This window comes from Streptomyces beihaiensis (assembly GCF_026274175.1).
GTDB classification, from domain to species: Bacteria; Actinomycetota; Actinomycetes; order Streptomycetales; family Streptomycetaceae; genus Streptomyces; species Streptomyces beihaiensis.
Genome location: NZ_JAPHNL010000270.1, coordinates 1 through 44,320, shown reverse-complemented (window position 1 = coordinate 44,320; position 44,320 = coordinate 1). Strand labels below are relative to the sequence as shown.

At 72.6% G+C, this 44,320-nt stretch carries 43 protein-coding genes and 1 riboswitch; of the genes, 27 read left to right on the top strand and 16 right to left on the bottom strand.

Annotation, left to right across the window (positions count from 1 at the left end; all coding sequences use genetic code 11):
* From OFY01_RS21950 to OFY01_RS21940, 3 genes are all read left to right on the top strand, one after another.
* Positions 1-944, top strand: a 944-nt coding sequence (locus OFY01_RS21950; RefSeq protein ID WP_266602551.1) for a C40 family peptidase, incomplete at its 5' end; no start/stop codon positions are given.
* 72 nt (positions 945-1,016) lie between these two features.
* The gene (locus OFY01_RS21945; RefSeq protein WP_266602549.1) at positions 1,017-2,228 is read left to right on the top strand and encodes an LPS-assembly lipoprotein LptE; all 1,212 of its coding nucleotides are present in this window, start codon (positions 1,017-1,019) and stop codon (positions 2,226-2,228) included.
* A gap of 80 nt (positions 2,229-2,308) precedes the next feature.
* Positions 2,309-2,572, top strand: coding sequence for a hypothetical protein (locus OFY01_RS21940; protein WP_407700399.1), 264 nt, complete (start codon positions 2,309-2,311; stop codon positions 2,570-2,572).
* Here OFY01_RS21940 and OFY01_RS21935 read toward each other — a convergent pair.
* Entirely contained in the window at positions 2,533-3,777 is a 1,245-nt protein-coding gene (locus OFY01_RS21935) for a glycosyltransferase 87 family protein (protein ID WP_266602547.1), read from the bottom strand. The genes OFY01_RS21940 and OFY01_RS21935 overlap by 40 nt on opposite strands.
* A 184-nt stretch (positions 3,778-3,961) precedes the next feature.
* On the opposite strand from OFY01_RS21935, the gene OFY01_RS21930 reads away from it, so the two are divergent.
* A complete protein-coding gene (locus OFY01_RS21930) occupies positions 3,962-5,104 on the top strand; it encodes a glycosyltransferase family 4 protein (RefSeq protein WP_266602562.1) in 1,143 nt (380 codons plus the stop codon).
* 204 nt (positions 5,105-5,308) lie between these two features.
* On the opposite strand, the gene OFY01_RS21925 is transcribed toward OFY01_RS21930, so the two are convergent.
* Positions 5,309-7,105: an AMP-dependent synthetase/ligase gene (locus tag OFY01_RS21925; protein WP_266602545.1), complete on the bottom strand. Its 1,797-nt coding sequence runs from the start codon at positions 7,103-7,105 to the stop codon at positions 5,309-5,311.
* Between the two features lie 326 nt (positions 7,106-7,431).
* Here OFY01_RS21925 and OFY01_RS21920 point away from each other — a divergent pair, with 326 nt between their 5' ends.
* The 6 genes from OFY01_RS21920 (at position 7,432) to OFY01_RS21895 (ending at position 12,575) form a co-directional block, all read left to right on the top strand.
* Positions 7,432-8,193, top strand: a complete 762-nt coding sequence (locus OFY01_RS21920; RefSeq protein WP_266602543.1) for a metallophosphoesterase family protein — start codon at positions 7,432-7,434, stop codon at positions 8,191-8,193.
* A 288-nt stretch (positions 8,194-8,481) separates the two neighbouring features.
* Positions 8,482-8,925 carry an SRPBCC family protein gene (locus tag OFY01_RS21915; protein ID WP_266602542.1) on the top strand — a complete coding sequence of 148 codons (444 nt, stop codon included), beginning with the start codon at positions 8,482-8,484 and terminating at the stop codon, positions 8,923-8,925.
* Positions 8,926-8,933: 8 nt separating this feature from the next.
* On the top strand, positions 8,934-10,070 hold the full coding sequence (locus OFY01_RS21910) for an ArsA family ATPase (RefSeq protein ID WP_266602541.1): 1,137 nt from the start codon (positions 8,934-8,936) through the stop codon (positions 10,068-10,070).
* A 123-nt stretch (positions 10,071-10,193) separates the two neighbouring features.
* On the top strand, positions 10,194-10,703 hold the full coding sequence (locus OFY01_RS21905) for a DUF5304 domain-containing protein (protein ID WP_266602539.1): 510 nt from the start codon (positions 10,194-10,196) through the stop codon (positions 10,701-10,703).
* 53 nt (positions 10,704-10,756) lie between these two features.
* Entirely contained in the window at positions 10,757-11,710 is a 954-nt protein-coding gene (locus OFY01_RS21900; protein WP_266602537.1) for an ROK family glucokinase, read from the top strand.
* Between the two features lie 97 nt (positions 11,711-11,807).
* The gene (locus tag OFY01_RS21895; RefSeq protein WP_266602535.1) at positions 11,808-12,575 is read left to right on the top strand and encodes an endonuclease/exonuclease/phosphatase family protein; all 768 of its coding nucleotides are present in this window, start codon (positions 11,808-11,810) and stop codon (positions 12,573-12,575) included.
* A 16-nt stretch (positions 12,576-12,591) separates the two neighbouring features.
* Here the strand turns inward: OFY01_RS21895 and OFY01_RS21890 are convergent, their stop codons facing one another.
* Positions 12,592-13,320: a hypothetical protein gene (locus OFY01_RS21890; protein ID WP_407700398.1), complete on the bottom strand. Its 729-nt coding sequence runs from the start codon at positions 13,318-13,320 to the stop codon at positions 12,592-12,594.
* Positions 13,313-14,122 (bottom strand): alpha/beta hydrolase, encoded by an 810-nt coding sequence (locus OFY01_RS21885; protein ID WP_266602558.1) that lies wholly within the window; start codon positions 14,120-14,122, stop codon positions 13,313-13,315. Before OFY01_RS21885 ends, OFY01_RS21890 begins: the two co-directional genes overlap by 8 nt.
* A 194-nt stretch (positions 14,123-14,316) precedes the next feature.
* Between OFY01_RS21885 and OFY01_RS21880 the strand changes: the two genes are divergently transcribed.
* The 5 genes from OFY01_RS21880 (at position 14,317) to OFY01_RS21860 (ending at position 19,289) form a co-directional block, all read left to right on the top strand.
* A complete protein-coding gene (locus OFY01_RS21880; protein WP_266602557.1) occupies positions 14,317-15,087 on the top strand; it encodes a lysophospholipid acyltransferase family protein in 771 nt (256 codons plus the stop codon).
* A gap of 42 nt (positions 15,088-15,129) precedes the next feature.
* Entirely contained in the window at positions 15,130-16,401 is a 1,272-nt protein-coding gene (gene macS, locus OFY01_RS21875; RefSeq protein ID WP_266602533.1) for a MacS family sensor histidine kinase, read from the top strand.
* Positions 16,398-17,093 carry a response regulator gene (locus OFY01_RS21870; RefSeq protein WP_266602531.1) on the top strand — a complete coding sequence of 232 codons (696 nt, stop codon included), beginning with the start codon at positions 16,398-16,400 and terminating at the stop codon, positions 17,091-17,093. The genes macS and OFY01_RS21870 overlap by 4 nt, the downstream gene beginning before the upstream one ends.
* A 58-nt stretch (positions 17,094-17,151) precedes the next feature.
* Entirely contained in the window at positions 17,152-18,180 is a 1,029-nt protein-coding gene (locus tag OFY01_RS21865) for a 6-phosphofructokinase (protein WP_266602529.1), read from the top strand.
* A gap of 80 nt (positions 18,181-18,260) precedes the next feature.
* Positions 18,261-19,289: a 2-hydroxyacid dehydrogenase gene (locus OFY01_RS21860; protein WP_266602528.1), complete on the top strand. Its 1,029-nt coding sequence runs from the start codon at positions 18,261-18,263 to the stop codon at positions 19,287-19,289.
* Here OFY01_RS21860 and OFY01_RS21855 read toward each other — a convergent pair.
* The gene (locus tag OFY01_RS21855) at positions 19,208-21,148 is read right to left on the bottom strand and encodes an anthranilate synthase family protein (protein ID WP_266602526.1); all 1,941 of its coding nucleotides are present in this window, start codon (positions 21,146-21,148) and stop codon (positions 19,208-19,210) included. The two genes, OFY01_RS21860 and OFY01_RS21855, sit on opposite strands and share 82 nt — an antisense overlap.
* Positions 21,149-21,256: 108 nt before the next feature.
* The gene (locus OFY01_RS32675; RefSeq protein WP_366828741.1) at positions 21,257-21,319 is read right to left on the bottom strand and encodes a trp operon leader peptide; all 63 of its coding nucleotides are present in this window, start codon (positions 21,317-21,319) and stop codon (positions 21,257-21,259) included.
* A gap of 189 nt (positions 21,320-21,508) precedes the next feature.
* Here OFY01_RS32675 and OFY01_RS21850 point away from each other — a divergent pair, with 189 nt between their 5' ends.
* Both OFY01_RS21850 and OFY01_RS21845 read left to right on the top strand, forming a co-directional pair.
* The gene (locus OFY01_RS21850; RefSeq protein WP_266602524.1) at positions 21,509-22,855 is read left to right on the top strand and encodes a class II 3-deoxy-7-phosphoheptulonate synthase; all 1,347 of its coding nucleotides are present in this window, start codon (positions 21,509-21,511) and stop codon (positions 22,853-22,855) included.
* 186 nt (positions 22,856-23,041) lie between these two features.
* Positions 23,042-23,290 carry a (2Fe-2S)-binding protein gene (locus tag OFY01_RS21845; protein ID WP_266602522.1) on the top strand — a complete coding sequence of 83 codons (249 nt, stop codon included), beginning with the start codon at positions 23,042-23,044 and terminating at the stop codon, positions 23,288-23,290.
* A 22-nt stretch (positions 23,291-23,312) separates the two neighbouring features.
* On the opposite strand, the gene bfr is transcribed toward OFY01_RS21845, so the two are convergent.
* Entirely contained in the window at positions 23,313-23,792 is a 480-nt protein-coding gene (bfr, locus tag OFY01_RS21840) for a bacterioferritin (RefSeq protein WP_266602520.1), read from the bottom strand.
* Between the two features lie 174 nt (positions 23,793-23,966).
* Here bfr and OFY01_RS21835 point away from each other — a divergent pair, with 174 nt between their 5' ends.
* On the top strand, positions 23,967-24,599 hold the full coding sequence (locus tag OFY01_RS21835; RefSeq protein WP_266602518.1) for a sulfite oxidase-like oxidoreductase: 633 nt from the start codon (positions 23,967-23,969) through the stop codon (positions 24,597-24,599).
* A gap of 16 nt (positions 24,600-24,615) precedes the next feature.
* Here the strand turns inward: OFY01_RS21835 and OFY01_RS21830 are convergent, their stop codons facing one another.
* From OFY01_RS21830 to thiO, 5 genes are all read right to left on the bottom strand, one after another.
* On the bottom strand, positions 24,616-25,515 hold the full coding sequence (locus tag OFY01_RS21830) for a deoxyribonuclease IV (RefSeq protein ID WP_266602516.1): 900 nt from the start codon (positions 25,513-25,515) through the stop codon (positions 24,616-24,618).
* Positions 25,516-25,630: 115 nt separating this feature from the next.
* On the bottom strand, positions 25,631-27,610 hold the full coding sequence (gene pknB, locus OFY01_RS21825; protein WP_266602514.1) for a Stk1 family PASTA domain-containing Ser/Thr kinase: 1,980 nt from the start codon (positions 27,608-27,610) through the stop codon (positions 25,631-25,633).
* 111 nt (positions 27,611-27,721) lie between these two features.
* The gene (locus OFY01_RS21820; RefSeq protein ID WP_266602512.1) at positions 27,722-28,516 is read right to left on the bottom strand and encodes a thiazole synthase; all 795 of its coding nucleotides are present in this window, start codon (positions 28,514-28,516) and stop codon (positions 27,722-27,724) included.
* Between the two features lie 4 nt (positions 28,517-28,520).
* On the bottom strand, positions 28,521-28,739 hold the full coding sequence (gene thiS / locus OFY01_RS21815) for a sulfur carrier protein ThiS (RefSeq protein WP_266602510.1): 219 nt from the start codon (positions 28,737-28,739) through the stop codon (positions 28,521-28,523).
* Positions 28,736-29,995, bottom strand: coding sequence for a glycine oxidase ThiO (thiO, locus tag OFY01_RS21810; protein ID WP_266602508.1), 1,260 nt, complete (start codon positions 29,993-29,995; stop codon positions 28,736-28,738). The genes thiS and thiO overlap by 4 nt, the downstream gene beginning before the upstream one ends.
* A riboswitch (TPP riboswitch) is annotated at positions 29,993-30,106 on the bottom strand. (Overlaps the previous gene by 3 nt.)
* Positions 30,107-30,157: 51 nt before the next feature.
* Here thiO and OFY01_RS21805 point away from each other — a divergent pair.
* The 7 genes from OFY01_RS21805 (at position 30,158) to OFY01_RS21775 (ending at position 37,131) form a co-directional block, all read left to right on the top strand.
* The gene (locus tag OFY01_RS21805; protein ID WP_266602507.1) at positions 30,158-30,526 is read left to right on the top strand and encodes a hypothetical protein; all 369 of its coding nucleotides are present in this window, start codon (positions 30,158-30,160) and stop codon (positions 30,524-30,526) included.
* Positions 30,527-30,774: 248 nt separating this feature from the next.
* Entirely contained in the window at positions 30,775-31,944 is a 1,170-nt protein-coding gene (locus tag OFY01_RS21800) for an NAD(P)/FAD-dependent oxidoreductase (protein ID WP_266602555.1), read from the top strand.
* 151 nt (positions 31,945-32,095) lie between these two features.
* Complete coding sequence (locus OFY01_RS21795; protein ID WP_266602506.1) at positions 32,096-33,808, top strand: peptide-N4-asparagine amidase; 1,713 nt, start codon at positions 32,096-32,098, stop codon at positions 33,806-33,808.
* Between the two features lie 85 nt (positions 33,809-33,893).
* Positions 33,894-34,259 (top strand): Rv2175c family DNA-binding protein, encoded by a 366-nt coding sequence (locus tag OFY01_RS21790; RefSeq protein ID WP_266602504.1) that lies wholly within the window; start codon positions 33,894-33,896, stop codon positions 34,257-34,259.
* Positions 34,260-34,358: 99 nt separating this feature from the next.
* On the top strand, positions 34,359-35,048 hold the full coding sequence (gene thiE, locus OFY01_RS21785; protein WP_266602502.1) for a thiamine phosphate synthase: 690 nt from the start codon (positions 34,359-34,361) through the stop codon (positions 35,046-35,048).
* A gap of 85 nt (positions 35,049-35,133) precedes the next feature.
* On the top strand, positions 35,134-36,054 hold the full coding sequence (gene metF / locus OFY01_RS21780; protein WP_266602500.1) for a methylenetetrahydrofolate reductase [NAD(P)H]: 921 nt from the start codon (positions 35,134-35,136) through the stop codon (positions 36,052-36,054).
* 48 nt (positions 36,055-36,102) lie between these two features.
* On the top strand, positions 36,103-37,131 hold the full coding sequence (locus OFY01_RS21775) for a hypothetical protein (protein ID WP_266602498.1): 1,029 nt from the start codon (positions 36,103-36,105) through the stop codon (positions 37,129-37,131).
* On the opposite strand, the gene OFY01_RS21770 is transcribed toward OFY01_RS21775, so the two are convergent.
* From OFY01_RS21770 to OFY01_RS21755, 4 genes are all read right to left on the bottom strand, one after another.
* Positions 37,132-38,628: a phytoene desaturase family protein gene (locus OFY01_RS21770; RefSeq protein ID WP_266602496.1), complete on the bottom strand. Its 1,497-nt coding sequence runs from the start codon at positions 38,626-38,628 to the stop codon at positions 37,132-37,134.
* Positions 38,629-39,057: 429 nt separating this feature from the next.
* Positions 39,058-39,684: a TetR/AcrR family transcriptional regulator gene (locus tag OFY01_RS21765; protein ID WP_266602495.1), complete on the bottom strand. Its 627-nt coding sequence runs from the start codon at positions 39,682-39,684 to the stop codon at positions 39,058-39,060.
* 35 nt (positions 39,685-39,719) lie between these two features.
* Positions 39,720-41,804, bottom strand: coding sequence for a YhgE/Pip domain-containing protein (locus OFY01_RS21760; RefSeq protein ID WP_266602494.1), 2,085 nt, complete (start codon positions 41,802-41,804; stop codon positions 39,720-39,722).
* Positions 41,776-42,627: an ATP-binding cassette domain-containing protein gene (locus OFY01_RS21755; RefSeq protein ID WP_266602493.1), complete on the bottom strand. Its 852-nt coding sequence runs from the start codon at positions 42,625-42,627 to the stop codon at positions 41,776-41,778. Before OFY01_RS21755 ends, OFY01_RS21760 begins: the two co-directional genes overlap by 29 nt.
* A 157-nt stretch (positions 42,628-42,784) precedes the next feature.
* Between OFY01_RS21755 and OFY01_RS21750 the strand changes: the two genes are divergently transcribed.
* Both OFY01_RS21750 and OFY01_RS21745 read left to right on the top strand, forming a co-directional pair.
* Complete coding sequence (locus tag OFY01_RS21750) at positions 42,785-43,354, top strand: SAV_6107 family HEPN domain-containing protein (RefSeq protein WP_266602492.1); 570 nt, start codon at positions 42,785-42,787, stop codon at positions 43,352-43,354.
* Between the two features lie 134 nt (positions 43,355-43,488).
* Positions 43,489-44,247 carry a class I SAM-dependent methyltransferase gene (locus OFY01_RS21745; RefSeq protein WP_266602553.1) on the top strand — a complete coding sequence of 253 codons (759 nt, stop codon included), beginning with the start codon at positions 43,489-43,491 and terminating at the stop codon, positions 44,245-44,247.
* Positions 44,248-44,320 lie beyond the last annotated feature (73 nt).

Genomic DNA, 44,320 nt, shown 5'->3' with positions numbered 1-44,320 from the left:
CCGGCCGGTCGTGCGGCGCGGCACCGGCCGGTGCCGCGCCGCACGACCGGCCGGCCGACGCCAAGGCAGAGGTGGACCGCCTGTACGAGCAGGCGGAGAAGGCCACCCAGGAGTACGACGCCGCCGACGAGCGCGCCGGGAAACTGCGCAAGGAACTCGCCGAGACCCAGGACGAGGTGGCGCGCGGTCAGCAGCGGATCAACAGGATGCGCCAGGCACTCGGCATGGTGGCGGGCGCCCAGTACCGCTCGGGCGGCATCGACCCCTCGCTCACCCTGATGCTCTCCTCCGACCCGGACGGTTACCTCGACCGGATCGGCACCCTGGAGCGGATCAGCGCGCGGCAGGCCGACGACCTGACCGACCTCCAGCGCGCCCAGCGCCGCCTCGCCCAGCGGCGGGCCGAGGCGCGGCACACGCTCGCCGACCTCGAATCGGCCCGCAAGGCGGTCGCCCGGCACAAGCGCACCGTCGAGGCGAAACTCGCCAAGGCGCGCCGGGTGCTCGCCGCCATGCCGACCGACGAGCGCGCCGCGTACGAGCGGGCCTCGCGCGGCGGCGAACGCCCCGACCTGTCCGGCGTCGGGCCCGCGTCCTCGGCCCGTGCCGCCATGGCGCTCGCCGCGGCGCAGTCCGCGATCGGCAAACCGTACGTGTGGGGCGCCGACGGCCCTTCGGCGTTCGACTGTTCGGGCCTGATGCAGTGGTCGTACGGGAAGGCGGGGGTGTCGCTGCCGCGCACCTCGCAGGCCCAGCGGGTCGCCGGCCGCCGCGTCCCGCTCTCCGAGGCGCGCCCCGGCGACCTGGTCACCTACGGGTCCGACGCGCACCACGTCGCCATGTACGTGGGCAACGGCCAGGTGATCCACGCGCCCTATCCCGGCGCGAGGGTGCGCTACGACCCGGTCGGCATGATGCCGGTGAACTCGGTGACACGCGTCTGACCGCGCCCGGGTGCCCGTACGATCGGAGAGATGGCAGGTCGAGGGCGGACACGAACGCGGACAGGGACGCGGATGCGGGGCAGGGCGTGGGCCGTGGCCGCGCTCGGCGCGCTGCTCGTCCCGCTCACCGGGTGCGGCGGCAGCGGGCCCACGCCGGACACCACCCGGACGACGGCGATCCAGCGCGTCCTCGACCGCCGGGCGGACGCGGTCATGGACCGGGACGCCGCCGCCTACCGCGCCACCGGTGACGCGGAGCCGGAGCTGGTGACCGACCTGGGGAAGGTGCCGCTGGACTCATGGCGGTACAAGGTCACGCGGGTCGAGACGGCGAGCGCCCGGACGGTCCGGGTGTCGGCCGAGCTGAGCTACCGGGTGGACGGCTACGACGACGCCCCGCTGGTCACCGACCGCACGCTCGAACTGCGCCGGTCCGGGGACGCGTCGGGGCCGGGGACAGGGACCTGGTCCGTCACGGCGGACCGTCCCGCCAAGGGCTCGGGCGAGCAGCTGTGGGAGCAGGGCGAGGTCACGGTGGTGAGCGGGGCGCACAGCCTCGTCCTCGGCGTCGGCCGCAGCAGCGCGCGACTGCGGGCCTACGCGGCGCTCGCCGACCACGCCGTGCCCGCCGTCGACTCCGCGTGGGGCACCCACTGGGCACGCAAGGTCGTCCTCCTGGTGCCCAAGTCCCTCGATGCCATGGGGGAACTGCTCGGGGCGCCCGCCTCCGGCTACCGGGGGATCGCGGCCGTCACGACCGGCGAGGCGGGCGGCTCCCGCACCGCGCCCGCGGACCGCGTGATCGTCAACCCGGACGCGTACGCCGTGCTGGGCGACTTCGGCAAGCAGGTGGTCCTCACGCACGAGACCACGCACGTGGCCACGCGCGCGTCGACCTCCGCCGCGACCCCGCTGTGGCTCTCCGAGGGCTACGCGGACTGGGTCGGCTACCGCGGCACGGGCCGCACCCCGGCGCAGGTGGCCCCCGAACTCCAGAAGGTGGTCCGTGCGGGCGACGCCCCGTCCGAACTCCCCGACGACAGGGCCTTCCGCTTCAGCAGCGAGTCCGGGGAGCTCGCCCGCGCCTACGAGAGCGGCTGGCTGGCCTGCCGCATGATCGCGGACAAGTGGGGCGAGCGGAAGCTGGCCTCCTTCTACGCCGCGGTCGGCGCCCACCACGGCCGCTCGGGCGCGGTGGACGCCGCGCTGAACCGGGTCCTGGGCGTGGACGAACCCGCCTTCGTGGCGCAGTGGCGGTCGTACGTCCGAGACGAACTGGGCTGACGGCAACAGCTCACCCGCCGCCCAGCCCGACGACGGCCTCCCGCAGCCATGCCCGCTGCACCGGCCCGTACCTGGTCCTCATGGCGGGCTTCATCGCGCTCGGCGGCGCCTTCGAGGGCAGCGGGGGAGCGCCCAGGGCGCTGCGCGTGACCCTGCTCGGCGTCGCGTTGCAGCTGCCGTGCGCCGCGTGGCTCTCAGGGGCGTGGGGGCTGCCGGGAACAGCCGCCGCGATGGCCGCCGCGATGGCCGTGCAGTGCGCCTGCCTCGGGGTTGTGGCCCGGCGGGCGGTGGTCGGCGACGGCGCTCAGGACGGAGCGCGCACCGCCTGCTCCTGGGCGGGCTGAGGCGTCCGGGGCGAGTCGGCCGCGCGGCGCGGGGCGGTCACCGTCGTGCGCCACAGGCGACGGCAGGCGGTCAGCGAGGCCGCCACCAGCAGGCCGTTGCGGATCAGCAGCAGCGTCACGCCCCGGACGTCGCTCGTCACGACGTCCCCGAACCAGATCGGGAACTCCAGGAACGTCACGAACGTCGCCGCCAGGACCAGATACGTCGGCAGCGTCATCCGGCTGCCCCGGTACAGCAGGCAGACCGCGGCCAGGCCGACGAGCCACACCATGTACTGGGGGCTGATGACCCGGCTCGTCGTCGTGAACAGCAGCACCGCCGTCAGCGCCGCGTCCGCGGTCGTGCTCGGCTCCCACGCCCGCGCCCGCACCCGCCACAGCACCAGCCACGCGAACGCGACCACCGTCAGGACCTGCGCGACGGTGCTGACCAGGTGGACGTACGGGCCGAGGAACTCCACCGAGCCGTAGTTCAGCCGCACCGAGCCCTGCCAGCCGAACTGCCGCGCCACATGGAAGACGAGCGAGCCCAGCGACTCCACCTCGGTCCCCCGGTCCCGCTGGAAGGTGAGGAAGGCCATCGCCCCCGGCATCGAGAACGTGAAGGCCAGCAGGAGGAGGCCGCCCGTGAACAGCGCGGCGCCCCACGACGCGCGCGTGGCGACCCCCCGGCGCATACCGGTGAGCACCAGCACCGGCCACACCTTCAGCATCGCCCCGACCGCCGCGAGCAGGCCCGCCGCCCGCGGATGCCGGGCCGCCGCGAGCAGCGCCGCGACCGCGACGGCCGTGACCATCACGTCGTAGCGCGCGTACACCGTCTGCCCGAGCAGCGGCACGCCCACGACCCACACCCACACACCGCGCCGCGCCTTGCCGTGCCGTTCGGCGACGTACAGCAGCATCACGAAGACGGCCGCGTCCGCGAGGAACGCCAGGAGGAAGAAGGCGGAGGCGTAGTCGAGGAACGGGAGCAGCGCGGGCGAGAGGATCGCCGTCGCGGCGGCCGGCGGGTACTGCCAGGTCACGTCGTGCAGAGGGAACGTTCCGGTGCGCAGGACCTCGAACCAGCCGTGGTAGATCACCGACACGTCGCTCGTGACGTCCGGGCCCGGCACGACGATCACCTTGAAGACGCACAGCAGGAGCAGGGTGCGGGTCAGCGCCCAGGTGACCAGGAGCGCTGCGGGGTGTCGCGTCTTCATCCGCACATCATGCCCGGCGGGGCCGCGTACCCGCCACGGCGATGGGCACGGTGGCGCACACGAGCGACACGTTCGGTACTGTCGGCGGCGGCGGCGGAGCGCGCGGCGAACGCGGTAAGAGCGCGGCAAGAGCGCGGCGAACGTGGCGAGTACGGCGAAGACGGCGAAGACGGCGAAGACGGTTATGCACAAGACCCTGATCGTGACCAACGATTTTCCGCCCAGGCCGGGTGGCATCCAGGCGTTCCTGCACAACATGGCGCTGCGCCTGGACCCGGACCGGCTCGTCGTCTACGCCTCCACGTGGAAGCGCGGCAGCGAGGGCGCCCGGGCCACGGCGGAGTTCGACGCCGAGCAGCCGTTCACCGTCGTGCGCGACCGTACGACGATGCTGCTGCCCACGCCGCGCGTGACCCGGCGCGCGGTGGGCCTGCTCAAGGAGCACGGCTGTACGTCGGTGTGGTTCGGGGCCGCCGCCCCGCTCGGCCTGATGGCGCCCGCGCTGCGCCGGGCGGGCGCCGGGCGGCTCGTCGCGACGACCCACGGGCACGAGGCCGGCTGGGCCCAACTGCCCGCCTCCCGGCAGCTGCTGCGCCGCATCGGAGAGTCGACCGACACGATCACGTATCTCGGCGAGTACACCCGCTCGCGCATCGCGGCGGCGCTCAGCCCGGCCGCGGCCGCGCGGATGGAGCAGCTGCCGCCGGGCGTCGACGAGAAGACGTTCCACCCCGACTCCGGCGGCGACGAGGTGCGGGCCCGGCTCGGCCTCACCGACCGCCCGGTCGTCGTGTGCGTCTCGCGGCTCGTGCCGCGCAAGGGCCAGGACACCCTGATCCTCGCCATGCCGCGCATCCTGGCCGCCGTGCCGGACGCGGTGCTGCTCGTCGTCGGCGGCGGCCCGTACGAGAAGGACCTGCGCAAGCTGGCGGACGCGACCGGGGTCGCGGACTCCGTGCGGTTCACCGGGGCCGTGCCCTGGGAGGAGCTCCCGGCCCACTACGGCGCCGGTGACGTCTTCGCCATGCCGTGCCGTACGCGGCGCGGCGGGCTCGACGTGGAGGGCCTCGGCATCGTCTACCTGGAGGCATCCGCGACCGGGCTGCCCGTGGTCGCGGGCGACTCGGGCGGCGCGCCCGACGCCGTGCTCGACGGGGAGACCGGGTGGGTGGTGCGGGGCGGTGCCCCGCAGGAAGCCGCCGACCGCGTCGTCACGCTGCTGCGGGATCCGCAGCTGCGGCGGCGGATGGGGGAGCGCGGGCGTGCGTGGGTGGAGGAGCGCTGGCGCTGGGACCTTCTGGCCGAGCGGCTGAAGGCGTTGCTGTAGCACCCAGGGGTGCCCTGTGGGGGCGTCTCGCGGGTGCGGGTGGGTCTGGCTGCTCGCGCGGTTCCCCGCGCCCCTGAAGTGCTGCGGCTTCGCCGCGCCTTCCCTGCGAGACGCCGCACGGAGTGCGTGCGTCCCAGGGGCGCGGGGAACCGCGCGACCAGCCACGACGGACCTGAGCCCGTCGACAACCGAGCCCCGACGGCGCTACTTGCGGTAGATCGCCTCGACCTCGTCCGCGTAGTCCTTGGCCACGACACCCCGCTTCAATTTCAGCGAAGGCGTCAAGTGCCCCGACTCCTCGGTGAACTGGCTCCCCAGAATCCGGAACTTGCGCACCGACTCCGCCTTGGAGACCGCCGCGTTGCCGTCGTCCACCGCCGCCTGGATCTCCGCCAGCAGATCCGGGTCCTCGCGCAGCGACGCGACCGTCGAGCCCTTCGGCTTGCCGTGCTCCGCCGCCCACTTGCCGAGGAACTCCTCGTCGATGGTGACGAGCGCCCCGACGAACGGCCGCGCGTCGCCGACCACCATGCACTCCGCGACCAGGGCGTGCGCGCGGATGCGGTCCTCGATGACGGCCGGGGCGACGTTCTTGCCGCCCGCCGTCACGATGATCTCCTTCTTGCGGCCGGTGATCTGGAGGTAGCCGTCCTCGTCGAGCGTGCCGATGTCCCCGGTGTGGAACCAGCCGTCGGCGAGCGCCTCGCGGGTGGCGCCCTCGTTGTTCCAGTAGCCGGTGAACAGGTGCTCGCCGTGCAGCAGCACCTCACCGTCGTCGGCGATCCGGACCACCGAGCCCGGCAGCGGCTGACCCACCGTGCCGATCTTCTGGCGGTCCCACGGGTTGAAGGCGGTCGCGGCGCAGGACTCGGTCAGGCCGTAGCCCTCCAGGACCGTGAAGCCGATGCCGCGGAAGAAGTGGCCCAGGCGCTCGCCGAGCGGCGCGCCACCGGAGATCGCGTACTCGCCGCGGCCGCCGAGGACGGCGCGCAGCTTGCTGTAGACCAGCTTGTCGAACGTCCTGTACTTGATCTTGAGCGCGAGCGACGGGCCCTTCGGGGTGTCGAGCGCACGGCTGTACTCGATCGCCGTGTCCGCGGCCTTGTCGAAGATCTTGCCCTTGCCGTCGGCCTGCGCCTTGGCCCGTGCCGAGTTGTACACCTTCTCGAAGACGCGCGGCACGCCCAGGATCAGCGTGGGACGGAACGCGGCCAGCTCGTCGGTGAGGTTCTTGATGTCCGGCGCGTGGCCCAGCTTGATCGGCGCCATCAGCGAGGCGACCTCGACGAGACGGCCGAACACGTGCGCCACCGGCAGGAACAGCAGCACCGAGCACTCGCCCGTACGGAACAGCGGCTTGAGGCGCGCCACCACGTTGCCGCACTCGGCGAAGAAGCTGCGGTGGGTGAGGACACAGCCCTTGGGGCGGCCCGTCGTGCCCGACGTGTACACGATCGTCGCCGGGTCGTCGGCCTTCGCCACCGCGCTGCGCTCGTCCACGGTCGCGTCCGCGACGTCCGCGCCCGCCGCGTCCAGCTCCTCCACGCCGCCGGCCTCGATCTGCCAGACGTGCTTGAGGGCGGGCAGGGTGTCGCGGACCGAGGCGACGGCCGCGGCGTGCGCGTCCGACTCGACCACGATGGCGACGGCTCCCGAGTCGCCGAGGATCCACTGGATCTGCTCGGCCGAGCTCGTCTCGTACACCGGCACGGTCACCGCGCCCGCGCTCCAGATCGCGAAGTCGAGCAGCGTCCACTCGTAGCGGGTGCGCGACATCAGCCCGACCCGGTCGCCGGGCTGCACGCCCGAGGCGATCAGCCCCTTGGCGGCGGCCCGCACCTCGGCGAGGAAGCGGACCGAGGTGATGTCCTGCCAGACGCCGTCCACCTTGCGGCCTATGACGGCGACATCGGGATGCTGCGCGGCGTTGCGCCGGACGATGTCGGTCAGATTGCCGTCCGCAGGGACCTCGTACAAAGCCGGAAGGCTGAACTCGCGCAAGACTGCTGCTCCTCATAGGGCGCCGGCGTCACGACATTGTGCGATGCACCGGAGCGGTCCAAGGCTCGGGCAGGTGCTCGGTCTTTCTGATCCGCGGGTGTTCGGGGGTGTCGCATGCGGTTGTTGAAATACTGAGCACGACTGGACTGCCCGGACGTTACCCACCAGTACTGCACTTTCGGTAGGGGGGCCGGATCAGATGTTCGCTGCGTCACACGCTTTGCCAGTACTCGGCGCACAGTAGTCGACCCCCGTCATGACTCGGAAGTAACCGCAGGTCCGACGGTGTCTACCGCCGTGACTGCCGTGGTCTTAGGGTGGGCCGCATGCGCGTACATGTGGTCAGCGATGTGCACGGAAACTCCACCGACCTCGCACGAGCCGGGGACGGCGCCGATGCCGTCGTCTGCCTCGGTGACCTGGTCCTCTTCCTCGACTACGCCGATCACTCGCGCGGCATTTTTCCCGACTTGTTCGGCGTCGAGAACGCCCACCGGATCGTCGCGCTGCGCACCGCCCGCCGCTTCGACGAGGCCCGCGCCTTCGGGAAGCGGCTGTGGGCGGGCATCGACCGGGCGGCCGCGATCGAGAAAGCGGTCCGCAAACAGTACGAGGAGCTGTTCGCGGCCTTCCCCACACCGACGTACGCCACGTACGGCAATGTGGACATGCCGCACCTGTGGCAGGAGTACGCGGGCCCCGGCACCACCGTGCTCGACGGCGAGCGCGTCGAGATCGGCGGCCGCGTCTTCGGGTTCGTCGGCGGCGGCCTGCGCACACCCATGCGCACCCCCTACGAGATCGACGACGAGGAGTACGCCGCCAAGATCGAGGCGGTGGGCGAGGTCGACGTGCTGTGCACGCACATCCCGCCCGAGGTGCCCGAGCTGGTCTACGACACCGTGGCCCGCCGCTTCGAGCGCGGCAGCCGGGCACTCCTGGAGGCCATCCGGCGCACCAAGCCGCGGTACGCGCTCTTCGGCCACGTCCACCAGCCGCTCGCCCGGCGGATGCGGGTCGGTGCCACCGAGTGCGTCAACGTCGGCCACTTCGCCAGCGCGGGCAGGCCCTGGGCCCTTGAGTGGTGACCCTGGCCCCGGAGCGGTGAAGGGCTGGTCGTCCGCGCGCGATAGCCTTCAGGGCCTAGGGCCTGTCCGGCGGATCAGGTCGGACTCGGTCGACGGTGCCGATCGGTACCGCTGAGCGGGGTCTGGCGCGTGCAGACGCAAGGCGGAGGAGGGCGGCGACGCGGAGCGTCGGCAACCGACGACAACGCCGCGGACGTGCGTGCCGGACCCGGCGACCCCGACAAGATCCGCCGGACAGACCCTGGACACATCCATGCACGCCGGACCGCATCTGGAGGAGCCACGGCGATGGCGGAACACACCAGCTCGAGCATCACGATCGATGCGGCACCGGCCGACGTCATGACGGTGATCGCCGACTTCGCCCGCTATCCCGACTGGACGGGTGAGGTGAAGGAGGCGGAGGTCCTGGCCACCGACGACTCCGGCCGCGCCGAGCAGGTCCGCCTCGTCATGGACGCGGGCGCGATCAAGGACGACCAGACGCTCAGGTACACGTGGGTGGGGGAGAACGAGGTGTCCTGGACCCTCGTGAAGTCCCAGATGCTGCGCTCGCTCGACGGGTCGTACGTGCTGAAGGCGGCGGGTTCCGGTACCGAGGTCACGTACTCGCTCACCGTCGACGTGAAGATCCCGATGCTCGGCATGATCAAGCGCAAGGCCGAGAAGGTCATCATCGACCGTGCTCTGGCCGGACTGAAGAAGCGCGTGGAGTCCGGGGAAGGCGCCTGAGAAACCCCATGCGCACCCTCCTCCTCACCGGCCCCGGCGGTTCCGGCAGGACGACCGTCGCCGCCGCCACCGCCCTGGCGGCAGCGGCACAGGGGCTCCGGGTCCGGCTCGTCTCCGCGGACGCCGCGGCGTCCGCGGGCGGCGTGGGGGAGGTGCCCGGCGTCGACGTCGTCCGGATCGAGCCGGACACACGGTTCCGGGACGACCTGCTCGCCCTGCAGGAACGTGCCTCCGGCGTGCTCGACCTGCTCGGGGCCGCGCGGCTGGACGAGGACGAGCTGACCCCGCTGCCCGGCAGTGAGGAACTGGCCCTGCTGCGGGCGGTCAGGGACAGCCGGGACGCGCCCTGCGATCTGGTCGTCGTCGACCTGCCCGCGGCCCCGTGGGCCCTGGCCGCGCTCGCCCTGCCCGAGCAGCTGCGCCGCTATCTGCGCCGCCTCCTGCCCGCCGAACGCCAGGCCGCCCGCGCCCTGCGCCCCGTCCTCGGGCGGCTCGCCGGTGTGCCGATGCCCGCGGAGTGGCTGTACGAGACCGCGGCCCGCTGGGACACCGAACTCGCCGCCGCGCAGGCCGTGATCGACGCCGACTCGACCTCCGTACGGCTCGTCGCCGAGCCCACCGAGGCCGCCGCCGAGTCGCTGCGCACCACCGTCACCGGGCTCGCCCTGCACGGGCTGCCCGTCGAGTCCGTGATCGCCAACCGGATGCTGCCCGACGGCTCCACCGACCCGTGGCTCTCCGACGCCGCGGCCCGTCGGCGCAAGATCGCCGGTGAGTGGAGCCCGTGGGGCGCCGTGCACGAGGTCGGACATCTGGGCCGTGACCCCCGGGGCGCCGACGAGCTGGCCCGGCTGGGCGTGCCGGGACCCGCCGGCGCGCCCCCGCGGACACCGTGGCCCGTCGAGGACCGGCTCGCCGAGGAAGGGCTCCTGGTGTGGCGGATTCCGCTGCCCGGCGCCGTGCGCGAGGAGCTGACCCTGGTGCGGCGCGGCGACGAACTGGTCGTCGGGGCGGGGCCGCTGCGCCGCGTCGTCCCGCTGCCGTCCGCGCCCCGCCGCTGCACCGTGGCCGGAGCCGGTCTGGTCGACGGGGAGCTGCGGGTGCGGTTCTCCCCGGATCCCGCTCTGTGGCCGAGGAGGCCGTGAACCCGGCGCACCCGTTCGGGTACCGTCGAAGGGACGACGCCTAGTCGTCACGACAGGTGGCCACGGCCTGTGGCCACGGCACACAGCCGCCCCATCCTCAGCTCTCCGCAGGAGTCAGCCGCCATGAGCGACGCCACCGAGCAGCCCGCCCCCCAGGCCGACGCCGACGCGTGGGAGAAGGCGTGCGCCGAGGATCTCGCCGCGGAGAAGGCCCGCCGCCGGGCCGCCTACGGGCCCGAAGCGGGCTCGGCCGCCGAGGAGCTGCGCAAGCTCGTGGACGCGGTCACCGACAAGCTGTCGTCCGTGCAGGCCCCGTTCCTGGGCGCCGTCGCGCAGGGCACGGTCGAGCAGGTCGCCAAGCAGGTCGTGCGTCAGGCGAAGTCGGTCGTCGAACCGGTCATCGAGCGCAACCCGGACGTCCTCGACCATCTCGCCGCCGCGGGCTCCGAACTGCTCGCCGCCTACCGGTCCGCCGTCGAGGGCCAGGAGCGCCGCTGGACGCAGCGCACCCGTCAGTCTTCCCCCCGCCAGTCGCCCACCCCTCACGCGCGCGCCCGCGACGAAAGCCCCGACGCGAGTACGGACAAGGGCCCGGAAGACGGCTCCGGAGGGGAGCGCATCGATCTGGACTGAGGTGCGCTCAGGTACGGTGGGCCTTAGCGGGGCTCGACCGAACTGAGGGATTCATGGGACTCACCATCGGCGTCGACATCGGCGGCACGAAGATCGCGGCCGGCGTGGTCGACGAGGAAGGCAACATCCTCTCCACGTTCAAGGTGCCCACGCCTTCCACACCCGAGGGCATCGTGGAGGCCATCGGCTCCGCCGTCGAGGGCGCCCGAGCGGGGCACGAGATCGTCGGCGTGGGCATCGGTGCGGCCGGATACGTCAACCGCCAGCGCTCGACGGTGTACTTCGCGCCCAACATCGACTGGCGCCAGGAGCCGCTCAAGGAGAAGGTCGAGGCGCGCGTCGGCCTCCCGGTCGTCGTGGAGAACGACGCCAACGCGGCGGCCTGGGGCGAGTACAAGTTCGGCGCGGGCAAGGGCCATCGCAACGTCATCTGCATCACCCTGGGCACCGGCCTCGGCGGCGGCATCATCATCGGCAACAAGCTGCGCCGCGGCCACTTCGGCGTGGCCGCCGAGTTCGGGCACATCCGGATGGTCCCGGACGGCCTGCTGTGCGGCTGCGGCTCGCAGGGCTGCTGGGAGCAGTACGCCTCCGGGCGCGCGCTCGTGCGGTACGCCAAGCAGCGCGCCAACGCCACCCCGGAGAACGCCGAGTACCTGCTCTCCCTCGGCGACGGCACCCCCGAGGGCATCGAGGGCAAGCACATCTCCATGGCCGCCCGCCAGGGCGACCTGGTCGCCGTCGACTCCTACCGCGAGCTGGCCCGCTGGGCCGGTGCGGGCCTCGCCGACCTGGCCTCGCTCTTCGACCCGTCCGCGTTCATCGTCGGCGGCGGTCTCTCGGACGAGGGCGAGCTGGTCCTCGACCCGATCCGCAAGTCGTACAAGCGCTGGCTGGTCGGCGGGAACTGGCGTCCGGTCGCCGACGTGATCGCGGCCCAGCTCGGCAACAAGGCGGGCATGGTCGGGGCGGCCGACCTGGCGCGCCAGCCCGACCCCGTCATGTGACACCTTCCGGCCAGGCCGCGACACCTTCCGGTGCTACCGCGTTCCGGTGCCCGTCGTTCCCCTCGGGGGCGGCGGGCACCGGCGTATCTTGATCGCCATGGACACCGGCTCGCACTCCGACTCCCAACTGCCCGAATCCCGCACCGAGTCCGACGGTTCGGCCGTCGTCCGCGTCCTCAGCTACAACATCCGCTCGATGCGTGACGACACCGCCGCCCTCGCCCGCGTCATCAGGGCCTGCGACCCCGACCTGGTCCTCGTCCAGGAAGCGCCCCGGTTCTTCCGGTGGCGCAAGAAGCTCGCCCGGCTCGCCCGCGCGGCCGATCTGGTGATCCTCTCCGGCGGCGCCACCGCGGCCGGGCCCGCGCTGCTGTGCTCGCTGCGGGCGACCGTGGAGCGGACCGAGGACGTGCTGCTGCCGCTCACGCCGGGCCTGCACCGGCGGGGCCTGGCCTGCGCGGTCGTACGGTTCGGCGGCGCACACGGGGTCCGGCTGGGCGTCGTCAGCTGCCACCTGAGCCTGCGCGAGGACGAGCGGTACGCGCAGGCCGGGATGCTGCTCGACCGCGTCGAGGCGCTGGGCGTCGAGCACGCCGTGGTGGGCGGCGACCTCAACGAGCGTCCCGGCGGCCGTACGTTCCGGCGGCTGACCGGCACGCTCGACGACGCCTGGGCGGTCCGGCCCTGGGGCGGGGAGTTCACGTCGACCGCGGCCGACCCGCATCAGCGGATCGACGCGATCCTCACCACCAAGGGCGTCGAGGTCCTGGGGTGCGGCGTCCCCGGCTTTCTCGACGCCGGGGACCTGAAGGCGGCCACGGACCATCTGCCGGTGCTCGCCGCGCTGCGGCTCCCCGCTAGCTGAACGCGGTCGGCCGGTCTCAGACGACCGCGCCGCGGCCGGGGTCGCCGTCATCGTCGTCGCCCGGGTTCATCCGGGCGACGAGGGTGGCGAAACCGCCGAGGAAGCCCCCGATACAGACCGTCGCCAGCCACCACGTCATGTCCCAGCCGAGGACCACCGAGATCAGCAGCAGGACCGGGCCGCCGACCACCGCGAGCCACGCGAACTTGGCCGTGACGTCGGCCTCCGGCAGCGGGGGCGGCTCGGGCGGCACGAAGTGGCCCTCGTCGTCCGCGTCGAAGTCGTCGTCGGAGGGCTCCGGCACGGTGTGGTCGCGCGGGCCCGGCGTGGCCGCGACACCGGGCGCGAAGGAGATCGAGGAGCCGAGAGGACGGCCCGCGCCGCGCCCCGGGCGGCCGTCGCCGTCCTCGTCCTCGTCCTTGCTCCGATCCCCGTCCCCGCCGACGTCACCGCCGCGGTCGTCCGCGCGCGTGCCGTCCTGCGACGGCGGGTCGGTGTCCGGTTCGAGCAGGGCCAGGTCCTCCACGGACCTGAACGGCTTCGCACCCGGCGGGTCCGGCGGTTCCTGCCCGTACCCGGCGACGATCTCGGCCCACGCCGCGTCCTCGTCGTCGGGCAGCAGCGGGTCGCGCCGCCCGCTCTCGGGCGGCTGGTCGCCCGGTGCCCCGGACTCGCGGCCGGCGCCGCCGCCCGGGCTCTCCGGCCCGTCCGGCGTGTCCGGACCGCTCCGCTCCTGCTCAGCCACCGCTGGCCGTCCCTTCCACGCCCTGCTCCGCACTCCGGTCCGTACCCGCACCGGCCTCGGGGGCGAGCCGGCCGATGAAGGCGAGGCTCTCCTCGAAGATCCGGTCCGCGTCGTGGTCCAACGTCGCGACGTGGTAGCTCTGTTCCAGCAGGATCTCCGTCACGTCCGTGGACGAGACGCGGCCGAGCACACGCGCCGAGTCGGCCGGCGGCACGACATGGTCCTGCGGGCTGTGCAGCACCATCAAGGGCTGGGTGACCTGCGGCAGCTCCCGGTCGACGAGCCGGAAGAAGTTCCGCAGCGCGTGTGCCGCGTGCAGCGGGACCCGGTCGTAGCCGACCTCCTCCGAGCCGCCCTTGGCGATGTCGCTCGCGATCCCCTTCGTCGTACGGACGAAATGCCGGACCACGGGCAGCGCGTGCGCGGCCAGACCGTGCACCTTGTTGCCCGGGTTGACCACGACGACGCCCGCCACCGCGTCACCGTGCCGCGCGGCGAGACGCAGCGCCAGCGCACCGCCCATCGACAGGCCGAACACGAAGACCTTCGTGCACCGCTCCGAGAGCTCACGCAGGGCGCGGTCCACCTCCGCGTACCAGTCCTGCCACCCGGTGACCGCCAGGTCCTCCCAGCGGGTGCCGTGGCCGGGCAGCAGCGGCAGCGAGACGGTCAGACCGCGCTCGGCCAGATACTCCGCCCAGGGGCGCAGCGACTGGGGGGATCCGGTGAAGCCGTGACAGAGGAGGACGCCGACCTCGCCGCCTTCGTGACGGTACGGCTCGGCTCCAGGCAGGACCGGCACCATCGGCCTCCTGTTCGTGGGTTTCGGGGGACGTGTGCAGAGCGTGGGTGATGGTCTTCACGGTACGCGACGGGACTGACACCGACCAGGGTCGTCGGGCTCCCGAAGGGCCCGCGGGTTAGGGTCGGACCCAAAGCTCGGATCGTCGGACCGGCCCGAGCGCACGGGAAGGCAGTGGGTTGATCTACGGCGCAATGAAGGTGGCCATCGGAGGGCCGCTGAAGCTCGGTTTCCGGCCGTGGGTGGAGGGCCTGGAGAACATCCCGGCCGAGGGGCCCGCGATCCTGGCCAGCAACCACCTGTCGTTCTCGGACTCCTTCTTCCTCCCGGCGGTCCTCGACCGGAAGGTCACGTTCATCGCGAAGGCCGAGTACTTCACCACACCGGGGGTCAAGGGGAAGTTGACGGCCGCGTTCTTCAAGGGCGTCGGCCAGCTGCCCGTGGACCGCTCGGGCTCGCGCGGGGCCGGGGAGGCCGCCGTCAAGAGCGGCATCGACGTCCTGGAGCGCGGCGAGCTGTTCGGCATCTACCCGGAGGGGACGCGCTCCCCGGACGGCCGCCTCTACCGCGGCAAACCGGGCGGCCTCGCGCGCGTGGCACTGGCCACCGGCGCCCCCGTCATCCCCGTCGCCATGATCGACACCGAGAAGATCCAGCCCCCCGGCAAGGTGATGCCCAAACTGATGCGCCCCGGCATCCGCATCGGCAAGGCCCTCGACTTCAGCCGCTACCAGGGCATGGAGAGCGACCGGTTCGTGCTCCGCGCGGTCACCGACGAGGTGATGTACGAGATCATGAAGCTCTCCGGGCAGGAGTACGTCGACATGTACGCGACCGCCGCCAAACGGCAGATCGCGGAGGCGGAGAAAGCAGCCAAGGAGGCCGCCAAAGAGGCCGCCAAGGAGCACGCCAAGGCGCACAAGGACGAGAATCCGGCCGGGAGCGGGGAACGCGGCGGCGCCTAGCCGCGTCGTCACCGTTGTCCGCTCAGCCGAAGGGTGGGGGAGATGGCCAGGCGCGAGCGCGTCATACGGATGTCGGTCGAGCAGCCGCTGTGGCGCGCGCTCATGGCGTACCGCCTCCTGACCATGGTCTACGCGATCGGGCTCTTCGCCTCCGCGTACGAGCAGTACGGCCGCCCCTGGGTGGGCGTCGCCTACCTCGCCGTCCTGGTGCCCTGGACGCTGGCCACCCTGCCGCAGGTGTCGGGCGGCGTACGGTGCACCAAGCGGTTCCTCACCGCGGACCTGACCGTCGCCGTCGCCGGCATCCTGCTCTCGCCCGTGGCGGGCCACGAGCGGGCGATCACCGGCGGCTCCACGCTGCCGTCGATCTGGACGGCGGGAGCCGTCCTCGCCTGGGCGATCAAGGGCGGCTGGCGGTGGGCGGCCACCGCGTCCGCGCTGGTCGGCGTCGCCAACGTGATCCAGCGCGGCGCCCTCAGCCGCAGCACTGCGCACAACGTGATCCTCGTGTGCATCGCCTCCATCGCCATCGGCTACGTCGTGGAGGTGGCGCGCGCCTCCGAGCGCACTCTGGCCCGCGCCCTGGAGATCCAGGCCGCCACGCGCGAGCGCGAGCGCCTCGCCCGAGACATCCACGACAGCGTGCTCCAGGTCCTCGCCATGGTGCAGCGGCGCGGCACCGCCCTGGGCGGCGAGGCCGCCGAACTCGGCCGGATGGCGGGCGAGCAGGAGATCGCCCTGCGCACCCTGGTCGCCGGAGGACCGGCTCCCCGCCCCCGCACACCCGGTGACGACGCGCCCGGCACGCGCGTACGACCCGTCGACGGGCCCGCCGAGCCCGACGCAACCGGCGGGGCGACCCGCGACGCGGCCGCCGACGCAACGGGCGACGACACGTGTGACCTGCGCACGCTGCTCGCCCCGTACGCGAGCGGGCACGTCACTCTCTCCGAGCCGGGCACCGCCGTTTCGCTGCCCGCCGCCACCGCCCGCGAACTGGCCGCCGCCGTGGGCGCCGCCCTGGACAACGTGCGGCGGCACGCGGGCGCGGGCGCGCACGCGTGGATCCTCCTCGAGGACGAGCCGGACGCGGTCCTGGTGACCGTGCGCGACGACGGCCCGGGCATCCCGGAGGGCCGCCTGGCGCAGGCCGAGGGGGAGGGGCGGCTCGGCGTCGCCCAGTCCATCCGGGGCCGCCTGCGCGACCTGGGCGGCACCGCCGAGCTGATCTCGGTCCCCGGGCAGGGCACCGAGGTCGAACTGAACGTACCGAAGCAGCCGGCACCCCGGGGGAAGGCAGGACAGCCGCGATGAGCGACGCCAAGGGTGAGCAGAGCGCACCGATCAAGGTGATGGTGGTCGACGACCACCCCATGTGGCGCGACGCCGTCGCCCGCGACCTGGCCGCGTCCGGCTTCGACGTCGTCGCCACCGCGGGCGACGGCGAACAGGCCGTGCGCCGCGCCCTGGCCGTCCGCCCCGACGTCCTCGTCCTCGACCTGAACCTGCCCGCAAGGCCCGGCGTCCAGGTCTGCAAGGACGTCGTCGCCGCCGAGCCCGCCACCCGCGTACTCGTCCTGTCGGCCAGCGGCGAGCACGCCGACGTCCTGGAGGCCGTCAAGTCCGGCGCCACCGGCTATCTGCTCAAGTCGGCGTCCACCGACGAGTTGCTCGACGCGGTCCGCCGCACGGCCGTCGGCGACCCGGTCTTCACGCCCGGACTCGCCGGACTCGTCCTGGGCGAGTACCGCAGGCTCGCCGCCGAGCCCGCCCCGGCCGCCGACGCCGGCGCCGACGAGCCGAAGGCGCCGCGGCTGACCGACCGGGAGACAGAGGTGCTGCGCCTGGTCGCCAAGGGCCTGAGCTACAAACAGATCGCCGAACGCCTGGTCATCTCCCACCGCACCGTCCAGAACCACGTGCAGAACACCCTCGGCAAGCTCCAGTTGCACAACAGGGTCGAACTCGTCCGCTACGCCATAGAGCGGGGTCTGGACGGCGAGTGACCCCCGCGGGACAGTGGGCAGTGTCTTGAACTGCTCACCGCGACAAGGGAGTTGCGCGATGAGGGTCGCAGTGCTGACCGGAGGCGGTGACTGCCCGGGGCTCAACGCCGTCATCAGGGCCGCCGTCCGCAAGGGCGTACAGGAGTACGGCTACGACTTCGTCGGATTCCGGGACGGCTGGCGCGGCCCCCTGGAGAACGACACGGTGCCGCTGGACATCCCCGCGGTGCGCGGCATCCTGCCTCGCGGCGGCACCGTGCTCGGCTCCTCGCGCACCAACCCGCTGCGCGCCGAGAACGGCATCCGCCGGGTCCGCGAGAACCTCGCCGAGCAGGAGGTCGACGCGCTCGTCGTGATCGGGGGCGAGGACACCCTCGGCGTCGCCGCGCGCCTCGCCGACGAACACGGCGTCCACGTCGTCGGCGTACCCAAGACCATCGACAACGACCTCTCCGCCACCGACTACACCTTCGGTTTCGACACGGCCGTCGGCATCGCCACCGAGGCCATCGACCGGCTCCACACCACCGCCGAGTCCCACATGCGGGTCCTCGTCGTGGAGGTCATGGGCCGCCACGCGGGCTGGATCGCCCTCCACTCGGGCCTGGCAGGCGGCGCCAACGTCATCCTCATCCCCGAGCGGCGCTTCGACGTCGACCAGGTCTGCTCCTGGGTCAGCTCACGCTTCCGCTCCTCGTACGCCCCGATCGTGGTGGTCGCCGAGGGGGCGATGCCGCGCGACGGCGAGGTGGTGCTCAAGGACGACTCGCTGGACTCCTTCGGTCACGTGCGCCTCTCCGGTGTGGGCGAGTGGCTGGCGAAACAGATCGAGCGGCGTACCGGCAAGGAGGCCCGCACCACGGTTCTCGGCCACGTGCAGCGCGGCGGCACTCCGTCGGCGTTCGACCGCTGGCTGGCGACCCGCTTCGGCCTGCACGCGATCGACGCGGTGCGCGACGGGGCGTGGGGCGAGATGGTGGCCCTGCGGGCGACGGACATCGTCCGCGTACCGATCGCGGAGGCGACGTCCCGCCTGAAGACGGTGAACCCGTCCCTCTACAGGGAAGCGAGCGTGTTCTTCGGATAGTCCGGGAACAGGCCGGGAACAGGTCGGGAACAGGCCGGTTCGAAGGCGCGGGGAGGCGCCCGGCTGCATAGACTCACGCCATGGAGATCCTCGCATTCGGCGTTCAATCAGACGAAAAGCCCCTCATCGAGAAGGCATTCGAAGGCAAGAACGACGTCCGCTGCCTGGACGTCTTCCTGAACGAGGACACCGCCCCCATCGCGGCGGGCTACGAAATCATCTCCACCAGCGTCAACGCCACGCTGAACAACCACGTGCTCCAGACGCTCGCCGCGGGCGGCACACAGATGATCGCCCAGCGCTCCACCGGCTTCAACAACATCGACCTGCAGGTCGCCGAACGCCTCGGCCTGACCGTCGCGCGGGTCTCGTACTACTCGCCGTACTCGGTCGCCGAGTTCGCCTGGACCCTCGCGATGGCCGTCAACCGCCGCATCGTCCGCGCCTCCACCCGCACCCGCGACTTCGACTTCCGCCTCGCCGGGCTCATGGGCCGCGACATGCGCGGCCGCACCGTGGGAGTCCTCGGCACCGGCAAGATCGGCGAGGCGTTCACCCGGATCGCGCACGGCTTCGGGATGAATCTGCTCGGCTGGGACGTCGTCGAGAACCCGGCGTGCGTCGAACTCGGCATGAAGTACGTCGACAAGGAGCAACTGTTCACCGAGTCCGACCTGATCAGCCTGCACGTGCCGCTGCTCCCGGCCACCGAGCACCTCGTCGACTCCACCGCGCTGCGCGCCATGAAGGACGACGCGGTCCTCGTCAACTCCAGCCGCGGCGGCCTCGTCGACACCAAGGCCCTGGTCACCGAATTGCGCGCGGGCCGTTTCACCGGCATCGGCCTGGACGTGTACGAGGCCGAGGCGGGCCTGTTCTTCCTCGACAAGTCCCTGGACGTCGTCGACGACGACACCCTGGCCCGCCTGGTCACCTTCCCCAACGTCCTGGTCACGTCCCACCAGGCGTACTACACCGTGGACGCGGTCGGCCAGATCATCGACACCACGCTCCACAACGTCCTCGACTACCTGGAGGGCCGCCGCTCCGAGAACGTCCTGGTGCCGTCCGCGCCCGCCAAGCCGTCGGCGCCCGCCGCCACGAGCTGACCGAGCAGCTCCCGCACGATCGACACGCCACGCAGCGACAGCACCGACTCCGGGTGGAACTGCACCCCCGCGAAGCCGGGACCGCGCAGCGCGTGCACCTCGCCGCTCGCCGCGTCCCTGCTGACCTCCACGTGGTGCGCGGCCAGTTCGAGCGCGGCCTCGTCGTCGCAGTGCGCCACGAAGCTGTTGTAGAACCCGACGGTCTCGGTCCGCCCGAACAGCTCGACCTCGCTCTGCGCCCCCTGGTACGGCACGTCCTTGCGCACGATCGGAAGACCCAGCTCCGCCGCGATCAGCTCGTGCCCCAGGCAGACGCCGAGCACGCCGTACGCGCGCGTGCCGATGAGCTCAGCCGTCAGCGAGCGCAGCAGCCGCATCTTCGGGTCGGCCAGGTCGCACGGGTCGCCGGGGCCGGGCCCGAGGACCACGGGGCCCTCGTGGGCGAGCACGGTCTCCCGCAGCCCCACCTGGTCGTAGGGCCGCACCGACACCGCGAGGCCCGACGCGCGCAGCACGTGCGCCAGCATCGCGGTGAACGTGTCCTCGGCGTCGACCACGAGCGCATGCCCGCTCAGCTCGCTGCCGCGCCGCTGCATCCGCAGCCAGAACGGCGCGAGCGAGGCGCGCCGGCCGTCGAGGGCCGCCCGTACCCGCGGGTCGTCGGCGAGCGCGGGCCGTGGGTCCCGCGCGCGCGTGGGGCCCGGACGCACTCCCAGGGCGGTCAGCACACCGGCGGCCTTGGTATGGGTCTCGGCGACCTCGCCCGCCGGGTCCGAGCCGCGCACCAGCGTGGCGCCGACGCCGACCCGCAGGCGCCCTTGGGCGTCGATGTCGGCCGTGCGGATCAGGATGGGCGAGTCGAGGGTCTGGGCGCCGGCCGACCCTTCCCGTCCCGCGCCCGCGTCTCGGCCGAGCAGCGCGAGGGCCCCCGCGTAGTAGCCGCGCCCGCCGGGCTCGTACCGCTCGATGACCCGGCAGGCGTTCTGCACGGGCGAGCCGGTGACGGTCGCCGCGAACATGGTCTCCCGCAGCACCTCGCGCACGTCCAGGGTGGAGCGGCCGCGCAGCTCGTACTCGGTGTGCGCGAGGTGGGACATCTCCTTCAGACGCGGCCCGACGACGACACCGCCCATGTCGCCGACCGTGCACATCATCTTGAGCTCCTCGTCGACCACCATCGACAGCTCCTCGATCTCCTTGCCGTCGGCGAGGAAGCCGAGGAGGTGCTCGGGAGTCGGACCGCCGTCCGGGTAGCGGTACGTGCCGCTGATGGGGTTCATCACGACGGTCCCGCCGGACATGCGTACGTGCACCTCGGGACTGGCGCCCACCAGGGTCCGCTCGCCGGTGTGCACGACGAACGTCCAGTACGCGCCGCGCTCGACCTCCAGGAGGCGCCGGAAGAGCGCGAGCGCGTCGGCGCGCCCGAAGCCGTCGACGGTGGCCTCGTACGTCCGGCGGATCACGAAGTTCGCGCCCTCGCCCCGCCCGATCTCGTCGCGCAGCACCCGGCCCACGATGCCGGCGTACGTGGCGTCGTCGACGTCGAAAGCGCCGTCACGCGCGTGTACGTCGTGGGCGGGCAGTTGCGCGAGGGCGTCAGCGAGCGGAACCTCGTAGGACTCCTCGGGCGTGAGGACGGCGAGCGGGGCGCCGTCGTCGCGGACGTCGAAGCCGCGCTCGCGGATCTGCCGGAACGGGACGAGGGCGAGACCCACGTCGGGGATGTCGGCGAGGCGCTCGTACGTGCCGACCGGGCCGGTCAGGACCTCGACGGTGTCGTGGTCGCGGCCGGGGGTGCGGCGGCGCAGGAGCGCGAAGGGACGGTCGTCGGCGAGCAGCTTGCCCAGTGTGCGCATGGATGTTCCTCCGTTGTCGTCAGGGGTTCGGGAGGAACGGCCGCCGCCGGTGTCGAAAACACTGAAGGCCGCCCCTCGGGCGGCCTTCGCGGATTCGGATACGCGCAGTCAGTGGGCCGCCGGATGTGCGGTCCACCACCAGTTCTGGTTCCGGGTCGAGTGCGCGAACATGGCCGCAACCTTAGGAGGTGGGCCGATGGCGTGTCCACCGGGCGGTTCGTCCGTCGGCACGAGCGCGGCGCGTGTGCTTCCCACCGTGTGGTCCCCGCCGCCGCGGGGCCGGGATGCCGGGTCCCGGCCCGGCGTCCACACTCTGGGCAATGCGAAACACACTTGCGCGGAGCCCGTAACCTTGGGCGCGTGAACGCAAACGCCCCTTCTGTCGACGTGAACACCTGGCGAGACCTCCCCGCTGCGCAGCAGCCGGAGTATCCCGACCAGGAAGCCCTGCGAGGCGTGGTCGCTGAACTGGAGAGCTTTCCGCCGCTCGTCTTCGCGGGCGAGTGCGACCAGCTGCGCGCCCGGATGGCGGCCGTCGCCAAGGGAGAGGCGTTCCTGCTCCAGGGCGGCGACTGCGCGGAGGCATTCGACGCGGTCTCGGCCGATCACATCCGTAACAAGCTCAAGACGCTGCTCCAGATGGGCGCCGTGCTCACGTACGCCGCGTCCGTGCCGGTCGTCAAGGTCGGCCGGATCGCGGGCCAGTACTCCAAGCCGCGCTCCAAGCCGACCGAGACCCGCGACGGTGTGACGCTGCCGACCTACCGCGGCGACTCCGTCAACGGCTTCGAGTTCACCGAGGCCGCCCGCGTCCCGGACCCGGAGCGGCTCAAGCGGATGTACCACGCGTCCGCGTCGACGCTGAACCTGGTGCGCGCCTTCACCACGGGCGGTTACGCGGACCTGCGCCAGGTGCACGCCTGGAACCAGGACTTCGTGAAGTCGTCCCCGTCCGGGCAGCGCTACGAGCAGCTCGCGCGCGAGATCGACAACGCGCTGAACTTCATGCGGGCCTGCGGCACCGACCCCGCCGAGTTCCAGACGGTCGAGTTCTACTCGTCCCACGAGGCGCTGCTGCTCGACTACGAGTCGGCGCTGACCCGGGTCGACTCGCGTACCGGCAAGCTGTACGACGTCTCCGGCCACATGGTGTGGATCGGCGAGCGCACGCGTCAGCTGGACCACGCGCACATCGAGTTCGCCTCGAAGATCCGCAATCCGATCGGGATCAAGCTCGGCCCGACCACGACGGCCGAGGAGGCGCTGCAGTACATCGAGCGCCTCGACCCGGACCGCGAGCCGGGCCGCCTGACCTTCATCGTCCGCATGGGCGCCGACAAGGTCCGCGACAAGCTGCCCGAGCTGGTCGAGAAGGTCACGGCGTCGGGTGCGACGGTGGCCTGGGTGACCGACCCGATGCACGGCAACACCTTCGAGGCGGCCTCCGGTCACAAGACGCGCCGCTTCGACGACGTGCTCGACGAGGTCAAGGGCTTCTTCGAGGTCCACAAGGAGCTCGGTACGCACCCGGGCGGTATCCACGTCGAGCTCACCGGTGACGACGTCACCGAGTGCGTGGGCGGCGGCGACGAGATCTTCGTCGACGATCTGCACCAGCGCTACGAGACGGCCTGCGACCCGCGCCTCAACCGCAGCCAGTCGCTCGACCTGGCGTTCCTGGTGGCGGAGATGTACCGCGACCAGTGACCGTCCCCGGCCGGTGACGGCTGTCTGACGTCTGTCGGCTGTACGTGACGCCGTGGGGCGCGGATCACATCGATCCGCGCCCCACGGCTCTTTTGCGCTCCCGGCCGTACGGGTAAGGTTAGGTTAGCCTCACCGATCAATCGGGGCGGCGCCACTGATCAGTCTCGACCGGGTCCCGACCGGGAGGTGAACCGCGTGTACGTGTGCAACTGCTTCGGAGTCACCGAGTCGCAGGTCAAGCAGCACGCGGAGAACGGTGCCTGCACCCCCCGCCAGATAGCCTCGGCCTGCAAGGCGGGCACGGACTGCGGTTCGTGCGTGCGCAGGATCCAGGCGCTCCTCGGCCGGGGCGCGTGCCCCCGCAGGGAACTGGTCGAGCAGGGCGGGGCGGCCGTGGCGCTGGCGCCGCAGGCGCAGCTCCCGAAAGCGGCCTGATCGCGGCGGGCTCGATCCGCTCTCAGCTCTCCGGCTGCTCGATGAGCTGTGCGATGTAGAGCGCCTCGCCGAGCTTCTCCACCAGCTCCAGCTGGGTGTCGAGGTAGTCGATGTGGTGTTCCTCGTCCTCCAGGATCGACTCGAAGATGTTCGCGGACGTGATGTCGCCCTTGCCGCGCATCACCTCGATACCCCGCTTGAGCCGGTCGATCGCCTCGACCTCGATCTGCCGGTCGGCCTGGAACATCTCGGTGACCGTCTGGCCCACCCGCACATGGAACAGCCGCTGGTAGTTGGGCAGGCCCTCCAGGAAGAGAATCCGGTCCGTCAGCACTTCGGCGTGCTTCATCTCGTCGAACGACTCGGACCGCGTGTACTTCGCGAGCTTCGTCCAGCCGAAGTTCTCCTGCATCTTGGCGTGCAGGAAGTACTGGTTGATCGCGGTGAGCTCGGCGGTCAGCTGCTCGTTGAGGAATTCGATGACCTCGGGGTCGCCCTGCATCGCACAGGCTCCTTCCGAAAGGGTGACTGGGCAGGTCCGCGCATCTTTGCACCGGCTCAGGGGTGCGTCCAGTAAGTGCACGCTTAGTATGAGTTGCCCGAATCGGTGATCGATGGGTGTCGGCCGGGGGACCGGTGGTCACGTCCACTGCTCGGGGTCTGTCAGGATGGAGGCATGGGTCATCCGGTGGGTAGCGAGTCCGAGGCAGGGGTGCGGCCGGAGCTTCCGCCGGGGCAGCGCCTGCAGCGCGGCTGGCCCGTCACTCACTACGGTCCGGTGCCCAAGTTCCGCCCCGAGCGCTGGGACTTCAGGGTCTTCGGCGCCACCGCCGACGGTGACAAGCACTCCTGGAACCACGAGGAGTTCACGGCGCTGCCGTACGCGACCGTGGTGGGCGATCTGCACTGCGTCACGAAGTTCAGCATGCTCGGCGCCGAGTGGGGCGGCGTGCGCGCCTCGACCATCCTCGAGCTGGCCCCGCCGGCCCCCGAGGCCACCCATGTGATGGTCTGGGCCGAGTACGGCTTCAGCTCCAACCTGCGGCTGACCGACTTCGCCTCCGACCGCACGATCTTCGCCACCCACAAGGGCGGCGAGCTCCTCACCGCCGAGCACGGCTTCCCGCTGCGGCTCGTGGTGCCCCACCTCTACGCGTGGAAGGGCCCCAAGTGGGTCCGCGGTGTCGAGTACATGACCGCGGACCGGCGGGGGTTCTGGGAGGAACGCGGCTACCACAACGTGGGTGACCCGTGGCGCGAGCAGCGCTACTCGTACCAGGAAGAGCCCGGTCAGGGGCCCGAGCTCTGAGACGTGCCGCGCACGGCTAGCGCAGCGACTTGAGGCGGTCCACGTCGGCCGCGTGGCCCTCCTTGCCGCCGGGCGTCTCGATCACCAGCGGTACGTTCTCCGTGGCCGGGTGGGCGAGCAGCTCGCGGAAGGGCTCGGCACCGATGTGACCGGCGCCGATGTTCTGGTGACGGTCCTTGTGCGCGCCCACGACGTCCATCGAGTCGTTGGCGTGGATCAGCTTCAGGCGCCCCTCGCCGACCGTCTCCACCAGGAGGTCGAGGGTCTGCTTCATACCGCTCGGCCCGGTCAGGTCGTGGCCCGCCGCGAAGATGTGGCAGGTGTCGAGGCAGACGCCGAGCCGCGGGTGGCGGTCGAGCGCGTCGAAGTACGGGCCGAAGTCCCAGGTGCGCGCGCACAGCGACGCGCCCTGCCCCGCCGTCGACTCCAGGAGCAGGTACGGGTCGTCGTCGTGGGTCAGCTCGTCGAGCAGCGGCAGCACGCGCTCACGGACCTGTGCGAGCGCCACGTCCCGGTCGCGGCCGCCGGTGGCCGAGCCGGTGTGCACGACCACGCCCAGCGCGCCGATCTGGCGGGCACGGCGCAACGAGTGGCGCAGCGACGCCACCGACTTCTCGACGGTGGCCTCGGTGTGCGAACCGAAGTTGATCAGGTAGGGCGCGTGGACGTAGGCCGGGATCCCCTCGGCGGCACAGGCGGAGCGGAACTCCTCGTCCTGGCGCGGGTTGCCGGCCGGCGTCGCCCAGCCGCGCGGGTTGGCGACGAAGACCTGGACGGCCTCGGCGCCGATCTCATGGGCGTAGGAGAGACCCACGGAGGCGAGCCCACCGGCCACGGGCACGTGCCCGCCGACCGGATTGCGGAGCACTCCCGCACGGGCGGAGGCGGCGGGAGCGGAGACGGTGCTTCTGTTCACCCGGTCAGGGTGTCATGCGCACCGACGGCCGGCCGCGGTGCCCCGGTCGCACGGGACGGCCACCGGGCGTGGATCACCGAAGGCGGATCACCGACAGCGGAGCACGCGGCGTGCGTCACCGGATGGTGATCGTGATGGTCGACCCCTTCGGGGCGTCGTCGCCGCCTTGCACGGACTGGCTCTTGACCGTGTTGCCGAACAGGCCGAGCAGGCCCCGGTCCTCATTGACGTCGAACCCGGCCGCGCGCAGCTTCCTCTCGGCCTCGGCGACCTTCATGCCCGTCACGTCCGGCACCTCGACCATCACGGGCCCCTCGGACAACGTCAGCGTCACCGTGTCGCCCTCGGCGAGCTGCTCGTCCTGCCCGGGGGACTGGCGCGCCACGGCGCCCTTGTCCTCCTGCGAGTGCACCCGCTCCGGGGAGATCTTCGCCTTGAGACCCGCGTCCTGGAGGTCCGCCACGGCCTGCTCCTCGGCCTCGCCCGTGACGTCCGGGACGTCGATCGGCGCGCCCCTGGAGACGACCAGGGCCACCGCGGAACCCGCCCTGCGCGTCGTGCCCGAACCCGGATCCGTACTGATCACGGAGCCCTTCGGGACGTCCTCGCTGAACTTCTTGGTGATCATGCCGGGTGCGAGACCGCCGTCCGTGAGCGCCTTCTTCGCCGTGGCGAGCGGGGTGCCGCCGAGGTCGGGGACCTTGACGGTCTCCGGTCCCTCGGACACCGTCAGGTCCACCTTGCCGTTGTCGCGGATGCGGGCCCCGGCCTCGGGGCTGCTGGCCATGACGGTGCCGCGCTCGAACGCGTCGCTGTACTTCTGCCTGACCGTCCCGACCCGCAGCCCGGCGTCGGACAGCCGCTGCCGCGCCTGGGGCTCGGTCTTCTCGAGCAGGGAGGGGACCTTCGTGAACTGGCCCGAGTTGATGTACCAGATGCCCGTGCCGGCCCCCAGGACGAGCAGCACCGCCGCGACGATCGCCGACAGACGGCGCCGCGACCTGCCGCCACCGCCTCGCCGCCGCGAGGGCGTGGGAGCGGGGGGCGACGGCGGCATCTCGAACCGGCTCGTGCGGTGCAGCCGCTCGTCCGGGCCACCCGGCCCGCCCGGAGCGCCCTGCCCGTCCGCCGTGGGCAGCGGAAGCTGTACCCCGGCGGTCCGCGCGGCGCGCGGGATCACGCTCGTACGGTCGTCCGCCCCCGCGTGCTCCACCGTCCGGGAGCGCGGCGGCACCGCGTCCAGCTGCTCGTCGGTCAGCGCGGCGCGGGTCTCGCGCAGCTGACCGAGCAGCGCCACGGCGTCGTGCGGGCGCACCTCGGGCGTGCGCGCGGTGGCCGACGCGACCAGCTCGTCGAGCGCGAAGGCGAGGCCGGGGACGGCGGCGGACGGCGGCGGCACGTCCTCGTGCAGGTGCTGGTAGAGGATCTGCGCGGGCGACTCCCCGGAGTGCGGCTTGCCGCCCGTGAGCATCTCGTACAGCACCACACCGCACGCGTACACGTCCACGCTCGGCGTCGCCGTGCCGTGTTCTATCTGCTCCGGCGCCAGGTACGAGACCGTGCCGAGCACCGCGCCGGTGGTGTTGGTGACCGTGTCCACGGCCCGGACAAGGCCGAAGTCCGCCACCTTGACCCGGCCGTCGTCCCCTATCAGGACGTTCTCCGGCTTCATGTCGCGGTGCACGAAACCCGCGCGGTGCGCCGCCCCGAGCGCGGCAAGGACCGGCTCCAGGATGTCGAGCGCGGCACGCGGCTGGAGCGCTCCCCGGTCGCGCAGCACATCGCGCAGCGTGCAGCCGGCGACGTACTCCATCGCGAGGTAGACGTACGCGCCGTCCGTGCCCTGGTCGTAGACCCCCACCACATTGGGGTGCGAAAGACGTGCGACGGACTTGGCCTCGCGGATGAAACGCTCCACGAAGGCGGCGTCGGCCGCCAGCGTCGGATGCATCACCTTGAGCGCGAGCACACGGTCGAGGCGGGTGTCCACGGCCCGGTAGACCGTGGCCATCCCGCCGACCGCGATGCGTGCGTCGATGCGGTACCTGCCGTCGAGCACCTGCCCGAGCAACGGATCTTGAAGGGTCGTGTCCACGCAGGCGAGTGTACGAGGGGTGACCGACAGTCCGGTCCCGGGTGGCGGGACCGAGAAGGGACCGCAGCAGTGCTGTGACGAGCCGGACGGCCGGCCACAGCACCGCGGGGCTCAGAAAGCGGGCCGCTCCGGATCCAGGCGGGCCAGCCCCTCGCCGGGCGAGGACGCCCGCGCGAAGTGCCGCTTCGGAATACGGCCGGCCCGGTGGGCGAGGCGACCCGCCTCGACCGCGTGGCGCATGCCCTCGGCCATGAGGACCGGCTCCTGGGCGCGGGTCACCGCCGAGGCCAGCATCACACCCGCGCACCCCAGCTCCATGGCGAGCGCCACGTCGGACGCGGTACCGGCACCGGCGTCCAGGATCACCGGCACGCGCGCGTGCTCGACGATCAGCTGGAAGTTGTGCGGGTTGCGGATGCCGAGACCGGAGCCGATGGGTGAGCCGAGCGGCATGACCGCCGCGCAGCCCACGTCCTCCAGCTTCCGGGCGAGCACCGGGTCGTCGTTGGTGTACGGCAGCACGGTGAAGCCGTCGTCGACCAGGGTCTCGGCCGCGTCGAGCAGCTCGATCGGGTCGGGCAGCAGGGTCCGTTCGTCGGCGATGACCTCCAGCTTCACCAGATCCGTGCCGAGCGCCTCGCGTGCCAGGCGTGCCGTGAGCACGGCCTCGCCCGCGGTGAAGCACCCGGCCGTGTTCGGCAGCACCTGGATGTCCAGCTTGCGCAGCACCGAGAGGACGGATCCGTGCGCCGAGGCGTCCACGCGGCGCATCGCCACGGTGGTCAGCTCGGTGCCGGATGCGATGAGGGAGCGTTCCAGGACGTCCAGGCTCGGCGCTCCTCCCGTGCCCATGATCAGGCGCGAGGAGTAGGCGGCGCCGCCCAGGACGAGAGCGTCGTCGGCCATGGGGTCAGCCTCCTTGTACAGCGGTGAGGACCTCGACACGGTCCCCCTCGCTCAGCGCGGTGGCGGACCACCGCGCGCGCGGGACGACGGTTTCGTTGAGGGCGGCGGCGACGCCGGAGGGCGCGGCGGTCAGCGTGGCCACCAGGGCGTCGAGAGTGGTTCCGGCGCACAGCGCGCGCGGCGCGCCGTTGACCGTCACGTTCAGCGGGGTGGTGGTGTTCATACGGGCTGCTCCACAGGGGCGGCGTCCGGCCCGGTCGGGTCGAACCGCGCGGGTGTGAACGGGCGGGCTTCCTCCGGCAGTTCACCGGTGACCAGGGCGTGCGCCATGGCGTCACCGGTGACCGGGGTGAGCAGCACCCCGTTGCGCTGGTGGCCGGTGGCCACGAGGAGGCCGGGCAGGGCGGTCGGGCCGAGCAGCGGCGCGTTGTCCGGAGAGCCGGGGCGCAGCCCCGCGCGGGTCTCGGTCAGCGGGAGCTCCGTGATGCCGGGGACCAGCTCGTGCGCGTCGCGCAGCAGCTCGTACACGCCGCCCGCCGTGACGGTGGTGTCCCAGCCGAGCTCTTCCGTGGTGGCGCCGACGACCAGCTCACCGTCGGCACGCGGCACCAGGTACACCGGGCCGCCGCGCACGATGGCGCGTACGGTGCGGCTCAGGAACGGCGCGTACGCCTTCGGCACCCGCAGGCGCAGCACCTGCCCCTTGACGGGCCGCACCGGCGGCCGCACCTCGTCGGGCACACCGGCCAGCTGGCCGCTGCGGCTGCCCGCCGCCAGGACGGTCTGCCCGGCCGCCACCTCGGTGCCGTCGCCGAGGACGACGCCGCGCGCCCGGTCACGGTCGACTCGCAGCCGCTCGGCGTGCGCCCGATGAAAGACCACCCCCGCCCGCTCACAGGCCGTCACAAGGGCGGCGGAGAGCCTTCTCGGGTCGATCTGGTGGTCGCCGTCGACCCGCAGGCCGCCCCGCACGCCCGGCGCCAGCATCGGTTCGAGGCGACGGCAGTCGCGGCCCGAGAGCCACGCGGAGTCGAGCCCCGAACGGCGCTGCAGCTCGTGCAGGTCCCGCAGGTGCGCGCGGTCGTCCGCGTCGAGGGCGACGGCGAGCGTGCCGCACGCGCGGTAGCCGAGATCCCGGCCCGAGGTCTCGGACAGTTCGGCCGCGAAGTCCGGGTAGCGGCGCGCGGATTCCAGGTTGAGGGCGAGCAACGTCTGCTCGCCGTAGTGGAGTTCGGTGACGGCGGCCAGCATCCCGGCCGCCACCTGGGCGGCCCCGCCGCCCGGGTCGGCGTCCGCGACCGCCACCGACAGGCCGCGCTGAGCGGCCCGCCAGGCGGTGACGAGACCGATGATGCCGCCGCCGACGACCAGGACGTCGGGGGTGTGCGAGGTGACGGGGGCGTGCGAGGTGACAGAGGTGGTAGAGGCGCCGTCTGGCGCATGAGACAGTTGCGCTCGGGACGTCTGCGCATGAGACATGGGTGTCAAGGCCCTCCCTTCGCCGGCATGACCCGGATCAGGTTCGTACGGTCGGAGGCCGCTCCAGCCTCCCTCTCAGCCCGCTGCGTCCGGGCTCCCGCGTGTGCTTTACGGTGGCCACCCTAGCTCGTCGGACCGACCCCGGTAAGGGAGCCTCAAGACGTGACCCGATCCCGCGCCCGCAGCCTCGACGGCCTCGTTCTCGCCCCGGTCGCCGACCAGGAGCCGGGCCAGGTGGGCACCCGCACGCGTTTCGCCTACCACGAGGAGGACGGCCGGATCTGGGCCGAGTACGAAGGCGGCGACGTCGTCCGGGGCCGTCTCGTCGGCACGCGCGCGGGTGACCGCCTCGACTTCCGTTACGTGCAGTTGAGGAGCGACGGCACCACGTCGAGCGGGCACTGCGTGTCCACCGTCTCCGAGCTGCCCGACGGCCGGCTGCGGCTGGACGAGACCTGGCGGTGGGAGTCGCAGGAGGGCAGCGGGACCAGTGTGGTCGAGGAGGTTGTGGCACCGGCCGTGCCGTGGTGAGCGTCCCGAGCGCCCCGCCGGGCCGATCGCCCGGCCGGCGGGCGGTGATCGCTAAACCGGTGACGCGTGTGCAGGACGTCACCAGAGCAGTGTCGGCCCGGCCACTGACTCATCGAAGATCCGGTGCCTATGGTGATCCGGTGAGTGAGCAGCGGGCCGGAGACGAGCGGCAGACAGGGAACGGCGAGCGGCGGACCGGCGGCAGGCAATCCTCGGGAGGGCGGCGCGTCGTCATCGTCGGCGCGGGCATGGCGGGTGTACAGACCGCCGTCGCCCTGCGCGAACAGGGCTTCACCGGCACGGTCACGCTGATCGGCGCGGAGCCGCACCAGCCCTACGACCGGCCACCGCTGTCCAAGGCCGTACTGCTCGGCAAGGCCGAGGGCTCGGCCTTCGACATCGACTTCGAGGCGCTCGACGTCACCCTGGAACTCGGCCGCGAGGTGACCGGCCTGCGCCCAGGCGACCACGCACTGGACACGGCCGAAGGGCCGGTCCCGTACGACGTCCTGGTGGTGGCCACCGGTGCCGAACCGATGCGGCTGCCGGGGACGGAGGGCCGGGAGGGCGTGCCCGGCGTGCATCTGCTGCGCACGCTCGACGACGCCGAGCGGCTGCGGCCCGTCCTGACCGAGCAGCACGACGTGGTCGTCGTGGGGGCCGGCTGGATCGGCGCCGAGTTCGCCACCGCGGCCCGCGACGCGGGATGCCGGGTCACCGTCGTCGAGGCGGCCGACCGTCCGCTGGCCGGGGCGCTGCCCGCGGACGTGGCGGCCCCGATGGCCGCCTGGTACGCGGCCGCCGGAGCCGAACTGCGCACCCGCGCGCGCGTGGAGCGCGTCGAGCCGGGTGCCGTGGTCCTGGACGACGGGACGCGGCTGCCCGCCGCAGCCGTCGTCGTCGGAATCGGCGCCCGCCCCGCCACCCGCTGGCTGTCCGGCTCGGGGCTCGAACTCGGCGCCCACGGCGAAGTGGTGACCGACGAGCGGCTTCGCGCCTCGGCGCCCGACGTGTACGCGGTGGGCGACTGCGCGTCGTTCCCCTCGGCCCGCTACGGCGAACGCCTCATGGTCCACCACTGGGACAACGCCCTTCAGGGTCCGCGCACCGTCGCGGCGAACATCGTCGACGGCGCCGCGGTGTACGACCCGGTGCCCTACTTCTGGTCCGAGCAGTTCGGGCGGTTCGTGCAGTACGCGGGCCACCACGAGGCCGCCGACACGGCCGTGTGGCGCGGCGACCCGGCGGGCTCCTCGTGGTCGGTGTGCTGGCTGCACGAAGGCGCCCTGGTGGCCGTCCTGGCCGTCGGCAAACCGCGCGACCTGGCGCAGGGACGCAAGCTCATCGAGGCGGGCACCCTCCTGGACGCGGACCGACTGGCCGACCCCGCACGGCCGTTGAAGTCGGCCGCCGTGTGACGGAAGCCGGGCGGCGGCGGGTGTCCGGATCGCGCTCGCCCTCTTGTCCGGCGGCGACCGGCCGGGGCAGGCTGCGGCTGCCGTCGCGTCCACCTGTTCCGCCGGGCCCGTCGGCCGCTTCCGTCACCCATCCGCGATCCGGAGGACGCCCGTGCACTTCCGCAGATCCGGCACCGCCCTGTGCGGTGCCGCGGCACTCGTAGGCGGCCTGTTCGCCGCGGTCCCCGCCCACGCCGACCCCGCACCGGCGACGGGCTCGAACCCGGCGGTCTCCTACCAGGACCCCGTCACCGCGCTGCCGCCCGTCTCGCGGCCCGACACCCGGCACTGCACGGTCACCGCGGTGCGGCACGACTTCGGCAACACCCTCGGCGAACCCCCGTACGAGACCACGCTCGCCCCGCCCGCCGACTGCCGAGGCCCCTGGAACAAGGTGGTCCTCGACTGGTCGGGCAGCGTCAAGGGCCGCCAGTACGACCGGCTCGCGGGCGTCTTCCTCGGCGGCGCGGAGATCTTCCGCACCTCCACGCCCGAACCCGACGACGACGGTGTCACCTGGTCCGTCGCCAAGGACATCACCGAGTTCGCCCCGCTCCTCAAGGACCCGCACAAGCTCCAGGTCGAACTCGGCAACGTTGTCAACGGCACCTACACCGGCGTCTACCGGATGAAGCTCCAGGTCACCTACTACATGGCCGACAAGCGGCACCCCGCCGCCCGGACCGCCGACCAGGTCGTGCCCCTGGGCGACCCGAACAGCGGTGGCGCACCCTGGCTGACCGTCGGCAAGGGCGGCACCGCCACCCGCGAGGTCGACCTGCCGCGCAACATCACCGACGCGCGCCTGGAGGTGTACGCGCGCGGTGGCGCCTGTGACGAGCAGTGGTTCGACGCCGTGCCCGACGACCTCGCCGCCACCGCGCCCGACTACCTGTGCGGCGGCGGCCCCTACCGGGAGGTACAGGTCGCCGTCGACGGCCGCCCGGCGGGCCTGGCCCAGCCCTACCCGGTCGTCTACTCCGGCGGCATCGTGCCCACCCTGTGGCGGCCGGTTCCCGCGATCGACCAGTTCAGGACCCAGGCGTACGACATCGACCTCACGCCGTTCGCCGGCCGGCTGTCCGACGGACGGCCGCACAAGGTGAGCATCACGCCGTACGGGGCGAGCGACGGCTGGATCGTGGACGGTTCACTGTTCCTGCGCACCGACGCCCACGCGTCCCGCACCACGGGCCGGGTCACCATCGACACCCTCGGCGCCCTGCCCCGGGTGACCACCCGGGAGACGCCCCGGTCCGACGGCGGCACCGACCTCTCGGTCACCACGGGCCGCTCCTGGAAGATCTCCGGCTACGTGGACACCTCGCACGGCCGCGTGACCACCACGGTCGAGCAGCGCTTCGGCTACAGCAGCACCGGAACCGTCTCCAGAACCGGCCAGCACCAGATCGTCCACCAGCGCGACCGGGGCACCACGACCGTCACCACGCGCGCGCGGGGCCACGAGAGCGCCCGGCGGCACACCTGGTCGTACCCGATCGACGTGGACATGGCCATCCCGCGGTACGTCGACTACGACAACTACGACCTCGAGGCCGCCGTCACCCAGGGGCGCGTCATGGAGGACAGCCACCGCACCGGCTCCGGACGCCACTGGCACCTCGACGCCCTCACCGACGACAGGATCGACGCCACCGGCGACCTGGCCCGCGAGGACGGTGCCGTCGCGCACGCCGACGGCACCTCCCACGAGAGGTACCGCGGCACCACCGACAGCGGCGCCTGCTACGCCCGAGACCTGACGGCCGCCCACGGCTGGGTGACGGGGGACCACGCCGAGGCGTGCAGGTTCCCGCGCGGGTGAGGAGGGCTGGCCGGGGCCGGGCGCGGCGGGCCCGCACGGACCGGCCCGGCTTCCGCGTGTCAGTCCGGGATGGCACGCTTGTCCCGTGACCGAGATTGACGCAAAGATCGATGCTCTCGTCCCCGAGTGGCTCACCCTCCCCGACATCGCCGAGCAGACCGGTGCGGAGGTGACACGCGTGCGGCAGTGGGTGAAGGAAGGCCAGCTGATCGCCGTGCGCCGCGGTGAGAACAGGGCACTGCACGTGCCCGCCGCCTTCATCGACGGCGACAAGATCGTCAAGGGCCTGACCGGCACCTTGACGCTGCTCAGGGACGACGGCTTCACCGACGAAGAGATGCTGGAGTGGCTCTTCACCCCTGACCCGACCCTGCCCGGCACCCCCGCGCAGGCCCTGAGCGAGAATCGCGGCACGGAGGTGAAGCGCCGCGCCCAGGCGCTCGCCGTCTGACCTGACAGCCGTCCGGCGTGCGCGCCGCGGACCCGCGGGACCTCCCCGGGCCCGCGGCGCGCACGCCACCGACACCGCACCATCTACGGGGGGAACTCCATGGCATCCACGGCATCCGGGGTATCCGGGGCATCCGCGGCGGGCGGCAAGCGCGCACAGCTCGCCGACGCCCGGCTGTACCTGTGTACGGACGCCCGCAGGCGCCAGGGCGACCTGCCGGAGTTCCTCGACGCCGTCCTGGCGGGCGGCGTGGACATCGTGCAGCTGCGTGACAAGGGCATGGAGGCCGGCGAGGAGCTGGAGCACCTGGAGGTGTTCGCCGCCGCGGCCCGCCGTCACGGCAAGCTGTTCGCGGTCAACGACCGCGCGGACGTCGCCCACGCGGCCGGAGCCGACGTGCTGCACCTGGGACAGGGCGACATACCCGTCCCGGCGGCCCGCGCCATCCTCGGCGACGGCGACGACGTCCTGATCGGCCGCTCCACGCACGCGGAAGCGGAGGCCGACGCGGCGGCCGTCCAGGAGGGCGTGGACTACTTCTGCACGGGCCCGTGCTGGCCGACCCCCACCAAGCCCGGACGCCACGCCCCCGGCCTCGACCTGGTGCGCCACACGGCCGCCCTGGGCACCGACCGCCCCTGGTTCGCCATCGGCGGCATCGACCTGGGCAACCTGGACGAGGTCCTGGAGGCGGGCGCCCGCCGCGTCGTCGTCGTACGGGCCCTCACCGAGGCCGACGACCCCGGGGCTGCGGCGGCCGAGTTCGCCGAGCGGCTGCGCTCGCTGTGACCTGCGGCGACGCGTCGGCCGCCGGGTCTGTCCGCAGGGTGGACGGGGATTAGGGGCGAGCGGGTTCCCTCAGTAACCTGCCCGTATGGCCCTAGGCACCCCATCCACCAGGACTGACCGCGCCCGCACCGTGCGGGACATGCTCGCGCCGGGCAGGGCGACGTACTCGTTCGAGTTCTCGGCGCCGAAGACCCCGAAGGGCGAGCGCAACCTGTGGAACGCGCTGCGCAGGGTCGAGGCGGTCGCGCCCGACTTCGTGTCCGTGACGTACGGCGCGGGCGGCTCCACGCGCGAGGGCACGGTCAAGGAGACCGAGCAGATCGTCGCCGACACGACGCTGACACCGGTCGCCCACATCACGGCGGTCGAACACTCGGTCGCCGAGCTGCGCAACATCATCGGCCAGTACGCCGACGCCGGAATCCGCAACATGCTCGCGGTCCGCGGCGACCCGCCCGGCGACCCGATGGGCGACTGGGTGCCGCACCCCCAGGGGCTCACGTACGCGGCCGAACTCGTCGAACTGATCAAGGAATCCGGGGATTTCTGCGTCGGTGTCGCCGCGTTCCCCGCGATGCATCCGCGCTCTCCCGACTGGGACACCGACGTGCGGCACTTCGTCGACAAGTGCCGCGCGGGCGCCGACTACGCCATCACGCAGATGTTCTTCCATCCCGAGGAGTACCTGCGCCTGCGCGACCGGGTCGCCGCCGCGGGCTGCCAGACGCCGATCATCCCCGAATGCATGCCGGTGACGAGCGTACGCATGCTCGAACGCCTGCCCAAACTCAGCAACGCCGACTTCCCTCCGGAGCTGAAAGAGCGCATCCTCACAGCACAAGACGATCCCGCCGCTGTACGCTCCATTGGCATCGAGTTCGCCACGGAGTTCTGCGCGAAGCTGCTTGACGAGGGAGTGCCGGGTCTGCACTTCATCACTCTCAACAACTCCACGGCGACGTTGGAAATCTACGAGAACCTCGGTCTGCACGTTCAGCGGACCTGACCGGCCGTCCGTCCCCACGAGGGCCGCGGCCGTACGAGAGGGGCGTCCATGGGCTTCGCGGTCCTCTACGTGGCCTTCGGGCTGGTGGCACTGTGGCTCCTCGGCGAGGTGCTGTTCCAGTACAAGGCGCGGCTGCGCTGGCGTGTGCTCGCCCTTGTGGGCTTTCTCGGCGTCGTCGTCGGCGTCGTGCTGCCCTCGGTGTACGTCATCGGGCTCGGGGCCATCGCCTTCGCCGTCGGCCAGACCTACGTGACGCTCTCCTTCCGCCGCGGCTTCGCGGCCGGCTGGGCGCTCAAGGCGGGTCCGCTGGGCCGGATCGGCCGGGACGAGGGCGGCCGGGACGAGCGGCGGCGGCCGGCCCGGCAGGACCCGACGCTGGAGGTGTCCGACGTCGAGTACGAGCAGGACCCCGCCCCCGACCTCGGCGCGGACGGCGACCTGACCGCCGACCCGGCCGCCGCGTACGCGCAGACGTCGGAGTACGCACAGGCATCGGAGTACGCGCAGACGTCCGAGTACGCGCAGGCATCGGAGTACGCGCAGACGTCGGAGTACGCGCGGACGTCGGAGTACGGACAGACGCCGGAGACCTCGGCCGAGTCCACGGCCGTGTACGCCGCCACCGAACCCATGCCCGATGACACCGGCGGGTACGGCGTCTACAGCGACTCCGCCTACGACACGGCCGCCCAGGCCCAGCCCGCCCAGGCCCACGCCTACGACCAGGCGGCCTACGGCTACGACCAGCAGAACTACGGCTACGACGCCGCGCAGCAGCCCTACGCCGCGCCCTACTCGGACCCGTACATCGGAACCCAGACCTACCCCGCCCAGCCCGAGTACGGCGACCCGTACGGCACCGGCCAGCAGTACGCCGACCCGTACGCGGCCGCCGCCGGCTACGGCGCCGACACGCCGCCCGGAGGCGTCTGGGTGCCGCACCAGCGCACCGGCGACGACCAGCAGCCCTACGGCGGTGAACTGCCGCCCGAGCAGACCTACCCGTACCAGCAGGACCCGAACGCGGGCACGGGCTACGGCAACGGCTACGACGAGCAGCAGCAGTACTGGCGCTGATCACTGCGAGCCGCGGAACTCCGACCCCTCCACGATCAGCCCCGCGACCAGCGCGCCCGACATGCCCGCGTGCGGCAGCCCGCCCCCGGGATGGGACCAGCCGCCGACCGTGAACAGGCCCTCGACGGCCGTGGTGTTCGACGGGTGCAGCCGCTGTCCCCCGGCCGCCGCGAGCGCGGGGGCGGGCACCGCGCCCCCGACCGCCCCGGTCGCCTCGGCGATGTCCCGAGGTGTCCGTATCTCCTGCCACAGCAGACGGTCACGCAGCGCGGGCACGGCCCGCTCAGCCGCCGACAGGACCGCGTCGACGTCCTCCTCGCCCACGCGCGCGTGCGGCGGCACGGTCACCGTCAGCGTCACCGCCTCATGCTCCGCGTCCGGCACCAGGGAGAGGTCGTCCGGCCGCAGTACCGCGACGGTCGGGCTCTGCGGTCGCGCGGCGCCGTCGAAGAGCCAGGCCAGCTCGGCGGCCCGGTCCGTCGTGTGCACCACCGCGCGGTACGGCGTGCCGTCGGGGCGTGCGCCGCGCAGGGCCAGGTGCACCGTCAGACGGCTGGGCAGCGACGCCTCGGGCTGCGGGTCCGGCGCGCCCCGCACCGCCCGGCCCGCCACGAGCCGGTCGAGCGCGCCCGGTGCCACGCCCGCCACCACGAACTCGGCCTCCTCGACCGAGCCGTCCGCGAGCTCGACCCCGGCCGCCTGCCCGTCCTTCTCCACGACGCGCGCCACCGGGGCGTCGAACCGGAACTCGACCTTGCGCCGCAGGCAGCGCTCGTGCAGCGCGTCGGCGAGCGCCCGCAGGCCGCCGCGCACCGCCCAGGTGCCGAAGGTCTGCTCCATGTACGGCAGCACGGCCGCGGACGCCGGGGCCGTGCGCGGATCGAGGCCCTGCGCCAGCGCGTACTGCTCCAACAGCGCCACCAGTCGCGGCTCGCGGCCCAGCTCGAACTCTCCGATCTCCGTCAGCGTCGTCGCCACCCGGTCGGCGCGCAGCAGACGACGCCGGACCACGGCCGGATACGGCTCACGCTCGGCGAGCACCTGCCAGTTCGGCCACAGCGGCTCCTCGAGCAGCGGTCGACGGGAGCGGTCCCACGCCTCCCGCGCCCGGTTCATGAACGCCGACCAGCGCGCGCCCGCACCCGTACCGACCACCGCGTCCAGCGCCTCCGCGACGCCCGCGCGGCGTGCGTTGGGCAGATCCGCCACCGAGCCGTCCGCGAACACGTGCCGCACCGCCGGCTCGACCTGGGTGAGGCCGACCACGTCCTCCAGCTGTTCCTTGCCGGTCTTGACGAACAGGTCGCGGTAGACGGCGGGCAGCTGGAGCAGGCCGGGGCCCGTGTCGAACGCGAAGCCCTCGCGCTCGAACCTGCCCACCGCCCCGCCGTACGTCGACGCGCGCTCGAAGACCACCGGCCGGTGGCCCGCCGTGGCCAGCCGAGCGGCGGCCGCCATGGCGCCCATCCCAGCGCCGATCACCGCAATTCGTGCCATGCCAGGGACCTTATCGGCCCCCACTGACAACGCCGCGCGCGCGGGCGCGGGAACCGCCTGATCCGCCGCGCGAGGCGGGCCGACGGACATGCTCGTGACCAGGTGGACACGGTCCGCGCCTGGGCACGAGCGCGCACGTCTGAGTATCCGTACCTAGGCGGCGAGATGAGTAGGTACGCGGATGGGCCGCGACCTGTGAGGACGGGAGAGTGGAGGCCACGCGGAGGGCGCGGGACCGGCACCGCCGACACGGGGCGGCGGAACGGTCCGGCCCTTGGCCGCTCCTCTCGCCCGCGAGGGCGGGAGCGAGGCACGGGGGACCCGGCGGAGACGGAACGGGGGCCGACGGGGGAGTACGGGGGAGTACGGGGGATGCGCCGGTCCGGTGCGGCCTGGGACCATCAGGCCCTGCCGGACCGGCGCGCCGCGTCAGGCCCTGCCGGTCAGCGGCTGGCTGCCACCCACCCGGCCCTGGAGCAGCAGGGAGAGGGCGGCGTGCACGTCGTCCAGGGAGCGCTCGGGCTGGAACGCCTGCCAGTCGAGGGCGGCCACCAGGACCATGCCCACCAGCGCCGCCGCGGTGAGCGGGATGTCGATCTCCTCGCTCAGCTCGCCGCTGTCCACGGCGCCGCGCAGCACTCCCTCCACGACCGCCACCGCCTCCTGGCGGACCACGGCGAGCGTGGACTGCCACGCACGGTTGGTGCGCCACAGCTCGGCGACGTAGAGCTGGGTGAAGGCCGGGTACTGGTCGATGAAGACCAGACCGGCGCGGATCATCGCGTCCAGGGCGTCGACCTTGCTGCCGCCCTCCGCCTCCGCCTTCTGCGCCGCGTCACGCAGTGACGCGGTGAGGAGGCCGACACCGTGCCGCAGCAGCTCCTCGAAGAGGACGGACTTGCTGGCGAAGTTGTAGTAGACCGTGCCCTTCGCGACCCCGGCGCGTTCGGCGATCTCGTCGACCGTCGTCGCGGAGAATCCCTGCTCCGCGATGAGCGTGACAGCGGCCTCGTAGAGCTTCTGCCGGGTGGCCTGGCGCCGTGTGCTGCTTTCCATGGCCCCGATTCTCACAGGCCGCCTCCCGGGCGCGCTCACAGGCTCAGCTCCGGGTGCAGCCGGTCGAGGGTCCACACCTGTTTGCGGCGGGCCGTCACGGCGGTGAGGGCCAGCGCCCCCGCGGTGAACGCGGCGAGGACCGCGCACGCCTGCCACACGGGCCCGAGCCCGCCGCCCGTGATGAGCCGTCGCAGCGCCTCGACGACGTAGCTCATCGGCAGGAACGGGTGGAGCGCGTTGAAGAAGCCGGGGCTGGTCTGCACCGGATACGTGCCGCCCGCGGACGTCAGCTGCAGCATCAGGAACGCGAGGACCAGGATTCGCCCGGCGGCGCCGAAGCGCGCGTTGAGCCACTGCACGAGCGCCGCGAAGCACGCCGTCACCAGGGCGAGGAAGCCGATCGTTCCGGCCGCGTGCAGCATCCGCAGTCCGAGCGCCCAGTGGAGCACCGCCATCAGGGCCGCCACCTGGAGGACGCCGAGCGCGGCGACGGGCAGCCAGCCGGCGAGCGTCACCCGCCACGAGGACGCGCCGACGGCGAGCGCGCGCCGGTTGAGCGGCTGGATCAGCATGTAGGCGACCATGGCGCCCACCCACAGGGAGAGCGGGATGAAGTACGGGGCGAAACCGGTGCCGTAGTTGGGCGCCTTGTGCAGCGCCCGCGCCGCCAGTCGAACCGGGTCGGCCATCACCCGGGTGCGCTGGTCGCGGTCCTTCTTGTCGTAGTCGGGGATCTTCTTCACGCCGTCGTGCAGCCCGCCCGCGAGTTTCCCCGAGCCGTCGGCGAGCTTGAACATGCCGCCCTTGAGGTCGTACGCCCCGGTCTTCAGCCTGCCCACCCCGGTGTCGAGGTCGGTGGAGCCGGTCTTCGCGGTGCCCAGGCCGGTGTGCAGCCTCTTGGCGCCCGCGGCGACCTCGGCCGCGCCCTTGTTGAGCTTGTTGATCCGGGCGACCGCGTCGTCGACGTCCTTGTCGAGCGTGGGGGCGTGTTCGGCGAGCGCCTCGGACTGCTTCTGGAGCGCGGCCAGATGCCTGTCCATGACGCCGAGGTCGCCGTGCTCGTCCTGGACGAGCGTGTCGAGGTCGTCGGAGACCGTGGCCACGTCGGCGGCCGCCGTCTTCGCCTTCTTCAGGTCCGCGCAGGCCGGGTCGTCGATCAGCGCCTTCTCGCAGCGCGCCTTGTAGACGGCGGCCAGCACGTCCGAACTCGCGTGGGCGCCCTTGCGTGCGATCGGTGCGGCCTTCACCAGGTCGTCGAGGTTGTCGCGGACCCCCTTGGCGGAGTCGGCGACGAGCCGAGCGGTGTCGCCGATGGCCTTCTTGTCGTGCTTGAGGAACGGACGCACCTTGCCGGCGGCACCGTTGACCTTGTCGGCCAGTTCCTGCGTGCCGTCGGCGACCTGCCGGGAGCCCGTCTCCAGGTCACCGGCGCCCTTGTCGAGTTTCTTCAGCCCGGCGGCCAGGTCGCCGCTGCCCTTCTTGGCCTCCTTGAGCCCGGCGGCCAGGTCCTTCGAGCCCTTCTCGGCCTTGCCGATGCCGCCCTTGAGCCGGTCGGCGCCCTTCGCCGCCCGCTTGGTCGCGTCGTGGATGTCCGAGAAGGAGATGAAGATCTTGTCGAGGAACGAGCGGGACGCGTGCGTGGAGGCGGCGGAGCGCACCTCGGAGAAGACCGTGCGGGATATCTGCCCGACGATGTAGTTGTTCGCGTCGTTCGTCCGCACCTGAAGGGCGCCGGTCTCCGGCGAGGCGCCCGAGCTGGAGGCGATGCGCTCACTGAAGTCCTCGGGCATGGTCAGCGACAGGTAGTACGTGCCGTCCTCCACGCCCTTCTCGGCCTGCGCCGCGCTGACCTGGTGCCAGTCGAAGGTGTCACTGTCGCGCAGCCCCTTGGTGATGTCGTCGCCCGCGTGGATCTTCTGGCCCGCCGCGGTCGCTCCCCGGTCGTCGTTGACGAGCGCCACGGGGATCTTGTCGAGCCTGCCGTACGGGTCCCAGAAGGACCACAGGTACAGCGCCCCGTAGAGCAGCGGCAGCAGCAGAAGGGCGACGAGCGCGGCGCGCGGCAGCTTCCCTCTGCCGAAGCGCCTCAGCTCAAGCGCGGCCAGCTTCGGCGAGCGCATCGGCCGTCTCCTTGTCGGTGTCGTCGGTGGTGCGGTCGATGTCGTCGGTGCTGTCGGTGCTGTCGGTGCTGTCGGTGCTGTCGGTGCAGTCGGTGCAGTCGGCGCCGGTCGGGCGGCAGGGCGGTGTGGTCGGCACGACGACCGCGCCCGGGGGCGGCTCGCTGCACACGGCGACGACGGTGACGCCCGCGCCGGTGACGGCCCGCAACTGGCCCCAGACCTCGTTCCGCTCGGCGTCCCCGAGCTTCAGGTCGGTGTCGTCGACACCGATCAGGCGGGGGCGGCCGACGAGCGCGAGAGCGAGCGAGAGGCGCAGCGCCTCCACTCGCTCCAGGTCCCTTACGGCGGTCCGCGGGCCCTTGGGCAGCGCGTCGGGGTCGAGTCCGGCGGTGGCCAGCGCGGTGTCGACGCGCGACCGCGCCGCCGCGGCCCGCTCGGCGCGCGGTCGCAGCAGCCCGCGCAGCGAACCGTCGAAGCGACGCTGCAGCAGCGCCCGTTCGCGCAGATGCTCGGCGACGGTCAGGGCCGGGTCGAGGTCGGTCACCCCGGGTACGTGCGCGAGCGCGCTCATTCGGCGGACGGCGGCCATCTGCTGCGGCAGGCGCAGGCCGCCGACCGTGGCCGTCCCCTCGGTCGGGCGCATCCGGCCCGTCAGGGCGAGGAGCAGGCAGGTGCGGCCGCTGCCGGACGGCCCCGCGACCGCGACCAGCGATCCCGCGGGCGCCTCGGCGTCGATGCCGCGGAACGCCCAGCCGCGTGGCCCCTTCAACCCGAATCCCTCGGCGGTGACGGCCGTGCCGCCCTCCCGGCACGCCGTGTCCACGGCAGCCCCACACTCATTGAACTGACTGGTCAGTGCAAAAACTAGCCCGAACCTTCGATCGAAGCAAAGCCCCAGGTCAGGGCCGATTGTCAGTGGCGTGCCCCACGATGGGCACATACGGCCACAGAGCCGTCACAGAGACGACAGGAGGTTCGTCATGGCTGCACATCCGGCGCCCGGCACATCCGCCGCGGCCGCGGCACGCCGCCGTGCCACCGGCCCTGCCCCCTTACCGACCGGACCCGCGAGCGACATTCACCCGGTGCCCCGCCGGGCCGGCGCCCCGCCCGCCGCGCTCGACCTGCTCGCCCAGGCCCGCGCGGGGCTCGACGAGTCCACCACCCTTGCCTCGCCCAACGAGCGGTACGCCACGGCCCACCTCGCCGCACTGCGCGCCGCGGCCGCCGTCCTCGCCGTCCGTGGCCGCCCCGAGTCCACGCCCCGTCGCCGTGCCCGGATCCGTAGCGCCTGGGAGGTGCTGCCCGAGACGGCTCCCGAGCTGACCGAGTGGAGCGCCCTGTTCGCCTCCGGAGCCACCCGGCGCGCCCGCGCGGAGGCGGGCATACGCGGCGCGGCCAGTGCCCGCGACGCCGACGACCTGGTGCGCGACGTGGCGATGTTCCTCCGCATGGTCGAGCGCATGCTCGTCCCGCAGCCCGTGCTCCCCGGGCCCCGCCCCGACGAGGACGCGGCCGCGGCGGGAAAGGAGGTACCCGACGCGGGCTGAGGCGGACACGGAACGGCACGCACCGTTGGCACGGTCGGCCCGCCCCCGCCCATTAGGGTGGAGTCGCCCGAACCAGTACCTGCTCCGCCACCAGCCGGAGCCGCGCCGAGGAGTCACCAGCCGTGCCGGACCCGATGCCCGCCCGCCCTCGCGCAGCACTGCGTACCGCCGTGGTCTGGGAGGTCCTCAGGGACGCCCTCGACCGACGCGTCAAGGCGACCGGGCGCCAGGCGCTCGACGTCCTGGACACCGGCGGCGGCAGCGGCAACTTCGCGGTGCCGGTCGCCCGCCTCGGCCACCACGTCACGGTCGTCGACCCCAGCCCGAACGCGCTGTTCGCCCTGGAGCGCCGAGCGGCCGAGGCCGGGGTCGCCGACCGGGTCCGCGGGGTGCAGGGCGACGTATCGGGCCTCTTCGACGTCGTCGAGCGTGCCGGGTACGACGCGGTGCTGTGCCACGGTGTCCTGGAGTACGTCGAGGAACCCGCGGAGGGCGTGCGCAACGCGGTGGGAGCACTGCGCCCCGGCGGCGTCCTGAGCCTGCTGGGCGCGGGCCTCGGCGGCGCCGTGCTCGCGCGGGCCCTCGCCGGGCACTTCAAGGAGGCCCGCCACGCACTCGACGACCCGGCGGGGCGCTGGGGCGAGGGCGACCCGGTGCCGCGGCGCTTCACCGCCGAGCAGCTCACCCAGCTCGTCTCCGACGCGGGCGTCGACGTCGGGGCGGTGCACGGCGTGCGGGTCTTCGCCGACCTCGTGCCCGGCGTCCTCGTGGACACCGAGCCGAGCGCCCTGCAGGAGCTGCTCCGCCTGGAGGCCGCCGCCGCGGAGCTGCCCGCCTTCCACTCGGTGGCCACGCAGCTGCACGTCCTCGGGCAGAAGCCGACGGACGACTAGTAGTGCTTGGTCAGGTTGATGTCGGGGTGGGTATGTCGCGGTGGCAGGTGGGGCAGGCGCCGGTCCATGTGGC

What these genes read in the sequence shown, in the direction of transcription:
- OFY01_RS21835 (WP_266602518.1), top strand. Translation starts at nt 23,967, where the DNA reads ATGGGTCATCCGGTGGGTAGCGAGTCCGAGGCAGGGGTGCGGCCGGAG.
- OFY01_RS21905 (WP_266602539.1), top strand. Translation starts at nt 10,194, where the DNA reads ATGAGCGACGCCACCGAGCAGCCCGCCCCCCAGGCCGACGCCGACGCG.
- OFY01_RS21760 (WP_266602494.1), bottom strand. Translation starts at nt 41,804, where the DNA reads ATGCGCTCGCCGAAGCTGGCCGCGCTTGAGCTGAGGCGCTTCGGCAGA.
- thiE (WP_266602502.1), top strand. Translation starts at nt 34,359, where the DNA reads ATGGCATCCACGGCATCCGGGGTATCCGGGGCATCCGCGGCGGGCGGC.
- OFY01_RS21800 (WP_266602555.1), top strand. Translation starts at nt 30,775, where the DNA reads ATGGCGGGTGTACAGACCGCCGTCGCCCTGCGCGAACAGGGCTTCACC.
- OFY01_RS21935 (WP_266602547.1), bottom strand. Translation starts at nt 3,777, where the DNA reads ATGAAGACGCGACACCCCGCAGCGCTCCTGGTCACCTGGGCGCTGACC.
- thiO (WP_266602508.1), bottom strand. Translation starts at nt 29,995, where the DNA reads ATGTCTCATGCGCAGACGTCCCGAGCGCAACTGTCTCATGCGCCAGAC.
- OFY01_RS21930 (WP_266602562.1), top strand. Translation starts at nt 3,962, where the DNA reads ATGCACAAGACCCTGATCGTGACCAACGATTTTCCGCCCAGGCCGGGT.
- bfr (WP_266602520.1), bottom strand. Translation starts at nt 23,792, where the DNA reads ATGCAGGGCGACCCCGAGGTCATCGAATTCCTCAACGAGCAGCTGACC.
- OFY01_RS21860 (WP_266602528.1), top strand. Translation starts at nt 18,261, where the DNA reads ATGGAGATCCTCGCATTCGGCGTTCAATCAGACGAAAAGCCCCTCATC.
- macS (WP_266602533.1), top strand. Translation starts at nt 15,130, where the DNA reads ATGGCCAGGCGCGAGCGCGTCATACGGATGTCGGTCGAGCAGCCGCTG.
- OFY01_RS21915 (WP_266602542.1), top strand. Translation starts at nt 8,482, where the DNA reads ATGGCGGAACACACCAGCTCGAGCATCACGATCGATGCGGCACCGGCC.
- OFY01_RS21900 (WP_266602537.1), top strand. Translation starts at nt 10,757, where the DNA reads ATGGGACTCACCATCGGCGTCGACATCGGCGGCACGAAGATCGCGGCC.
- OFY01_RS21770 (WP_266602496.1), bottom strand. Translation starts at nt 38,628, where the DNA reads ATGGCACGAATTGCGGTGATCGGCGCTGGGATGGGCGCCATGGCGGCC.
- OFY01_RS21865 (WP_266602529.1), top strand. Translation starts at nt 17,152, where the DNA reads ATGAGGGTCGCAGTGCTGACCGGAGGCGGTGACTGCCCGGGGCTCAAC.
- OFY01_RS21750 (WP_266602492.1), top strand. Translation starts at nt 42,785, where the DNA reads ATGGCTGCACATCCGGCGCCCGGCACATCCGCCGCGGCCGCGGCACGC.
- OFY01_RS21820 (WP_266602512.1), bottom strand. Translation starts at nt 28,516, where the DNA reads ATGGCCGACGACGCTCTCGTCCTGGGCGGCGCCGCCTACTCCTCGCGC.
- OFY01_RS21855 (WP_266602526.1), bottom strand. Translation starts at nt 21,148, where the DNA reads ATGCGCACACTGGGCAAGCTGCTCGCCGACGACCGTCCCTTCGCGCTC.
- OFY01_RS21940 (WP_407700399.1), top strand. Translation starts at nt 2,309, where the DNA reads ATGGCGGGCTTCATCGCGCTCGGCGGCGCCTTCGAGGGCAGCGGGGGA.
- OFY01_RS21945 (WP_266602549.1), top strand. Translation starts at nt 1,017, where the DNA reads ATGCGGGGCAGGGCGTGGGCCGTGGCCGCGCTCGGCGCGCTGCTCGTC.
- OFY01_RS21775 (WP_266602498.1), top strand. Translation starts at nt 36,103, where the DNA reads ATGGGCTTCGCGGTCCTCTACGTGGCCTTCGGGCTGGTGGCACTGTGG.
- OFY01_RS21745 (WP_266602553.1), top strand. Translation starts at nt 43,489, where the DNA reads ATGCCCGCCCGCCCTCGCGCAGCACTGCGTACCGCCGTGGTCTGGGAG.
- OFY01_RS21765 (WP_266602495.1), bottom strand. Translation starts at nt 39,684, where the DNA reads ATGGAAAGCAGCACACGGCGCCAGGCCACCCGGCAGAAGCTCTACGAG.
- OFY01_RS21920 (WP_266602543.1), top strand. Translation starts at nt 7,432, where the DNA reads ATGCGCGTACATGTGGTCAGCGATGTGCACGGAAACTCCACCGACCTC.
- OFY01_RS21870 (WP_266602531.1), top strand. Translation starts at nt 16,398, where the DNA reads ATGAGCGACGCCAAGGGTGAGCAGAGCGCACCGATCAAGGTGATGGTG.
- metF (WP_266602500.1), top strand. Translation starts at nt 35,134, where the DNA reads ATGGCCCTAGGCACCCCATCCACCAGGACTGACCGCGCCCGCACCGTG.
- OFY01_RS21895 (WP_266602535.1), top strand. Translation starts at nt 11,808, where the DNA reads ATGGACACCGGCTCGCACTCCGACTCCCAACTGCCCGAATCCCGCACC.
- thiS (WP_266602510.1), bottom strand. Translation starts at nt 28,739, where the DNA reads ATGAACACCACCACCCCGCTGAACGTGACGGTCAACGGCGCGCCGCGC.
- OFY01_RS21880 (WP_266602557.1), top strand. Translation starts at nt 14,317, where the DNA reads ATGAAGGTGGCCATCGGAGGGCCGCTGAAGCTCGGTTTCCGGCCGTGG.
- OFY01_RS21910 (WP_266602541.1), top strand. Translation starts at nt 8,934, where the DNA reads ATGCGCACCCTCCTCCTCACCGGCCCCGGCGGTTCCGGCAGGACGACC.